Here is a 57,458-nt window from a genome sequence, read left to right as displayed (position 1 = left end):
CAGGCGTTCGCCGCTGGCAAATCGTTGCTGACTCCGGTCATCTAGCGCCACTCGCTCCAGAGGCGATGCCGTGGCGGGCATCGCCATCGTACCCGCATCAACCGGTGGACCCGCCGGCTCCCCCCGATGAATGCCGCCTCCTCCGACCACACACTCCGCACAAAACGGCCTGAAGAAATTTTGCGCAGCTGCCGATATCACCTTACCACCCGCTGATATTAAGGAGTGATATCGTGATAAAGCTGATTACCGTTGACGAACTACGTCCAGGCATGTTTATCCACAAGCTGGAGGTCTGGTGGATAAAAGACAAACGTATTCGCAACCAGATGCTGATCACCGATCCACGACAAATCGCTATGTTACGCAACGAAGGGATCCAGCAGTTGTGGATCGACCTCGATCGATCGGTGCAGGCTCCGATCGCGCCGGTTGTGGCAAAAAGATCGATAGCCCGGACGCCGTTTTTTCAGGAGCTGGATCAGGCGCAGCAGATCTTTCAGCAGGGCAAATCCAAAGTGCTGGCGATGTTCAACGAGGCGCGCCTCGGTAACAGCCTGAACCTTGATTATATGATCGATCTGGTGGATGAAATCTCCGGATCGATTCGGCGTGAACCCTCTGCACTGCTGAGCGTGGCGCGGCTGAAAAATCACGATGACTACACCTATCTGCATTCGATGGCGGTCTGCGGGCTGATGATTTCGCTGGGGAAAAGGCTCGGGCTGAATGAGATCCAGCTGCGGCGCGTTGGGATGGGCGGCTTGCTGCACGACGTCGGCAAAGCGGCCGTGCCGCTGGAGATCCTTAACAAAGCCGGCAAGCTGACCGAGGACGAGTTTACCATCATGCGTCAGCATCCGATCGTCGGTGCACAGATGCTGATGGAGGCCAGTGCCGATGCCGATCTGCTGGATATTGCGCTGCACCATCATGAAAAATATGACGGCAGCGGTTATCCGCACGGCCTGAAAGGTGAGGAGATCTCGCTGTATGCCCGCATGGCGGCGGTGTGTGATGTCTATGACGCCATCACCTCGACGCGCGTCTACCGCACCGGCTGGACGCCCGCCGAGGCGATGCATCACATGCTGAGCTGGCGTGGCCACTTCGATAACGGCCTGCTGCACGCCTTTGTCCGTACCATCGGCATTTATCCGGTCGGCTCACTGGTACGGCTGGCATCAGGCCGGGTGGCGCTGGTGGTCAAAGCGGGTGAGAAATCGCTGATGAAGCCCTGTGTCCACGTCTTCTGGTCGCTGCACGCCCAGCGCGAAGTCAAACCGGAAGAGCTCGACCTGGGCGATAGCTTCTGTACCGACAGCATCGTCGGGGCGGAAGACAGCACGCTATGGGGCAATGTCGATCTCAACCGCATCTGGGCGCTGGAAGTCGCCTGATATTTCGCCATTTTTACACTATTTTTACGCCCGCCCGCTGCATTTTAACCCCTTCTTTATACGCCGCCGCGCAAGCTAATCAGCAAATCCAAACCTCTGGAGGTTCCTGTGAGCGTGGGCGTAATAACCGGCATTGTGCTGGTGGTGTTGTTACTGGGCTATCTGATCTATGCCCTGTTAAATGCGGAGGCCTTCTGATGGCGGCCAATGCTTTTTTACTCATCGGATGTTATCTGCTGCTGTTAATGGTGCTGGCGCAACCGCTTGGGCGTGGCCTGGCGGCGCTGGTTGCCGATAAGCCGCTGTTCGCCCGGGTCGAAGCGCCGCTGTGGCGGCTGCTGGGCGCACAGCAAAGCGGGATGCGCTGGCCGCATTATCTGCTGGCGATTCTGCTGTTTAACGCGCTCGGCTTTGCGCTGCTGCTGGCGATTTTACTGCTGCAGGGCACGCTGCCGCTTAACCCACAGGGATTGCCGGGTCTGAGCTGGCATCTGGCGCTGAACACCGCGGTCAGCTTTGTGACCAATACCAACTGGCAGTCCTACAGCGGCGAAAGCACCCTGAGCTATTTCAGCCAGATGGTGGGGCTGACGGTGCAGAACTTCCTGTCGGCGGCCACCGGTATTGCGGTTGCGTTTGCGCTGATTCGCGGATTCGCTCAGCGCGGAAGCGGGATGCTCGGCAACGCCTGGCGTGACCTGACGCGCATCACGCTCTATGTGCTGCTGCCGATCAGCCTGCTGATGGCGCTGATTTTTGTCAGCCAGGGCAGCATCCAGACGCTGTCGCCGTACCACACGCTCACCACGCTGGAAGGCACACAGCAAACGCTGGCGATGGGTCCGGTGGCCTCGCAGGAAGCGATCAAAATGCTCGGCACCAACGGCGGTGGCTTCTTCAACGCCAACTCCGCTCATCCGTTTGAAAACCCGACGCTGCTGACCAACCTGATACAGATGCTGAGCATCTTCCTGATCCCGGCGGCGCTCTGCTTTGCCTTTGGTGAAAGCGTGCGCGATCGCCGTCAGGGCCACATGCTGCTGTGGGCGATGACGCTGATGTTTGTGGTGGCGGTGGCGGTGGTGATGTGGGCAGAACTGCGCGGCAATCCGCATCTGCTGACGCTGGGCGCCGACAGCGCGGTCAACATGGAGGGCAAAGAGACCCGGTTTGGCATTCTTAACAGCAGCCTGTTTGCGGTGATCACCACTGCCGCCTCATGCGGCGCGGTTAACGCCATGCACGACTCCTTTACCGCGCTGGGCGGAATGGTGCCGATGTGGCTGATGCAGCTGGGGGAAGTGGTGTTCGGCGGCGTCGGAGCTGGCCTGTACGGCATGCTGCTGTTTGTGCTGCTGGCGGTGTTTATCGCCGGGCTGATGATCGGTCGTACCCCGGAATTCCTCGGTAAAAAAATCGACGTCCGGGAGATGAAAATGACCGCGCTGGCGATTCTGGTGACGCCTGCGCTGGTGTTAATCGGCACTGCGCTGGCGATGATGACCGACGCCGGACGGGGCGCGATGGCTAACCCCGGCATTCACGGCTTCAGTGAAGTGCTCTACGCGGTCTCCTCGGCGGCCAATAACAACGGCAGCGCGTTTGCCGGACTGAGTGCCAACACCCCGTTCTGGAACCTGCTGCTGGCCAGCTGCATGCTGCTGGGCCGCTTCGGCATCATCATCCCGGTGATGGCGATTGCCGGTGCGATGGCGGTGAAAAAAGTGCAGCCGGTGGGCAACGGCACGCTGCCAACGCACGGCCCGCTGTTTATTGCGCTGCTGGTCGGCACCGTGTTGCTGGTCGGTGCGCTGACCTTTATTCCTGCTCTGGCGCTGGGCCCGGTGGCTGAGCATCTGCAACTTGTTCAGGGACAATCCTCATGAGTCGTCAACAACAGGCGTTATTTGACGCGGCGCTGCTGCGTACTTCAGCCTGGGATGCGCTGAAAAAGCTCGATCCTCGGGTGCAATTCCGTAATCCGGTGATGTTTGTGGTCTATCTCGGCAGCGTGCTGACCACCTTACTGGCGCTGGCTATGCTGACTGGCAAGCTGAACGGCAGCGCCAGTTTTACCGGTGCGATTGCGGTCTGGCTGTGGTTCACCGTGCTGTTTGCCAATCTGGCAGAGGCGCTGGCAGAAGGGCGCAGTAAAGCCCAGGCCAGCAGCCTGAAAGGGGTGAAAAAGACCAGCTTTGCGAAAAAACTGTCGGCGGCGCGCTATGGCGCGGACTGGCAGCAGGTCGCGGCCGATCAGCTGCGCAAAGGCGATGCGGTGCTGGTGGAAGCGGGCGATATCATTCCGTGCGACGGCGAGGTGCTGGAAGGGGGGGCATCGGTGGATGAGAGCGCAATTACCGGCGAATCCGCGCCGGTTATCCGTGAATCGGGCGGCGATTTTGCCTCGGTAACCGGCGGGACGCGCATCCTCTCTGACTGGCTGGTGATTACCTGTAGCGCTAACCCCGGCGAGACCTTCCTTGACCGGATGATCGCCATGGTGGAGGGGGCCAAACGCCGTAAAACCCCGAATGAGATCGCCCTGACCATTCTGCTGGTGTCACTCACTATCGTGTTTCTGCTGGCGACCGTTACCCTGTGGCCGTTCTCGGCGTGGGGCGGGACGCCGGTCAGCGTCACGGTGCTGGTGGCGCTGCTGGTCTGTCTGATCCCGACCACCATCGGCGGCTTGCTGTCGGCGATTGGCGTGGCGGGGATGAGCCGTATGCTCGGTGCCAACGTGATCGCCACCAGCGGCCGCGCGGTGGAAGCCGCGGGCGATGTTGATGTGCTGATGCTGGATAAAACCGGCACCATTACCCTCGGTAACCGGCAGGCGACACAGTTTCTGCCGGCACCGGGCGTCAGCGAAGAGCAGCTGGCGGATGCCGCGCAGCTCGCCTCGCTGGCGGATGAGACGCCGGAAGGCCGCAGCATCGTCATCCTGGCGAAACAGCAGTTTAACCTGCGTGAACGCGATCTCAGCAGCATGGGCGCCAGCTTCATTCCGTTCTCGGCGCAGACCCGGATGAGTGGGGTTAACGTACAGGATCGGCTGATCCGTAAAGGGGCGGTCGATGCGGTACGTCGTCATATTGAAGCCAGCCATGGCGCGTTCCCGGCCGAGGTGAACGCCCGGGTCGAAGAGGTGGCGCGCACCGGCGGCACGCCGCTGGTGGTGGCAGAAGGGGCGAAAGTGCTGGGCGTGGTGGCGCTGAAAGATATCGTCAAAGGCGGCATCAAAGAGCGGTTTGCCGAGCTGCGCAAGATGGGCATCAAAACCGTGATGATCACCGGCGATAACCCGCTGACGGCCGCGGCGATTGCCGCCGAAGCGGGGGTGGATGACTTTCTTTCCGAGGCGACGCCCGAGGCCAAACTGGCGCTGATCCGTCAGTACCAGGCGGAAGGACGGCTGGTGGCGATGACGGGTGACGGCACCAACGATGCGCCGGCGCTGGCTCAGGCGGACGTGGCGGTGGCGATGAACTCCGGCACTCAGGCGGCGAAAGAGGCGGGCAACATGGTCGATCTCGACTCTAACCCGACCAAGCTGCTGGAAGTGGTGCACATCGGTAAGCAGATGCTGATGACGCGCGGTTCGCTGACCACCTTCAGTATCGCCAACGACGTGGCCAAGTATTTTGCCATTATTCCGGCCGCGTTTGCCGCCACCTATCCCCAGCTCAACATGCTCAACGTGATGCACCTGCACTCACCGGCCAGCGCGATTCTGTCGGCGGTAATCTTTAATGCGCTGGTGATTGTGTTTCTGATTCCGCTGGCGCTGAAGGGCGTCAGCTATCGCCCGCTGAGCGCGGCCGCCTTACTGCGCCGCAACCTGCTGATCTACGGGCTGGGTGGCCTGCTGGTGCCGTTTGTCGGCATTAAAGCGATCGATTTGCTGTTAGTCCTGTCAGGCATGGCCTGAGGAGAAGAAAATGAGTCAGTTACGTCCGGCGATTTTACTGTTGTTGCTGCTTACCGTTATCAGCGGCGTGGTTTATCCTTTGCTCACCACCGGCCTGGCGCAGTGGCTGTTTCCGGCGCAGGCCAACGGTTCGTTACTGGAGAAACAGGGTGTGGCGCGCGGGTCGGCGCTGATTGGGCAGAACTTTACCCAGCTCGGTTATTTCTGGGGTCGTCCCTCTGCTAGCGGCGATCGGCCCTATAACCCGCTGGCGTCGGGCGGCAGCAATCTGGCCGCCAGTAACCCGGCGCTGGATAAAGCCGTCGCCGAACGGGTTGCCGCGCTGCGGGCCGCCAATCCTCAGGCACCGGCCGCGGTGCCGGTTGAGCTGGTGACCGCCTCAGCCAGCGGACTGGACCCGGATATTTCACCTGACGCGGCGCGCTGGCAGGCCCCTCGCATCGCCGCCAGCCGTCAGTTACCGTTAGCCCAGGTAGAGGCGCTGATTGATCAGCAGACCCACCGGCCGCTGATGCCGTTCCTCGGCGATCCGACGGTCAATGTGCTGCAGCTCAACCTGGCGCTCAGCGATCTGTAATGCCGACAAGGACCCTATGAATCAGGAACCGACGCGCCCCGATCCCGATGCCCTGTTGCAGGCTAGCCGCGACAGCCATCGCGGCCGGCTGAAAATCTACTTTGGCGCCTGTGCGGGCGTCGGGAAAACCTACGCCATGCTGCAGGAGGCGCAACGGCTGCGTGCGCAGGGGCTGGATGTGTTGATCGGCGTGGTGGAGACCCACGACCGGCCGGAAACGGCGCAGCAGCTGAGCGGCTTAACCCTGCTGCCGCGCCGGGCGACCGGCCGCTCGCGCCATGCCGAGTTTGACCTTGATGCGGCGCTGGCCCGCCATCCGGCGGTGATCCTGATGGACGAGCTGGCGCACACCAACGTTCAGGGCTCGCGTCATCCCAAACGCTGGCAGGACATTGAGGAGCTGCTGGAAGCGGGCATTGACGTGCTGACCACCGTCAACGTTCAGCATCTGGAGAGCCTCAATGACGTAGTGGGCGGCGTTACCGGTATTCAGGTGCGGGAAACCGTGCCCGACCCCTTTTTCGACAGCGCCGATGAGGTGGTGCTGGTCGATCTGCCGCCTGACGATCTGCGGCAGCGGCTGAAAGAGGGCAAAGTCTATATCGGCGACCGCGCCGAACGGGCGATTGAGAATTTTTTCCGCAAGGGCAACCTGTTCGCCCTGCGTGAGCTGGCGCTGCGCCGCACTGCGGACCGGGTAGACGATCAGATGCGCGCCTGGCGCGATCAGCAGGGACGGGATCGCGTCTGGCACACCCGCGATGCGATTCTGTTGTGTATTGGCGATGATACCGGCAGTGAAAAACTGGTGCGCACCGCTGCGCGGCTGGCGGCGCGGCTGGGCAGTGAATGGCATGCGGTGTATGTCGAGACGCCCCGGCTGAACCGGCTACCGGAAGCGCGGCGGCGGGCGATCCTGCGTACCCTGCAACTGGCGCAGGAGCTGGGCGCAGAGACCGCCACGCTCTCCGAGCCTGATGAAGCGGAAGCGGTGCTGCGTTACGCGCGCGAACACAATCTCGGCAAAATCGTAACCGGCCGTCGTCCGCTGCGGCGCTGGCGGCGTGACAGTTTTGCCGAACGGCTCGGCCAGCTCGGCCCCGATCTCGATCTGCTGGTGGTGGCGCTGGATGAGCCGCTACACGACGCGCCGCATCCGCTGGCGGACGGCCGGGTCACCAGCGACAAGTGGCGTATTCAGCTACGCGGCGTGATGATGGCGCTGGTGCTGTGCATCGCGGTGACCGTTGCCGGCCAGTCGCTGTTGATCGGTTTCGATCCGGCCAACTGTGTGATGATCTATCTGCTGGCGGTGGTGATCGTGGCGCTGCGCTATGGCCGCTGGCCGTCGGTGATCGCCACGGTGATGAATATCCTCGCCTTTGACCTGTTCTTTGTGGCTCCTACCGGCACGGTGGCGGTCTCCGACCTGCAATATCTGGTGACCTTTGGCGTGATGCTGGCGGTGGGGGTGATCGTCGGCAACCTGACGGCCGGGGTGCGTTATCAGGCGCGGGTGGCGCGCTACCGCGAGCAGCGTGCGCGTCAGCTGTATGAGATGGCCAAATCGCTCGGCAGCGCGTTAACGCCGCAGGATATCGCCGCCACCAGTCAGCGGGTGCTGGACGCCACCCTGCAGGCGCGCTGTCTGCTGCTGCTGCCGGATGAGCAGGGCGAACTGCAACCGGTTGGCGATGCGCTACCCGCCAGTGAGCCTGACCGCGCCATCGCTAAGTGGAGCTACAGCAAAGGCCAGCCGGCCGGTGCCGGAACCGACACCTTACCGGCGGTGCCGTATCAAATCCTGCCGTTAAAAAGCGGCGCGCACTGTCGCGGCTTGCTGGTGGTGGAACCGCAAAATCTGCGTCAGCTGATGATCCCCGAGCAGCAACGGCTGGTGGAAACCTTTACCGTGCTGATCGCCAACGCGCTGGAGCGGATGGCGCTGTCGCACAGCGAGGCGGCATCGCGGCTGTCGGCGGAGCGTGAGCAACTGCGCAATGCGCTGCTGTCCGCGCTGTCACATGACCTGCGCACCCCGCTGACCGTGCTGTTTGGCCAGGCGGAAATGCTGATGCTCGACCTCGCCAATGACAACTCAAAATATGTGCCGCAGGCCAGCCAGATCCGTGAGCAGACGCTGAGCACCATCCGGCTGGTAAGTAACATGCTGGATATGGCGCGCATTCAGTCGGGCGGGCTGAACCTGCGTGAGGAGTGGCTGTCACTGGAAGAGGTGATCGGCGGGGCGCTGAGCAGCATGGCACCGTCGCTGAAAGGGCACGAGGTGCAGCTCGATCTGCCGGACGACATCGTGCTGATCAAGGGCGACAGCAGCCTGCTGGAGCGGGTCTTTACCAACCTGATTGAGAACAGCCTGAAGTATGCCGGTAACTGCGCGCCGCGCGGGATTCGTGCCTGGCGTGCCGGGACGCGGCTGGAGATTGCGCTCTGGGATGGCGGACCCGGCATTGCAGAGGCGGATTTAAGCCGGATTTTTGATAAGTTCACCCGAGGAGATAAGGAGTCAGCCGTGCCGGGCGTCGGGCTGGGACTGGCGATCTGTAAGACCATTATTGAGAGTCATGGCGGGCAGATCTGGGCTGAGAATCGGCCCGAAGGCGGCGCTGTATTTCGTCTGTCGCTGCCGCTGCCGCCGGTTCCGGAAATTTCTGACGAAGGGCTGAAATAACTTCACAGTTGATCAGTTATACTGCCCGACCTGTCTGATTATTATTGGGAATTTATGGAACGTTTTACCGAAAACCTGATGTATGCATCGCGCTGGTTGCTGGCTCCGGTTTACATTGGACTTTCACTCGGCCTGCTGGCGCTGACCATCAAATTTTTCCAGGAAATTTTCCACCTGCTGCCCAACATTTTCAGCATTGCGGAAAACGATCTGATCCTGCTGCTGCTGTCGCTGGTCGACATGACGCTGGTTGGCGGACTGCTGGTGATGGTGATGCTGTCGGGCTACGAGAACTTTGTTTCTAAACTCGATATCGACGAAAGCAAAGAGAAGCTGAGCTGGCTGGGCAAGATGGACTCCGGCTCACTGAAGAACAAAGTCGCGGCGTCGATTGTGGCCATCTCCTCGATTCACCTGCTGCGGGTGTTCATGGAAGCGCGCAACGTCGCCAACGACAAGCTGATGTGGTACGTGATTATCCACCTGACGTTTGTGCTCTCTGCCTTTGTGATGGGCTGGCTGGACAATATGTCGCGTGGTGATAAGAAAGGCCACTGATGAAGGCGGGTGCACAGGCACCCGCTTTTTTTTGCCTGCGGCAGCAGCAGCTTATTCCTCTGGCTCTGCCTGACGGCGTGCAGCCGTGGCCGGCCGGGTGCCCGCCAGCTGCGGCATCACCGCTTTAATCATGGTAAAGAAATGCTGCAGCCTGGCCGGATAGTAGCTGGCCCACGGATAGGTCAGCCAGATCGGCAACGGCGGGGCCTGCCACTGCGGCGTCAGCTGAACCAGCCGCCCCTCGGCTAAATCCTGCTGTACCACCCACGACGACACGATCGCCGCGCCCATTCCGGCCAGCGCTGCTTTACGCACCGCATACAGGCTGTCACTGCTCAGCCTTGGGGTAATCGCCAGGTTAACCGGCTGGCCATCGTCGATCTTCTGTAATGCGACTTCATTACGATAAAAGCTGGTCAGCGCCAGCCACGGCAGATCGCGCAACTGTTCAACCTGCTCAATCGGCGGATGACGGGCCAGCAGCCCGGGCGACGCAACCACAATACGCGGCACTTCTGCCAGCAGAATCGCCACCACTGACGGATCGGTCGGCGCGCCAACCTGAATGGCGCAATCGATATTCTCGGCCATAAAGTCAGGCGTGCGGTCATTCAGCATCCACTCAATATTGAGCCGCGGATAGCGGCGCAGGTAGTCGACCAGCGGGGCGATCAGCTGATCCTGACCAAATGCGTGCGGCGCACGGACCCGCAGGGTACCGACCGGATCGTCGCTGGCCCCGGTCAGCTCATCTTCCAGCGCATGCCAGGTCGCCAGCAGTTGCCGCGCCTGAGCGTAACAGCGCTCACCATCATCGGTGAGTTTAAGCGCGTGCGTGGTGCGCAGAATTAACTTCAGCCCGAGCCGCTGCTCCAGCGTTTGCAGCCGCCGGCTGATGGTCGGCTGGGTAGTACCGAGCAGGGCGGCGGCGGCCGATAAACTGCCGCTCTCCACGATACGAATAAAGGTCTGCATCAGTTCGATGCGGTCGCTGGTATTAGGGTTGCTCATACGTACCACGCATAACAGTTTTGTCTGATGGCAGTCTACCGCGTATGGCCGCAGTGTGCGCTAATAGCGTTACGCATTTATGAGGATCACACCATGTCAGCGACCCGCAGTATGACTCATTCTTCGAGCGAAACGCTCCCCGCTCCGCTGGTTTTTACCCTGGCGGCAGGCGCCGGACTGAGCGTGGCATCGATTTACTACAGCCAGCCGATGCTGGATATCATCAGCAAGCAGTTTAACGTCGGCGTCGGCGCGGTCGGCATGGTGCCGATGCTGACCCAGGCGGGTTATGCCCTCGGCATTCTGCTGCTGGCGCCGCTCGGCGATCGCCATGACCGCCGCACCATTATTTTTATCAAAGGATTACTGCTGGTGGCGGCGTTGCTGCTGTGTGGCTTCTCCGGCGGGCTGAGCGCGTTGCTGATCGCCAGTTTCGTCACCGGCCTGACCGCCACGGTGGCGCAGGATATCGTGCCAGCGTCGGCGGCGCTGGCACCGGAACGCAGCCGTGGCAAAACGGTCGGTACGGTGATGACCGGACTACTGGTCGGCATTCTGCTGTCGCGGGTGATCAGTGGCGTGGTGGCCGAATACTTCGGCTGGCGCACCATGTATATGGTGGCGGCGCTGGCGGTGCTGCTGATCAGCCTGACGCTCTGGCGGGTGCTGCCGCGCTTTACGCCCGGCACGTCGGTCAGCTATCCGCGTCTGCTGCTGTCGCTGGCGCATCTGTGGCGTCATCATCAGACGCTGCGTCGTGCCGCGCTGGCCCAGGGGCTGCTGTCGGTTGGCTTCAGCGCCTTCTGGTCAACGCTGGCGTTAATGCTCAGTGAGCGTTTTCACCTCGACAGTGCGGTCGCCGGGGCCTTTGGTTTAGCCGGTGCGGCCGGTGCGATGGCCGCGCCGCTGGCCGGCAGCTTCGCCGACCGCATCGGTCCGGCCAGAGTGACCCAGGCCGGTGCCGCGCTGGTGACCGTCTCGTTTGCCCTGATGTTCCTGCTGCCGTTGTTGCCGCTGCCGGCTCAGCTGGCGTTGATTGTGGTCAGCACCATCGGTTTCGATTTAGGAGTACAGGCGACGCTGGTGGCGCATCAGACGCTGGTATATGGCCTGGCGCCGGAAGCGCGCAGTCGCCTGAATGCGCTGCTGTTTACCGTGGTGTTTATCGGCATGGCAAGCGGTGCGGCGCTGGGGAGCCTGGCGCTGGCGCACTGGGGCTGGAACGGCGTCGTGGCGCTGTCAACGCTGGCTGGCGCGGCCAGTCTTGCGGTGCGCTTCGCCAGCCGCCATCTGAAAAACTGATTTCTGCGGCCGTCAAAAAATGTGCCAGGCTTAGACATAAACCCGAAATAATCTGGAGTGTTATGAGCTTTTTAGCCTGGACAGCCGCGACAGGCGGCCTGCTGCTGCTGATGTCACTGGCTTCCGGTTGGATACACCGGGGGCCGGTAACTTCTTTTGGCCTGTTTCTCATCGCCGGGATGTTATGTGGGCCGTGGGCGTTTGACGTGCTGCACATCGATATCGTCACCCATTCAGAAGCGGTGGCGCATATTACTGAAATCACCATGGCCGCCTCGCTGTTTATTACCGGCCTGAAGCTGCGTCTGCCGCTACAGAATAACTGCTGGCATACCGGCCTGCGGCTGGCTTTCCCGGCCATGCTGCTGACGGTAGCGGCGATGACACTGCTGGCGCACTGGCTGGTGGGGCTGGACTGGCCGATTGCGCTGGCGTTTGGTGCGATTGTCGCCCCAACCGATCCGGTGCTGGCGAGCTTAATCTCGGTCAACGATGCGCAGGATGACGATTCGCTGCGCGTTGCCATCTCCAGCGAAGCCGGGATGAATGATGGCTCGGCGCTGCCGCTGCTGGTGCTGGCCCTGCTGTTGTTCAATGGCGAAAGCCTGAGCGGATCGCTGCTGACCCATTGGGGAGCGAAAGAGGTGATCTGGGCAATCGGCGGCGGTCTGGCGATCGGTTTTGGCCTGGGCCGCTTAATTGGCGTGCTGGCCACCAAATTGCGAAACGCCAATGGCGACGTGGCGCCCAACGATTTCCTGGCACTGGCGCTGATTGCGCTGAGTTATTCGCTGGTGCAGTGGCTGGGTGCCTCGGGTTTCCTGGCGGCCTTTGCCGCGGGTCTGGGATTGCGCCGCGCTGAGCTGGGGGTGTTCCGTCGCCATCAGCCCGAGGATCTGTCAGAGGATGAGCGGGTGCTGCCTTCCGAGGCGCTGGTCAATCCGAATAAGCGACTGGCGCATCAGGGCAATAACAGCATGGTGAAGTCGATAGGCTTTGTGGTGGGTGACGCGCTGTCGTTTGGTGACACCATTGAACGGTTACTGGCGGCGGGCATGATGGTGGTGCTGGGCGTCACGCTGGCGCAGCACTGGAACATCTATGGCGTGCTGCTGGGGCTGGTGCTGTTTGTGGTGGTGCGCCCGCTGGCCGTCTGGCTGGTTACGCTACGCGCTGGCCTGCCGATGGGGCAGCGGCTGCTGATTGGCTGGCTCGGTATTCGCGGCATCGGCAGTCTGAACTACATCGCCTACGCCTGGACGCACGGGATGGAAGGGCCGCAGATGGAGATTATGACCAATATGGCGTTAACCCTGGTGGTCTGCAGCGTGGTAATACACGGCATAACCGTGTCACCCCTGCTAAACTGGCGTCAAAGGCGTCTGGAAGCCCTTCAGCGCAAGGTTTAACCCGAAAACAGGAGTAGAGAATGAAAGTGACTCACATACTGCTGCTGAGCGTACTGGCCTCTGGCAGCGCCCTGGCGGCGGACGATAGTGAACAGAATGTCTATGCCAGCCAGCTGTGTCACATTGTCAGCAGCGAAAAACAGGTCGCCAGTGCCGATCAATATGTTGAGCAGATGAAATCTTACGTGGCGCGCAGCCAGTCACCGACGGCGATGAATCAGCCCGGTTTTGATGAAGATACCGCGCGTGAAGTGGCCAGCGCCTGGTTGCAACTGGGTGATGACGAGCGCGCCAAACTGCGCGTCAATGAGCAGCAGTGTGAGCAGGCGGTAATGGCCCAGTTCCAGCAGGAAGATTAATTCCTTCCTTCAAGGCAAAAACGCGCCGTCCGGGCGCGTTTTTTTATGGATTTTGGCAGCGCGTTGCGTACATAATCGCCAGCGTCTGGCACCAGACTTGCATCACACTTTTTCTGCAGCCCGCCGCAATAGCTGGCTGAGCGTTTTGATATCACTTAACAGGCATCATGATTACGCGTCGACGCTTTATTCTCGGCACGGGAGCGCTTGGGCTCTCCATGACCACCGGCAAATTATTTGCCCGCGATGACATTATTCCTCTCTGGCCGGATGATCCGCCCGGCGGCGGCGGCCCATCGGGCGAACTTCATGTTAATGCCAGCGGCTCGTGGTCGAATATTGTCAGCCCGGCGATTCAGCGCTTTAAACCGGAAAATCCTAACGGTGAGGCGGTGCTGATTGCTGCCGGCGGCGGCTACCGCTGGATTGGCATGGGACGCGAAGCCTGGCCGGTGGCGCGCTGGCTGAATGCCAACGGCTACACCGCCTATGTGCTTAGCTACCGCCTGCCGCATGAGAAGTGGCAGGCCGGCCGGCTTGCCCCGCTGCAGGATGCACAGCGCGCGATTCGGCTGGTGCGCTCGTTTGAGCGTAAGGTCCACGTGCTGGGCTTCTCGGCCGGGGGACACCTGCTGGGCATGGCGGCCGCGCGCCCTAACTTTGAATCTTACCCGGCCATCGATCCGCTGGATGAGGTGGTGCCAAAAGTCGACAGCGTTGGCCTGATCTATCCGGTGATTACGCTGGAAGCCCCCTACCAGCACACCAATACCCATCTGATGATGGTCGGCAAAAACGCCACGCCACAGGATGAAGCGAACTGGTCGGTACAGAATTACGTCACCCGCCAGTATCCGCCGACCTTTCTGGCGCAGGCTGAAGATGACCACACCTCGAATCCGTTTAACACCGAACTGATGCACGACACCTGTCGCCGCAATCGCGTGCCGGTCGAGCTGATTCAGATCAGTAAAGGCGGTCACGGTTTCGGGCTTGGCAAGGCCGGGACGCCCGCGGCGTTATGGGATCAGGCTTATGTGCGCTGGCTGGATCGCGTAAGCTGAATTGCCCCATGGCGGTGCAGGCCTGCACCGCTGGGCCTGTCGCAGGCAAAAAAAAACAGGCGACCGGGGTCGCCTGTTTGAATTACTCAGCCGTGGCGGCTAGCGCATGGTCACGAACTCTTCCGCTGCCGTCGGGTGAATCGCCACGGTATTGTCGAAGTCTTTTTTGGTGGCCCCCATCTTCAGTGCCACCGCGAAGCCCTGCAGCATCTCATCCATGCCAAATCCGATACCGTGAATACCGACGATTTTCTCCTCGGCACCGACACAGACCAGCTTCATCCGGCACGGCTGGCGATGCTGGGTGACGGCGGTGTACATGGCGGTGAACGCCGATTTATACACTTTCACCTGGTCGTCGCCATACTGTTCCCGCGCCTGCGGTTCGGTCAGACCGACGGTGCCAATCGGCGGATGGCTGAAGACCACCGTCGGAATGTTGCTGTAGTCGAGATGCTCGTCCGGCTTGTTGTTAAACAGGCGCTCAGACAGGCGACGGCCGGCTGCCACCGCCACCGGCGTCAGTTCTACCGCACCGGTGTTGTCACCGACCGCATAAACGCCTGACACGTTGGTGTTCTGGAATTTATCGACCTTAATGTAGCCTTTCTCGTCCAGCGCTACGCCCGCCGCCGCAATGTTCAGGCTGTCATTGGCCGGTTCACGGCCAATCGCCCATACCAGGCAATCCACCGTGAAGTCGCTGCCGTTTTCCAGCTGCAGCGTCAGGCTGCCATCGTCGTTTTTGATTACCGCTTTCGGGATCGCTTCGGTATGCAGCGTCGGGCCTTCGCTGTTCATCACTTCAACCAGCGTGTCGGTGATCAGCGGGTCGAAGCTGCGCAGCGGAGCATGCCTGCGCACAAACAGGTGGGTTTCCGATCCCAGCGCATTCACCACGCCCGCCAGCTCAACGGCGATATAACCCGCGCCGACGACCGCAGTACGCTTCGGCAGCGCGTCCAGCTCAAAGAAACCGTCGGAATCAATCCCGTACTCAGCGCCCGGAATCGACGGATGGCTGGGACGGCCACCGGTGGCAATCAGAATGTGGTTAGCGGTGATGATCTCGCCGTTCACTTCGACGCTGTGCGCATCGACAAAACGGGCGAAGCCTTTGATCACTTCAACCTTGTTTTTACCCAGCACGTTGTCGTAAGAGGTGTGGATACGATCGATATAGGCGCTGCGGTTTTTGACCAGCGTGGCCCAGTCGAAGCGGTTAACGGTGGTATCGAAGCCGTAATCCGGCCCGTACAGATGGATAGCTTCGGCAATTTGCGCAGCATGCCACATGATTTTCTTCGGCACGCAGCCTACGTTAACGCAGGTGCCACCCAGTTCTTTGGCTTCAATCAGGGCGCATTTCTGGCCATACATGGCCGCACGGTTGATCGAGGCGATGCCGCCGCTGCCGCCGCCGATGGCGAGATAGTCGAAATGTCGGGTCATTGAAGTATCCATCCGGTTGCATGAAAAATTGGCATAGAGTGTAACGCTGCGGGTCGAATTGACGCAAAGTTTGCGCCTATGATTGTAATAGGGTTCTGTTTTTTCTCACACTGACAGGGAAGCATACCATGCACCTTACTTTTCTCGGCACCGGCGGCGGTGCGCCCAGCCTGCAGCGTAACGTGACCGCCATCGCCTTTACCCGGGCGCAGAGTGGCGAAAGCTGGCTGTTCGACTGCGGCGAAGGGACCCAGCTACAGTTCATGCGTTCCGACCTGAAACCGGGCAAGCTGGATAAGATCTTCATCACCCATTTACATGGCGACCATATTTTCGGGCTGCCAGGCTTACTCACCAGCCGTTCTATGGCCGGGCTGACCACGCCGATGACCGTGTATGGCCCCAAAGGTTTAAAAGTCTTCCTTGAAACCGCGCTGTCGATCAGTGGCTCTTACACTGATTATCCGCTGACTATTGTTGAGATTGAGGCGGGCTGGACGCTGGATGACGGTGAGTTCCGCATCAATGCCTGGCCGCTGAATCATACGCTGGAATGTCTGGGTTATCGGATTGAGCAGCACGATAAGCCGGGTTTTCTCGATGCGCCGCGCCTGAAGGCCGAAGGCGTACCGCGTGGTCCGTGGTATCAACAGTTGAAGCAGGGCGAAACCGTGACGCTGGAGGATGGCCGGGTAATCAATGGCGCGGACTATCTGGGGCCGGCGATTAAAGGTAAAACGCTGGCGATTTTTGGTGATACCGCGCCAACTGAGGTGGCATTACAGCTGGCGGCGGACGTTGATCTGATGGTGCATGAAACCACGCTGGAAGCGGCGATGATTGAGAAAGCCAACGGACGTGGCCATTCGACCACCTTACAGGCGGCGGAAGTGGCGAAGCGCGCCGGCGCAAAACGGCTGATCGCCACGCACTTCAGTTCACGCTATCTGGCGAAAGATATGCCCCGCTTGCTGGCTGAATGCCAGACCATTTTTCCCGCTACCGAGCTGGCCTATGATCTGGCGGTGTTTACTCTTTAATGATGCAGTGCGGGATAAGTGAAAAGCAGTAAATGGGTGATGTTGAGGGCAAAATGCAGGGCGGTCGAAATCCATAACCGGCCGCTCCAGTGCCACGCCAGCCCATACAGCAGCCCGGCGAGGGTCGCGAAGATCACCAGCAACAGACCGCCGCTCAGATGCACCAGACCAAACAGCAGCGCACTCAGCAACAGCGCGGGTATGCCGCCCAGTGCCAGCGTTAATTTCTGCTGCAGATAACCACGAAACAGCGCCTCTTCCGCCAGCGATACAAAGAACAGATTGGCGAGCATAAAGGTGCCAAGCCAGGCCGGGAAGTGCGGTTCAAACGCTAATCCACCCAGTAATACGGCACTGTATAACAGCAGCGGAACGGCGGCGACCAGCGCCAGCGCGGCCAGCAGCTTATAACGCGGCGGGCTGGCCGGGGCGCGAAACAGCGTCGGCAGACAGGCCAGCAGCACAAAGGGGATCAGCGCTTTATCGAAATTAAACGAGAAGCCGAAAGCCACACTGCGGGCGCCGACCTGCACGTCATCAAGTTTGCGTGGATTATCAAAACCCGGAAACAGATGGAGGAATAACCCGATGGCGATCAGCACCAGCACCGCTTCAGTCAGCATTTGCCGCCGATGATGGTCACGATCGTAAATACGGCATGCCACCACGCCGGCGGTGACCGCGAACAGCAGCAGCGCGGGCCACGCCAGTACGTCCTGATAAAACCCCAGCAGCGTGGCGAGCGCCAGTAATAATAGTGCCAGCCGCCGGGCCGGTTGCAGCGCGGCTAGCGCGCCAGCCAATATGATCCACATGGTGACAGACCTGCAGTACCACGCCGCAGCACCGGCAGTGTGCGGCGTAAAAGGAGAGAGAGTTATTCGGGTACGATCTGGTTGACCACAAAGTGGCCGGTGCCAGCCGGAACCAGTTTTTTATGCAGCCACGGCAGCAGCTCGTTCATCTGGGCAGCCAGCTTCCACGGCGGATTGATCACAATCATGCCGGATGCGGTCATGCCGCGCTGGTCGCTGTCGGGACGGGCGGCCAGTTCGATCTGCAGAATATTGCGAATGCCGGTCGCTTCCAGATCGCGCAGCATATGCTTGATCTGCTGACGCAATACCACCGGATACCACAGCGCGAAGACGCCGGTACCGAATCGCTTATGGCCTTCCTGAATCCCTTTCACCACCGCCTGATAATCGCTTTTCATCTCATACGGCGGATCGATCAGAACCAGACCGCGACGGGATGGCGGCGGCAGTTTGGCTTTTAACTGCTGATAGCCGTCACCGCGTTCTACGCGCGCGCGGCTATCTTTACTGAACTCGTTACGCAGCAGCGGATAGTCACTGGAGTGCAGTTCGGTCATTTGCAGACGGTCATCTTCACGCAGCAGATGGCGGGCAATCAGCGGCGAACCCGGGTAATAACGCAGCGTCCCGTTACGGTTGAGCGCACGGATGGCGTCGAAGTAGGGTTGCAGCAGGGCTGGCGCGTCCGGCTGCTGCCAGATGCGGGCGATACCTTCCAGATATTCGCCGGTGCGCTCAGCGTGTTCACCGCTCAGCAGATAACGTCCGGCACCCGCGTGGGTATCGAGATAAAAGAACGGTTTCTCTTTCTCTTTCAGTGCGGTGATGATCAGGCTCAGTACGGTGTGCTTCAGCACGTCAGCGTGGTTGCCAGCATGGAAGCTATGGCGATAACTCAGCATTGTTTATCCTGTTGAATGTATAAGGTTTTAATTGATGGAAAATCAATTTATACCAATTATTACCTCACGTATTACCCACAGAACGACGCACAGCAACCGACGCAGGAACAGCATGAGAACCATTAAGCGGGCGATTATATCAGGGATGTCCCGCCGATGGGTCGAAAGCATGATAACTAATCCCGCCGGGGCCGCACGCTGCAGGTGAAAAGCCGGCAGCTGTCGCAACGGCGGCATTACACCCTAACCGCAGCGGCTGCGCTTTGATGCAACGCAAATTCTGCCGGTCGATCGGCGATCGCATTCCGCTCGTTTCTTCCGCAGCGAAGCCAGGCCCCATTGATTTTCGCTACACTTAGCCGCATGTTACTTAGATTGCGTTGCGCGACCCATCGCGCCCCACACATCAATAAAGGACTGCGCTATGACCAATCCGCTACTGACATCTTTTACGCTTCCCCCTTTTTCTGCCATCCAGCCTGAACATGTGGTTCCTGCCGTTACGGAAGTCCTGAATGACTGCCGCGCGATGGTCGAAAAAGTGGTGGCGCAAGGCGCACCCTATAGCTGGGACAACCTGGTTCAGCCGCTGGCGGAGAGCGATGACCGTCTGAGCCGCATTTTCTCTCCGGTCAGTCATCTGAACTCGGTTAAAAACAGCCCGGAACTGCGTGAAGCCTATGAGCAGACGCTGCCGCTGCTGTCTGAATACAGCACCTGGGTCGGCCAGCATGAAGGCCTGTATCAGGCGTACCGCAACCTGAAAGAGGGTGACCAGTACGCCGCGCTGGATCTGGCGCAGAAGAAAGCGGTCGATAATGCACTGCGTGATTTCGAACTCTCCGGTATCGGCCTGGCGAAAGATAAACAGCAGCGCTACGGCGAAATTGCTGCCCGCCTCTCCGAACTGGGATCGGCTTACAGCAACAACGTGCTTGATGCCACCATGGGCTGGAGCAAGCTGATCACCGATGAAAACGATCTGGCAGGGATGCCGGAAAGCGCGATGGCTGCGGCCAAAGCCCAGGCGGAAGCCAAAGGTCAGGAAGGCTGGCTGCTGACGCTGGATATCCCCAGCTATCTGCCTGTGATGACCTACTGCGATAACGCCGCGCTGCGCGAAGAGATGTATCGCGCCTACGCGACCCGCGCGTCCGATCAGGGGCCGAATGCGGGTAAATGGGATAACGGCCCGATCATGGCGGAAGAGCTGGCGCTGCGTCATGAACTGGCGCAACTGCTGGGCTTTGACTCCTACGCCGATAAATCGCTGGCGACTAAGATGGCGCAAAGCCCGTCTCAGGTTATCGACTTCCTTAACGATCTGGCGGAGCGCGCCCGTCCGCAGGGTGAAAAAGAGCTGGAGCAGCTGCGCGCTTTCGCGCAAAAAGAGCACGGCGTGACCGAGCTTAATCCGTGGGATCTCACCTATTACGGTGAAAAACAGAAGCAGCACCTCTACACCATCAGCGATGAACAGCTGCGTCCTTACTTCCCGGAATCCCGTGCGGTGGCTGGCCTGTTCGAAGTGGTTAAGCGTATTTACGGCATCACGGCAAAACAGCGTACCGATGTGGAAGTTTATCATCCTGACGTGAAGTTCTTCGATCTGTTCGATGAAACCGGCGAACTGCGCGGCAGTTTCTATCTGGATCTGTATGCGCGTGAACACAAACGCGGCGGAGCCTGGATGGATGACTGCGTCGGTCAGATGCGTAAAGCCGATGGCAGCCTGCAAAAGCCGGTCGCCTACCTGACCTGTAACTTTAACCGCCCGGTGCAGGGCAAACCGGCGCTGTTCACCCACGACGAAGTGATCACCCTGTTCCATGAGTTTGGTCACGGCCTGCATCACATGCTGACCCGGATTGAAGTGCCTGGCGTTTCCGGCATCAGCGGGGTGCCGTGGGATGCGGTCGAATTACCAAGCCAGTTTATGGAAAACTGGTGCTGGGAGCCGGATGCGCTGGCGTTCATCTCTGGCCACTACGAGACCGGTGAGCCGCTGCCGAAGGCGTTGCTGGATAAAATGCTGGCGGCCAAGAACTACCAGGCGGCGCTGTTCATCCTGCGCCAGCTGGAGTTCGGCCTGTTCGACTTCCGTCTGCATACCGAATTTGACCCGGCTAAAGGCGCCCGGATTCTTGAGACGCTGCGCGAAGTGAAAAGCCGCGTTGCGGTGGTGCCGAGCCCGGAATGGGGCCGTTTCCCGCACGCCTTCAGCCACATCTTCGCCGGTGGCTATGCGGCCGGTTACTACAGCTACCTGTGGGCGGATGTACTGGCGGCAGATGCCTATTCACGCTTTGAAGAAGAGGGCATTTTCAATCGCGAAACCGGCCAGTCGTTCCTCGACAATATCCTGACGCGTGGCGGTTCCGAAGAGCCGATGGAGCTGTTCAAACGCTTCCGCGGCCGTGAACCGCAGCTCGACGCCATGCTGGAACATTACGGCATTCAGGGATAAGTCGTTACGTGAAAATCTGTTTGCTCGATGAATCAGGCGCCGGAGACGGCGCCTTATCACGTTTAGCGCAGCGCTGGCAGCTGGAGCACGACGAAAATGCCTTGCTGGCGCTGGTACAAACCCCGACGCATCTTGAGCTGCGTAAGCGGGATGAGCCGAAGCTGGGCGGCATCTTTGTCGATTTTGTCTCAGGTGCAATGGCGCACCGTCGTCGCTTTGGCGGCGGTCGCGGTGAAGCCGTGGCAAAAGCGGTGGGCATTAAAGGCGACTATCTGCCGGATGTGGTGGATGCCACGGCCGGACTCGGGCGTGATGCCTTTGTCCTGGCGGCACTGGGCTGCCGGGTGCGGATGCTGGAGCGCCATCCGGTGGTGGCAGCGCTGCTGGAAGACGGTTTACAGCGCGGCTATCAGGATGCGGAAATCGGCGGCTGGCTGCGTCAGCGCCTGACGCTGATTCACGCCGCCAGCGCCGAGGCGCTGAGCGATATCACCCCGCAGCCGGACGTGGTCTATCTCGATCCGATGTATCCTCACCGGCAGAAAAGCGCGATGGTGAAAAAAGAGATGCGGGTATTTCAGTCGCTGGTGGGTCCCGATGAGGATGCTGACGCGCTGCTGGAACCGGCCCGTCGGCTGGCAAAGAAGCGGATCGTGGTGAAGCGGCCCGACTATGCGCCGCCGCTGGCAGGCGTGGTTACCCAGGCGGCGGTGGTGACCAAAAGCCATCGCTTCGATATCTATCCCCCACTGGTCAGTTAACCCGATAAAAAAGCCGGCAATCAGCCGGCTTTATGGGTCCTGCACGTCACTCAGGCTTCATCTTCATCGCGTAGCGGCACAATCAGCATGTCGATATGTACGGTGTTGATCAACTGGCGCGCCGACGACATCAGCTTGCTCCAGAAGTCCTGATGATGACCACACACCACCAGATCGACGTCATACTTTTTAATCGCATCCACCAGCACCTGGCCGAGATCGCCGCTGCCGCTCAGGGTTTCACTGATCGGGTAGCCCGCGGAATCAGACAGACCTTTCAGCGCAGAGTGCGTCTCTTCAGAAATACGCTTCTGCATATCGCCCAGGTTGACATCAATCAGGCCGGTGTAGAGATCGGAATAATTCACATCGACGTGAATCAGGGAAATTTTGGCGTCGTAAGGGCGGGCCAGCGAAACGGCTTTATCCACCAGTAACTGACTTTCGGGAGAAAGGTCTACTGCAATCAGGATATGTTTATAAGCCATGATAAAACTCCTTTCACGAGATTAAGGATGGCATCCGGGGTTCCTGCCGCGTCACAGCTTAGCGAAATCCTTTGCGCGAGCGGGCGATGAGCGCCACCAAAGTGTGTACCTGCGGTGCAGGTGGTCATGTTGTTATGTCTCTGAGTATAGCCTTCTCTGCGGGCAAATGCTGCCGTTGCCGCCTGGCTTGTGAATAAGATCAACGATGCGGTAATTTTACTCGCGCCAAACGAAATTCATCGCTGGAAAAAATTTAAACATTTCTCCTACACTGAAAAAAGGCGGTCTGGTTTGTTACCGCCCAGGCGTTCAGAACACTATCGCAGTTGGGTGATTCAGAGGTTGGCTATTTCTGTGGGCGTGCTCAGCGTTTTCCCGCTGCGTCTGTTCCTGCGGCTCCAGCCAGGAGGGGAGAATATGATCAGTACTATTGCGCTTTTTTGGGCTCTTTGTGTGGTGTGTATTGTGAATATGGCGCGCTATTTTTCTTCTCTGCGTGCGTTGCTGGCGGTATTACGCGGTTGCGATCCGCTGCTGTATCAGTATGTCGACGGGGCGGGGTTTTTCACCTCTCACGGCCAGCCCAGCAAACAGGTGCGACTGGTGACCTATATCTGGGCGAAACGCTATCTTGATCATCATGATGACGAATTTATTCGTCGCTGCGAGCGGGTAAGGGGACAGTTTATGCTGACCAGCGCGCTGTGCGGACTGGTGGTGATCAGCCTGGTGGCGATGGCGATCTGGCATTAAAAAGGGCGACTTGCGTCGCCCTCTGATCTCGCTGGCATTACACCAGTTTTAAGGCAATCCAGTAGAGCGAACCTGACAGCACAATACATACCGGCAGCGTGAAGATCCACGCCATGGCGATGTTTTTGATGGTCCGGCTCTGCAATCCGCCGCCGTCAACCAGCATGGTACCGGCGACTGACGAAGAGAGGATGTGGGTGGTCGAAACCGGCATTCCGGTATAGCTGGCGACGCCGATAGAGAGCGCTGCCGTGACCTGGGCTGACATTCCCTGTGCATAGGTCATGCCTTTTTTACCAATCTTCTCACCAATGGTGGTGGCAACACGACGCCAGCCAATCATGGTGCCGGTGCCGAGCGCTAACGCAACCGCAACGATAATCCAGACCGGCGCATACTCGATGGTGCCAAGCAGATCGCCTTTCAGTTTATTGAGGAAGCGCTGATCGTCCGGGGTCGTTTCCGGCAGCTTGGCCGCTTTGTCCGCCGTATCTGAGATACACAGCAGCAGGCGACGCATCTGGCCGCGCTGATCCACCGTCAGCTGATCGTAACTTTGCAGATTATTCAGCAGCACCTGTGCGCGCTGAACCGCCTGTAACGCGCGGGCGCTGTCACAGTGGAACTCCTGCGGGCTGGTTGATGGCACTTCTTCCGGCGTCGGCAGCTTAGGCGGCGCCATCTGGATGATATGCGTCAGCGAAGCGTTGTGCTGCTGATAATACTGCTCCAGATGATTGACCGCATCGCGGGTCCGGGTGATGTCGTAGCCCGAGGCATTCATGTTTACCACGAAGCCGGCCGGAGCCACGCCGATCAACACCAGCATAATCAGACCGATGCCTTTCTGGCCGTCATTCGCGCCATGCGAATAGCTGACGCCGATCGCTGAAACAATCAGGGCGATGCGGGTCCAGAACGGCGGCTTTTTCTTGCCGTCGATCTTTTCGCGGTCGGCTGGCGTCATATGGATGCGGGCACGCTTTTTGGTGCTGCTCCAGTAACGACGCAGAATAAAGATCAGGCCACCGGCGATCGCCAGGCCGACAATCGGCGACAGGATCAGAGACAGGAAGATGTTCAGCACTTTCGGGATGTTGAGTGCATCAACCACCGAGGTACCGGTCATCAGGGCGTTGGTCAGACCGATACCAATAATGGCGCCGATCAGGGTATGGGAGCTGGATGCCGGCAGACCCAGATACCAGGTGCCGAGATTCCAGATAATCGCCGCCAGCAGCATAGAAAACACCATGGCGAGACCGTGAGCCGATCCAACATTTAATAACAGATCGGTGGGGAGCATATGAACAATGGCATAGGCGACACTCAATCCACCGAGTAGCACGCCAAAAAAGTTAAAGACGCCTGCCATAACCACAGCAAGCTGGGCACGCATGGCACGCGTATAGATGACCGTCGCAACTGCGTTGGCCGTGTCGTGGAAGCCGTTGATTGCTTCGTAAAACAATACAAACAGCAGGGCAAGAACCAATAACAGGCCAGTACTGAGGTCTAGACCAGCAAACAGATGTAGCATAAACGTTACGCCATTTTTGGAGGACATGAACGCGGCGCATTATCCGCGACAACGTGCTGTATGGGAAAGGAAAATATAGCCTTAATTTGACCTTTAGCAGTAACGTAGCCGGGTTAAAGGGGGAAAAAGGCCCAGATATTAGTCAGTTACATTATGACACATTTACGGCAAATTTTTGACGCTGGCGTCTCAGTGAGCAGATCACTACAATCTGCGCCTTTCCGATTAAGTGAGTAAACCGCCGTGGAACAGTTTGACGTTATCATCATTGGTGCCGGGGCCGCAGGGCTGTTCTGTGCCGCCCAGGCCGGACAGCGCGGGCGTCGCGTATTGCTGCTGGATAACGGCAAAAAGCCGGGACGTAAGATCCTGATGTCGGGCGGAGGGCGCTGCAACTTCACCAATCTCTACACTGAACCGGCGGCCTATCTGTCACATAACCCTCATTTCTGTAAGTCGGCGCTGGCGCGTTATACCCAGTGGGATTTTATCGATCTGGTCAATCGTCACCAGATAGCCTGGCATGAGAAAACCCTTGGCCAGCTGTTTTGTGATGATTCCGCTCAGCAGATTGTCGATCTGCTGCTGGCCGAGTGCGAAAAGGGCCAGGTGACGCTGCGGTTACGCAGTGAAGTGCTGAGCGTGACGCGTGACGACAGCGGCTACACCCTGCAACTCAACGGCAGCACGGTTCAGGCGGAAAAACTGGTCATCGCCAGTGGCGGTCTGTCGATGCCCGGCCTGGGCGCATCGCCGTTTGGCTATAAAATTGCTGAACAGTTTGGTCTGACCGTCTTCCCGACGCGTGCTGCGCTGGTGCCGTTTACCCTGCATAAGCCGCTGCTGGAACAGCTACAGACTTTGTCCGGCGTGGCCCTGGAGACCACCATCGACGCGCAGGATGGCACCCGCTTTAAAGAGGCGATGCTGTTTACCCATCGGGGACTCTCTGGCCCGGCGGTGTTGCAGATCTCCAGCTACTGGCTGCCGGGTGAGTTCGTCACTATCGATCTGTCGCCTGCCACGCCGCTCGACGCCTTTCTGACCGTTCAGCGTGAGGCGCATCCGAACCTCAGCCTGAAGAACAGCCTGGCAAAAATTCTGCCGAAACGGCTGGTGGAGGTGCTGCAAACGCTGAAGGTGGTGCCCGATATCACCCTGAAGCAGCTCAACAGCAAGCAGCAGGCGGAGCTGGTGCAGACGCTGCACGCCTGGCGTATTCAGCCAAACGGAACCGAAGGCTATCGCACTGCTGAAGTGACGCTGGGCGGCGTGGATACCACCCAGCTCTCTTCGAAAACCATGGAAGCACGGACGGTACCGGGCCTCTATTTCATTGGTGAAGTGGTGGATGTGACCGGCTGGCTGGGGGGATATAACTTCCAGTGGGCGTGGAGTTCCGCCTGGGCGTGCGCCCAGGCGTTGTAAATCGCGCGACTACCAGCGCTGATGCACGTAAGGGGCGATCTTCGCCTGATAAATCTGCTTCAGCGCCGCCATGGTCTCGTCAGACAGCGCGTCAACGCTGCTGGCGCGGGCATTGTCTTCAGCCTGCTGGCGATTTTTCGCGCCGGGGATCACCACGCTGACATCGTCGTTCATCAGGATCCAGCGCAGCGCCAGCATCGCCATGCTGATGTCGCCCGGCACGTAACGACGAATCTCCTCTACCGCCTCCAGCGCCACCTCATACGGTACGCCGGAAAAGGTTTCACCCTTATCAAAGGCTTCGCCATTGCGGTTGAAGGCGCGGTGATCGTCGGCGGCAAACTGGCTGTCCGGGCCCATTTTCCCGGTCAGCAAGCCTGATGCCAGCGGGACGCGGGCGATAATCCCGACATTACGCCGTTTTGCCTCACGCAGCAGCAGTTCCGCCGGACGCTGGCGGAAGATGTTGTAGATCAGCTGAATAGATGAGACGTTGGGAAATTCCAGCGCCTTCAGCCCCTCTTCGACTCTTTCTACCGACACGCCGTAATGGCGAATTTTCCCGGCGGCAACCATCTCATCCATCACTGCAAACACCTCCGGATTGTAATAAACCTCGGTTGGCGGGCAGTGAAGCTGCACTAAATCCAGCGTCCCGGTTTGCAGATTCTCGCGCGAGCGGTCGACAAACGCATTGAGGTTGCTGGCGTTATAACCGTCCACCACGTGCGGCGACAGCCGCCGGCCCAGCTTGGTTGCCACAAACGGGCGCTCACCGCCGCGCTGATTCAGCACCCCGGCGATAATCTTTTCAGAGCGGCCGTCACCATACACATCGGCAGTATCAATAAAGGTTATGCCGGCATCCAGGGCAGCGTGCAGCGCGGCCTCGGCATCCTGCTGGCTGACTTCTCCCCAGTTCCCGCCAATCGCCCATGCGCCAAAGCCAATTTCGGAGACGCGCTGACCGGTACGACCTAACGTGCGTTGTTTCATCTGAATCTTCCTCAATACAGGGGTGACAGTAAGCTGACAAAGATTGAGCTTAGCGCTAACCGGCGAGGAAGGGATGACGCCCGGTCACAGACTGCTACGCTGAAAAAGGGCAGACGACACCGCCAATCTACTGGTTATGTTGGCTATTTCAGCAAAATGCGGCCAGAGATGAACACTAACCGCTTCGCTAATTAATTGATTTTAAGAAATTTCACCTGAAATTAACCAGGCGAGAGTGCCGTTTCGGTCACATACTTTCTCTTTTAAACCCGATAAGTGGATCGCCATGTTCAAATTTGTTAAATCGCTGTTTGCCAGTCCCGAGAAATTTCTGCAGATCATGTCCCGCCAGGACATCAACGACTCCATCGCTGAAGGTGAACGCATCATCATTGACGAGAACGGCAATATCTCGGTCAACACCCTTAGTGAAGAAGTGCACGAAGATTTTGCCCGCCATGTGAATACGTTAAAGGGAGTCTGAGGTGGGTACCGCAATATTCATGGTGTTAATGGTCAGTGGTTACTGGTACACCAGCCGCGATTTGAATAGCCGCTTTAAAATCCGCCGCTCGTCGGGCTGGGATGTCTATTTTCTGGTTGCCTTGTACGGCTGTATTTTTGTTTTGCAGGGCGTGTTTGCCACCGGCATTGTCTGGTTACTGCTGCTCGCCATCTCTGCTATTGCCAACGCGGTACAGATGATCCCGGGCGTCCATCTCAAATGGCAGATGGAGTTTATGAACTGGAGCTTCCTCGGCATCCAGGCACCGATTGTGATCATGCTGGCGTTTGCCATTTTGTTTTGCCTGTATCGCTCGAACTGGGCGGGCAGTGCACGACTTAACGTCTCCGGGCGTAAAGATCTCTATCAGCAACTGTCGCGCTCGAATGGCGTTGAGCAGCTGCTGTTTCAGTGCATGGAAGAGGGTGAACTGGCGTGGATTACGCTCAAGTCGCGCCGCATCTACATCGGGATGGTGCACGCCTCGACCTTTGAGTATGAGAGCACCAAAAATATCGTCCTGATCCCGATGCTCAGCGGCTATCGCGACAGCAAAACGCTGAAGCTGGCGGTAGAGCATAACTACAGCAAGTGGTACGCCGAGCACGGCATCACGCTGGACTCTACGCCCAAAGACGCGATGTCATTTCGTAAAGTGATTATGGTCGATCAGATTGAAAGCCTGTCGCTGTTTGACCCGGCCAGCGCCACTGCGCTGTCGATGGGTCATCCGCAGGAAGTCGAGAAGAGCCAGGGCAGCGATGACGGCCAGAGTCCGGATGATGAGAGCCGGGAGCCGCCGCAGTAACCTTTGTGCTGGCCCCTTAATGCGTGAGGGGTTACACCATATTCTCCGCCGTAAACAGCCGGAACGCGACTTTACCCTGCTGATAGACATCCGGCTGATAACCGGTTTCCAGATGCCGCAGCAGCAGGTCAATCGACAACCGGGCGTGCTGCCGGGCGTGCTGATCGAGGGTAAACGCCACTTCATCATTCAGCAGCAGCTGACGGGTCACTGAATAAAGCTCGTGGGTAATGTAAGTACAGCGGCCCAGCAGCTGATGGGCGCGCAGCGTTTCGCTGACGTCAGTATTGCCCATGCCGGTATTGTAGACGCCCGCAATCGCCTGCGACTGGGTCAGATTACGCGCCAGCAGGCTGCGGATGGTGCCGCGGTCGTCCTGACCAAGCAGCACTTCACGCAGGTGACGTTGCGGTGCGCGCTGGCTCATCACTTCGCGGAAACCGGCGATGCGCTGCCGGTGTGCCTGGTAATCGAAACGGCCGCTGACCATCACGATATCGCCGGGCTGATGGCTGGTTTTACTCATCAGCAAACCGGCTGTCCGTCCCGCCTGATACTGGTCGATACCGACATGGCACAGGCGATCGGCGGCGGGCAGATCGGTCACGATGGTGATCACCGGCACGTTACGGCTGCGACACAGCGCCAGTGCGCGATAGATCGGTGGCGAATCGTGGGCGAAAACAATGATGCCGTCGCGATTGGCGCTGCGGGCAATAATGCTCTGCGCCAGCTTTTCGGGCTGCGCTTCGGTCACCAGGGTTTTGTGCAGCTTAAGACGGCGATAGCCGAGCTGGCTGGCGACGTCGCTGAAGTGGGCGGTCAGCTGCTGGAAAAACGAAGAACCGTTGTTGCTGAGGAACACTTCTATTTGCCACGGATGCTGATACTCCTCCGGCAGCAGGCGCTTCAGGCCGACTTCGCGTGCCGCTTTCAGCACTTTGCGGGTGGTTTCCAGCGACACGCCGCCACGTTCATTCAGCACCCGATCAACCGTCGCGATGCCGACGCCGGCCATTTTTGCCACCGTGTCTAAGGTGAGCTTTTTCATTCAGACTCCACGTGAAAAAAGCGGACGAACGTCGCGCAGCCTGCCACTCAATCGATATCTTCTAACCGGTTAAAAGTAAAAGATAAAGCGAAATATTGATGGGAAACCATCAGGGAAAAGTGCCTGGCCGGTTTACCTGCTCGCCGGGCGCATTTTACCGGTTGTGCGGTTGCCGGACGAAATAGCACCTGCGGCTGCTGGCAGGGCGGATTTGCCGTTAAGCTGATAGATGACATCATCAATGAGGAATCAATATGGCTCAGCAAGGTAAAGCATTAGTGATCGGCGCATCACGCGGTATTGGACTGGCGGTGGTGCAGGCGTTTGCCGCCCAGGGCTGGCAGGTGACCGCCACGCATCGCAGCGGCATCCCGGCGCAGGGAGAACAGCCGGGCGTCACGTGGCATGCGCTGGATATGACCGAATCGTCGGCAGTGCAGCAGCTGGCAGGCCAGCTCGCCGGACAGATGTTTGATGCGATTCTGATTAACGCCGGGATCTTTGGTCCGGCGCACCAGACGCTGGCGCAGAGTGAGGCGCAGGAGCTGGCTCAGCTGTTTCTGACCAATGCGGTGGCACCGGTACGCAGTGCCGAAATTTTGCTGCCGCTACTTAGCAAGCAGAAGGGAGTGCTGGCGATCACCTCATCACAGCTGGCCAGCCTGAGCGAAAACCCGCGCGCTGACATGCCGCTCTATTCCGCCAGCAAAGCGGCGCTGAATATGCTGAGCCGGTCGCTGGCTGAGGAGGTTGAAGCCCAGGCCGGCACGCTGGTGACGCTGCATCCGGGCTGGGTAAAAACCGAGATGGGCGGTGAAGCTGCGCCGTTAACCGTTGAGGAGAGCGCTGAGGGTATTGTCCGGCAGCTGACCGCCTGGCAGGGCCGCGGCGGTCATCACTACATTGATTACAGCGGTAAAACGCTGCAATGGTAACCCTCTGCGGGGCGGTTACGCCCCGATATCACGCAGGGCTTTGCCCTTCATCAGGTTGCGTTCGATATGCTCCAGCGTTACGTGCTTGGTCTCTGGCACCAGCAGCATGGTCAGCACGATAAACAGCAGATTGAGCGCCCCGTAGAACCAGAAAGTGTTGGCATTGCCCAGCTGATCGAGCATGGTCAGGAAAGTGGCACCGACAACCATGTTACCGACCCAGTTGGTGGTGGTCGAGGCGGTAATGCCGAAATCACGCCCTTTCAGCGGCTGGATCTCTGAGCACAACAGCCAGATCACCGGACCGGCAGCCATCGCGAAACCGACGATAAACATCAGCAGCATGGCAATGGCGAAATATTTGCGGAAGTCAGTCTCCACGCCCAGATGCAGTAATGTCCCGAGCACGCCCATGCCGATCGCCATCACCAGAAAACTGGTGGTGAGCATCGGTTTACGTCCCCAGCGGTCAACCAGGAAAATGGCAATCAGCGTCGCCAGCATATTGACCAGGCCGACGATAACGGTGCCCCACATCTGCTCGCTGGTGCTGGAGAAACCGGCGATATTGAAGATTTTCGGCGCGTAATACATCACCACGTTCATGCCGGTGAACTGCTGCATAATCTGCAACAGCATGCCAAGCCACACGGCGCGACGGAAATGGCTGTTAGAACGAAACAGTGACCAGCCGCGTTGCTTCACCTGCAGGCTTTCACGGATCTCTTCCAGCTCCTGGCGGGCCTGTTCGCTGGTGTTGCGCAGCCGATCCAGCACCCGCTGCGCCTCGTTAAAGCGACCGTGCGCGGCCAGCCAGCGTGGGCTGTTGGGCAGAAACAGCACGCCGACAAACAGGATCACTGCCGGAATAGCGATAATCCCCAGCATCCAGCGCCAGTTACCGCTATAGCTGAAGGCGGTATCGGAGAGGTACGCCACCACAATGCCGGTGGTCAGCATCAGCTGATACATCGAAATCATTGATCCGCGAATACGCTCAGGCGCAATTTCGGCCAGATAGAGCGGGGCGGTATAAGAGGCGATGCCGACCGCCAGGCCCAGCATTACCCGGGCGCAGACCAGCGATTCGACATCCGGTGAAAACGCCGACCACAGCGAACCGATCACGAACAGCGTGGCACCGGCCAGCATGCTTTTCTTGCGTCCCAGCTTTGATGACATCCAGCCAGCACCCAGCGCACCCAGCGCGGCACCAAACATCATTGAACTGACCACCCACTCCTGCTGATGGTTAGTGATCTGCAAATCTTTGGCGAGAAACGGCAGCGCGCCGGCAATCACGCCAATATCCAGGCCAAATAACAGGCCGGACAGCGCGGCCATAAAACAGACGAACCAGGTAAAGCGGTTCTGACGATCCCCCGATCTCTTTGCTGCAGCCATGCTTCTCTCCTTGCTCTGAAACTTTGTCAATATTGTTAATGTTATGTAAACATAGTCGAGGGCAGTGTGTTACCGGTCACAGTTTAAACATCCGCAGCCTGGCCATCGGCGGGAACGGCGCCAGCAGCCCGGCGGCGCGCGGCCTGGCTGTCAGCGCGCCGACTGATAACAGCGCACAAATAGGCAAAAGCTCCGCCTGCCCGGGAAATTTTGCAACCGGTGGCGTGCGCTATTACACTGCGGTTTTTCAGCCAATGATTGAAGGTGCTTATGTCTCAGCCTTATCAGCGCCAGCCGCTGCCCTTACCTGGCGGCCACAAAAAAGTCCTTTTGCACTCCTGCTGTGCCCCCTGTTCCGGTGAAGTGATGGAAGCGATGCTGGCATCCGGCATTGACTACACCATTTATTTCTACAACCCAAATATTCATCCGCTCAAAGAATATGAGCTGCGCAAAGAGGAGAATATTCGTTTTGCAGAAAAATTTGGTGTGCCGTTTGTCGATGCTGATTATGACCGTGATGACTGGTTTAAACGGGCGCGCGGCATGGAATGGGAACCGGAGCGCGGCGAGCGTTGTACCATGTGCTTTGATATGCGCTTTGAACGTACTGCCTTGTATGCCCATGAAAATGGTTTTCCGGTGATCACCAGTTCGCTGGGTATTTCACGCTGGAAGAATATGCAGCAGATTAATGATTGCGGAGTGCGTGCGGCGGCCCATTATCCTGACCTGCTTTACTGGGAATTTAACTGGCGTAAGGGCGGCGGATCGGCGCGGATGATTGAAATCAGCAAGCGCGAAAGTTTTTATCAGCAGGAATATTGCGGCTGCGTTTATTCGCTGCGCGACACCAATCGTCATCGCGTCACGCAGGGCCGTGAGCGAATTCAGATCGGTGTGCAATATTATCAACCGGACGATATCTGATCATCACAGGCTACGGGCTGAGTCAGACGTGCCATAGTGATGGGCGGATAAGGTGATATTCTGGCTTATTCCGCTGCTGATTTTTTCACGGGTTTCAGGCTGAGCGTAGCGGCATAGCGCACAGGGATTGGCGGCCTCAGATAACTGCTGGCACGTCGCCTCATCCAGCTGACGCCGACGGCAGACGCTCGGCGTACATCCCATCACCTGTTTAAATGAGCGGGTGAAAGATTGCTGGCTTTCAAAATGGTATTTCAGCGCCAGGCTAATAATTGGCGTACGGCTATTTTTTAAATCATTGACACAGGCAGCCAGCTTGCGCTTGCGAATATAACGCGCCAGCGTTTCATTGTGATAGCGGGCAAATAATTTCTGTAAATACCATTTTGAATATCCGGCTTTCTCCGCAATATCATCAACGCTTAACCGCTGATCGAGATTGTTATCAATCCACTCAGTGACAGAGACGATCACACTTTCATTATATTTACGCTCATTCATAACATCCCCCTTTTATCTTCGGGGCAGTTTAAAATAACTTATCTTTTTCTGCGCATTTCTTACGTAAAGTTTTATCAGGAAATGAATCGTTATCTCCGATAAAGCAGTTTTAATAACTATTTGATAATATAAATGGCTTACTTGTAATTGATATGTTGATGAAGTGAGTGAAATAAGTAGTGTGAATAAGCGGGATGCGTAATTTTAATTAAACGGTTTCGCTTAAGCGGGTTTAACCGGTGATAAGACGTCTCAGCGGCAGGGGGATGATCAACATCGCACAGCCCATCAATACACTTTTCAGCACTTCATGCCAGGCTTACACCTCACCTTTAACCTGGAGAACCCTGGATGAGCCCGACATACGCGTTGAAGAAACCGCTTGCCGCCTTGCTCACCTCGCTGACCTTACTCAGCACGGCACCGGCGCTCGCCGCCAACGTTTACGGCGAGCAGCTGGAAGGATTTCACTATCCTTACCCTCTGCAACATTTCAATTTTTCCTCTCAGCAGCAACCGCTGAGCATGGGCTACATGGATGTGAAACCGACGCAAAAAGCCAACGGACAAACCGTGGTGCTGATGCACGGGAAAAACTTCTGTGGCGCGACCTGGGAAGAGACGATTCGCGCACTCAGTCAGCAAGGCTATCGCGTGGTGGCGCCCGACCAGATTGGTTTCTGCAGTTCAACCAAACCGGCGCATTACCAGTACAGTTTTCAGCAGCTGGCGGAGAACACCCATCAGCTGCTGGCGCAGCTGGGGGTAGAAAAAGCGGTGATTATTGGCCACTCCACCGGCGGAATGCTGGCGACACGCTATGCGCTGATGTATCCGGAGCAGACCCGGAAGCTGGTGCTGGTCAATCCGATCGGGCTGGAAGACTGGAAGGCTAAGGGCGCGCCGTGGCGGTCCGTCGATCAGTGGTATCAGCGCGAACTCAAGCTGAGTGCCGAAGGGATTAAGAAGTATGAGCAGCAGACCTATTATGTCGGTCGCTGGAAACCGGAGTATGACAAATGGGTCGATATGCTGGCCGGGCTGAACAGCGGGCCAGGACACCAGAAAGTGGCGTGGAATTCAGCGCTGATTTACGACATGATTTTCACGCAACCGGTGTTTTATGAATTCGGCGATTTGACGGTGCCGACCACCCTGATGATCGGCACTGCCGACACCACCGCAATTGGCAGCGATATCGCACCTGCGGCGGTCAAAGCGCGGCTCGGTGATTACGCGGTGCTGGGTAAAGAGGTGGCGAAGCGGATTCCGGGCGCGCGGTTAATCGAATTCCCGGGAATGGGACATGCGCCGCAGATGGAAGAGCCAGCGAAGTTTAATCAGACCCTGCTCGACGACCTGGCGCGACAGTAACCCCTCAGGTGTAACCGGTCAGGCGCAGTGGCGCCTGACGTTACAGCACCGCTCGCTTCTGCTTTTTACTGCGGTACATTTGCTCATCGCTGTCATGCAGTAACTGCTCCAGCGACTGCGGATGGGCTGCATCAAACTCCACCACGCCATACGAGAAGTGCAGATGGTAACGGCGGTTCAGGCTGATCGACTGCTGGGCTAAGTAGTGGGCAAACTGCTGCAGCAGCGCTTCCGTCTGCTGCTGTTGCAGGCCGTTAAACAGCACCACGAACTCATCGCCGCCTAAGCGGGCAAACAGATCGGAATGTTTAAACACCACTTTCATCGCGTCAGCAAAATCCATCAGTGCCCGGTCGCCCTCACGATGGCCGAGCGAGTCATTAATCTGCTTAAACTTATCCAGATCGAGAAAGGTCAGACAGGCGGGCCGGTTCTTCATCCGGCACTCTTTCAGCACCATCTCGCCCAGCGTCATAAAGCCACGCCGATTGGTAATCTGCGTCAGCTCATCGCAGGTGGCCGCCTGAAACGCCACCAGTTCCGCTTCGGCCATCGCCGCCAGGTCGCGCAGCGTGGCCCGATCTTCTTCGTCGAACTGGCGCGGCTCACGGCCAATGATGCACAGAGTGCCCATTTTCGCGCCACCCGGTGCCCGCAGCGGACAGCCGGCGTAGAAGCGAATGTGCGGCTCGCCGGTCACCAGAGGATTGTCATGAAAGCGCTCATCGGTGGCGGCATCTTCCACAATCATGATCTCATCCTGCAGGATGGCATGGCCGCAAAAGGAGATGTTGCGTGGCGATCCGGCGGGCTCAAAACCCTGCGCCGACTTAAACCACTGGTGATCGGCTTCCAGCAGGCTGACTAACGCAATCGGAACGTCAAACAGCCGGCGTGCCAGACGGGTCAAACGATCAAAACGCTCTTCTGCAGGGGTATTCATAACGTTCAACGCACGCAACTGCGATAAACGTTGTGCCTCATCGGCAGCGATCTCGGGTGCTTTCATCGCAGAGCCCTTTATTTTTTGGTGAAGCCAGGTTCTGATGTGTGCCTTACGGCAAAGAAAAAAGACAGTGATCGAAGCGATTCAATTCACTGTCTTATTGAGGAGGGGATCAGAGCACTTTTTGTTCGGCGAGATCAAGCGCGAAATAACTGAAAATCAGGTCCGCACCGGCACGTTTAATCGCACCCAGGCTTTCCAGTACCACATTACGTTCATCAATGGCACCGGCCTGCGCGGCAAATTTAATCATGGCGTACTCACCGCTCACCTGGTAGGCCGCCAGCGGCAGCTCAGTGCGCTCACGAATATCACGCAGGATATCCAGATAGGCACCTGCCGGTTTCACCATCAGTGAATCTGCACCTTCCGCCGCATCAATCAGTGATTCACGGATCGCTTCACGGCGATTCATCGGATTCATCTGGTAGGTCTTACGATCACCTTTCAGTGCCGTTCCCGCTGCTTCACGGAATGGACCGTAAAACGATGAGGCGAACTTAGTCGAGTAAGACATGATCGCGGTTTGAGTGAAGCCCGCCGCGTCCAGCGCCTGACGAATCGCCTGTACCTGGCCATCCATCGCCGCAGAAGGGGCGATAAAGTCCGCGCCCGCCGCGGCCGCCACTACCGCCTGCTTGCCAAGGTTGATCAGCGTCGCGTCGTTATCAACGCCGTGATCGCACAGCACACCGCAGTGACCGTGGCTGGTGTATTCACAGAAACAGGTATCGGACATGACGATCATTTCCGGTACCGTCTCTTTGCAGATGCGGGACATCCGCGCCACCAGACCGTTTTCATTCCAGGCATCGCTGCCGGTGGCATCGGTATGGTGTGAAATACCAAAGGTCATCACCGAGCGGATACCGGCTTTCGCGATGCGTTCAATCTCATAGGCGAGACGTTTTTCCGGGATACGCATCACGCCAGGCATCGCCTGAATCGCTTTGTAATCGTCGACACCCTCTTCAACGAAAATGGGCAGAGCCAGATCGTTCAGGCTGAGGGAAGATTCCTGGAACATTTCGCGCATTGACGCGCTGGCGCGCAATCTTCTTGGGCGCTGGATAAGGGAATAATCAGACATATTCATTCTTACGCAGGTGAAAAAAGTGACAATAGTTTACTCCCTTTGCCGGGGAGGCATGAAGGTTTGTGTGCGGTAACGGCGCGGGAGAAAAACTCTCCCGCCGGGCGGCGGGAGAGGGAAGACGCTTACTCGTTAATGTCCGGGTGCTGCTGCACCAGGTTTTTACGTTTCGCTTCGAGGCGGGCGATCTCTTCGTCGATATCTTCGATTTTGTGCTCGATGTTATCGTGATGTTCCTGCAGGATTTCGCGCGCTTCTTCCATATCCGAGGCGGCTGGTGTTGCACCTTTCAGCGGTTTATTGGCGGTCTCTTTCATGAACAGACCGGTAATCAGGCCAATCACCGCGACCACCATCAGATAGTAGGCTGGCATATAGAGGTTGCTGGTGGTTTCCACCAGCCAGGCGGCCAGGGTCGGGGTCAGACCGGCGATCAACACCGAGATGTTAAACGCACTGGCCAGCGCACTGTAGCGGATGTGGGTCGGGAACATCGCCGGCAGCGACGAGGCCATCACACCGGTAAAGGCGTTGAGGATCACCGCCAGCAGCAGCAGACCGGCAAAAATCAGTCCCAGCACGCCACTGTTGATCATCATAAAGGCTGGAATCGCGAAGATCATCAGGGCGATACTGCCGATGATGACAAACGGACGACGGCCGAAACGGTCACTCATCATGCCGATCATCGGCTGGACAAACAGCATACCGATCATGATAGCGATGATAATCATCACCCCATGATCTTCGCTGTAGTGCAGGTTATGTGACAGGTAGCTCGGCATGTACGTCAGCAACATGTAGTAGGTGACGTTAGTGGCGATCACCAGACCGATACAGGAGAGCAGGCTGCGCCAGTGTTTAGTCGCAATCTCTTTAAACGAGACCTTCGGGCCATCCTGCAGGCCTTCGCGGTCGCCCTGTTCCAGTTTGTCCACGTGCTGCTGGAATGCCGGCGTCTCTTCCAGCGCATGGCGCAGGTAAAGACCGATAATCCCCAGCGGCAGCGCCACGAAGAACGGCAGACGCCAGCCCCACTCAAGGAAGCTATCTTCACCAATAATGGAGGAAATCAGCACCACCAGACCCGCGCCGAGCACGAAACCGGCAATCGAACCAAAGTCGAGCCAGCTTCCCATAAAGCCGCGTTTACGGTCAGGCGAATATTCCGCCACGAAGATCGAGGCGCCGGTATATTCACCGCCGACCGAGAAGCCCTGGGCCATCTTGGCTAACAGCAGCAGAATCGGTGCCCAGATGCCGATCGAGGCATAGGAGGGTATCAGGCCGATACAGAAGGTACTGACCGACATGATGATGATGGTGATGGAGAGGATTTTCTGACGACCATATTTGTCGCCCAGCATACCGAAGAACAGCCCACCCAGCGGGCGAATCAGGAAGGGAACAGAGAAGGTGGCGAGCGCCGCAATCATCTGAACGCCCGGCGAGACGTCCGGGAAAAACACTTTACCCAGCGCGTAAGCCACAAAGCCATACACACCGAAGTCAAACCACTCCATCGCGTTACCCAGAGAGGCCGCGGTGATGGCTTTACGTAAACGGGCATCATCGATGATAGTCACATCATCAATGCCAATTGGTTTTACACGCTTCCTACGCAATTTCATAGAATTACCCTGTAATGGAACATGAAAGTCCTCAACGGCGCGAACCGAGCGGAATCGTTCAGACCGCGGCGTTGAGGAAATTAAAGCATAGCCGTAAACAGGTGCATTTTATCGGCTAGCCAACGCAATAATTAGTGCCGGGATTATTGCATTAAGCGACAGAGTATACCGTTTTTGTGTGATATCTGTCATGTTTGAGCTAAAACTAACCCCTCTGGCCGATCGTTTACCCCGTTTATAACCCTGAAAAAAATAATCACTCTGCGTGACGAACGACGCTTTTTTCAGCAGAGTTGCCGCCATTTCTGCCGCTTCGGTTAGTTTTCAGGCGATTTACTGCGGATAGGGGGCGGGTGTCAGCGATGCTGAAACATTCAGATACATTTGCCGGATCAGCCGAGCGCTGGCGAAAAGATCAGCAGCAGCGCGCAGCGCGGTGAAGCTGGCTGGCGGGTTGAGGCTGGCGAAACGGCAGCCAGGGTCGCCGATATTTCGCGCTGATAACTGGCTGGCAACCGTGGGATGTCAGAGGGGATCGTCATGCTGTAACGGGCGCTGTCCGTGTTGCTCCAGCCAGGCGATCAGCGCAACGTTATCCATCGGGCGGGCATAGTAGTAACCCTGAATAAACACCACGCCACGCTGTTGCAGATAGCGGAACTGCAGGGCGGTTTCAACCCCTTCGCCCAGCACCTCCAGCTGCAGTTTATGGCTGAGGTTAATAATGGCGTCCAGCACCGGCGTTTCACCGTCCAGCGATTCAATGGCGTTAATAAAGCCGCGATCGATTTTCAGGTAGTCCAGTGCGAAGGTCTGCAGATAGCTCAGTGAGCAGTTGCCCGTACCGAAGTCATCAATCGCCACCTTCATGCCGATCTGCCGCAGCTGTTCCAGCTTACGCGCCACGCCTTCGCCATCTTTAATCAGGCTGCGCTCCGTCAGCTCAAGGGTGATCACGAACTGCTTCTCTTTCACCCGCTCGGCAAAATTCAGCATATCGCTGACAAATTCAGGATGTTGCAGATGATCGGCGGCCACATTAATCGCCAGATGGAAGTGCGCAGGTACCTGCCAGCCTTGCACATCCTCCGCAATCAGATCGAGCAGATGACGGGTCAGCGGCACAATCATCCCTTCGGCTTCGGCAGCACCGATAAAAATGTCCGGCCGCACGCCAATGCCATCAGGCATGGTCCAGCGCAACAGCGCTTCTGCACCGCTGCAGCGCTGTAACCGTTCGTCATAAACCGGCTGATAGTGCGCCCTGAACTGGCCGCCAGCGATGGCGCGACGGATCTCATCACGCCAGGAGATACGGCGTCGGAGCCAGTTCGAGGTCAGGATCATCAGCAGAATGGAAAAAATGGCCGCCATCGGCAGGAAGATAAACAGCACCTGTCGCCAGGCCGTTATCAGTTCGCTCGGCGGCGCGACCACCGTAACGCTCAGCGGATAACGCCGGGAAGTGGCCTGGTAAACCAGCGGTTCAAACCAGCCCTGCGCGGTGGTTTGCGCTGCGCCATAAGCGATCGGCGCGCCGCCGCTAAACTGCATGCTCAGGTGATAGCCGCGTGCGCTGCCAATCGCCTGCATAAAATCGATCAGATACTGGCCATCGATCACTGCCCAGAAACCTTCTCCGCCCGGCAGTTCACGCACGAACACCACCGCCGGACGATACGGCACCGCGTACGTCCCGGCGATCGACAGACTCCACCAGGCTTTGCCGGTCACCGGCACATCACGCATCATCATTTGTGATAGCGAGCCAGAATTTAGTCCATAGGCGGAAGAGCAGGCGATCTGATCCTTTTCCAGTTTACCAATGGCACGGAAATAGGCGTTGAGGGTACCGAGTCGCTGCAGGGTGTTTTCAATCTGGCTGCAGGGTTGGTTCTGAAACTGGCGTAGTGAGCTGATCATATCCCAGGCGCTGTCGCTCATTTTCTCAGCCTGAGATAAAAGCGTATTGGCGGCGCTCACCTGCTGTTGGTGGACCGTATGGCGCGCATCGAGGGCGGTGAAAAAAATGCCAAGTATTAAAGGCAACACGCCGGATACGATGATAATCAGCCTGGCGTAATCGCGTTTTCGTTGCAATATCGGCACCGCAAAATCCTCTGAGTGTTATAGGCGTTATGAGGAGGTGCTAATCAATCGGCGCAGCATAGCATGTCTCCGGGCGATGCAGGTTAGCGTTTTGGCCATCAACAGAACTGATTAAGGTCAATTATCGTCCAGAGAATGCATTAGTTGACAATGTTTTGCTTTTGCTGGCATTCAGACATGATTTTAAACGTATTCCGAAAGAAAGGGCAGGTCGCGGGCGGCAACGCCGGTTGCTGTGGCATGGCGGGCACCGGACAAGAGGGCGGCAGAACGGAGCGCTCAACGGCGAAACCGGCCCCGGCCAGCTTCAGGCCGGACCCAGGGCCAGTCGGGTTAACTCAGTGGTTAAAATAGATCTGTTTCAGGGCCACTTCGACACCACGTAATTCCGCCAGTCCTTTCAGACGTCCAATGGCAGAGTAGCCGGGGTTGGTGCGTTTGTGCAGATCGTCCAGCATCTGGTGTCCGTGATCGGGCCGCATCGGGATAGCCCGGCCGTTGCCAGCCTGACGGCGACGCTGCTCTTCAGCCAGAATTACTTTGATCACCCCGACCATATCAACATCACCTGCAAGGTGGGCAGCTTCGTGGAAGCTGTTGGGATTGTCCTCACGTTTGGTGGCGCGCAGGTGCACAAAATTGATGCGGTCGGCAAAGGCTTCCGCCATCTCAACCAGCGGGTTATCGGCGCGAACGCCATATGAGCCGGTACAGAAACAGAAGCCGTTGTGCAGACTGTCTACCGTCTGTTTCAGCCACTGCATATCTTCCTGAGTCGAGATAATGCGCGGCAGGCCGAGAATCGGGCGCGGCGGATCGTCCGGATGCACCGCCAGTTTGATGCCCACCTCTTCCGCCACCGGCACAATGGCGCGCAGGAAGGTGGCCATATGCTCGCGCAACCGGGCTTTATCGATGCCGTCATATTGCGTCAGCTGTGCCTGGAACTGCTCAAGGGTGTAGCCCTCTTCGGCACCGGGCAAACCGGCAATAATATTGCGCACCAGGGTGTTTTTCTCTTCTTCGCTCATGGCGGCGAACAGTCGGGCGGCGGCCTGCTGTTCGGCGGCGCTGTAATCCTGTTCGGCACCCGGGCGTTGCAGCAGATGCAGCTCAAAGGCGGCAAAAGCGTCGGCGTCAAAGCGCAGCGCTTTCGCCCCATCCGGCAGAGTCCAGGCGAGGTCGGTGCGGGTCCAGTCCAGCACCGGCATGAAGTTGTAGCAGACGGTATCAATGCCACAGGCGGCCAGATTACGTATCGACTGCTGATAGTGAGCAATATAGCGCAGGTAGTCGCCGCGCTGGGTCTTGATCGATTCATGCACCGGAATGCTCTCGACCACCGACCAGACCAGTCCTTTCTCTGCCAGCAACGCCTGGCGGGCTTTAATCTCTTCGACCGGCCAGATTTCGCCGTTAGGAATATGGTGCAGCGCGGTTACGATGCCGGTTGCGCCAGCCTGACGGGCATCATCCAGCGAGACCGGATCGTTCGGACCGTACCATCGCCATGTATGTTCCATGTTTACTCCTCAACTGTGATGTGGCCCAGTGGTCAGGCCGCTGGACCAAGAGTATGATAGTCAGCAAAATGAGGCCGTGATCCGGATCGCAGCATGACAAACTGCGCGATCGGTGAAGCCAGATAACAGGAGTGGATGATGGCGCTGCCAGTGGTAAAAACCGAACGTCTTTATCGTCAGATTGCCAACGCCATTATGGCGGGTATTGATCGCGGCGAGTTTGTCGCCGGTGGGATGCTGCCGCCGGAACGTGAACTGGCGAAGCAGCTGGGGGTCAGCCGCTCTTCAGTACGTGAGGCGTTAATTGCGCTGGAGATGACCGGCTGGGTCGATATCCGTACCGGCACCGGCGTCTTTGTCTCTCAGCCGTTGCCCGAGACGGCAACCCCGCAGGAGAGCGAAGCCTGCAGCCTGCAGGATCTGTTACAGGCCAGAGAAGCGTTTGAAGGGATGCTGGCGGGATTTGCCGCGCGCAACGGCACCCCGGCACAGCGCGCTGCCCTGCTGGCGCTGACGGCGCAGCTGCAACAGCACGCGCAAAATGATGCTGCCTTTCTGGAGCAGGATAAACGCTTTCATCTGTTGATCAGTGAGATGAGCGGCAACGACCTGCTGCGCGAGATGCTGGAGCAGCTATGGAACAAGCGCCACAGTCCGCACGTGCAGCGGCTGGAGCGCCATTTCGCCGATAACAGTTTTGCCCTTGAGATGAACGCCGATCATCAGCAGATCGCCAACGCGATCGTGGCCGGTGACGAAGTGGCGGCCCGTCAGGCGATGGAGAATCATCTGCGTCACGTCCAGCAACGACTACTTGGTTAAGCCTCGCGCCCGTTTTGGTCGCCCGGTGCCCAGCATAATCGCCAGCCGGCTACCGCCCGGCGTGGTCTCCATCAGGATTTTGGTAATGCTGGTGAGCGGCACCGATAATAGCATCCCGACCGGACCGAGCAGCCAGCCCCAGAACACCAACGACAGAAACACCACCAGAGTGGATAAACCCAGTCCCCGGCCCATCAGGCGCGGCTCCAGCATATTGCCAAACACCATATGGATAGCGGTAAACAGCGCCGCCACCATCGCCGCATCAAACAGGCTGTTGAGTAATAACGCCTGCAAAAACGGCGGAATGCCGGCAATGATCGGGCCGATATTGGGAATGAAGTTGAGGATAAACGCCACCACACCCCACAGCAGGGCGAATTTCACATCCAGCAGATAGAGGCTGAGCCACACCGACAGGCCGGTTATCACACTGACCAGCGTCTTCAGCGCCAGATAGTGCGTCACCCCTTTCAGCGCTTTATGCAGTCCGGCGATACGGATCTTGGGATTAACCAGCGCATTACGCATTTTGTAGGGCAGGTGATGCACTTCAAACAGCATAAAAACCACGGTCAGGATCAGCAGCACCGTATTGGTCATGGCACCCGAAAAGCCGCTCAGCGCCACCGTTGCCAGGTTCATCATGGTGTTCGGGTCGAAGCGCTGAATTAACACATCGGTCGAGATGTTGAGGTGAAAGCCAGCCGCCAGATGCTGCAATATCGTCATTTTCTGCTCCATGGTGGCGCGCAGCTGCGGGTAGAGATCGGAGAACTCACTCATTGAACTGGCCAGCACCGCGCCAAGCAGCAGGATGACGAAGAAGATCACCGTGATAACCAGCGTAATCGCCAGCCCACGGCGAAAACCGCGCCGCATCAGCATGGTGACCAGCGGGTTGAGCACAATGGCAAAAAAGGCCGCCAGCAACAGTGGCACCAGAATATCGGACGCGGCCCGCACGCCGGCGAGGATAATCACCAGCATCGCCAGTTTGATCAAAATATTTTGTCCGATTTTTTCCCGTTGCAGCTCGCTCATTCCCTCTCCCATCATACAAATTGGCTGAGCAAAGTGTAGCTGAAGTAAAATTAACAAGCTGATTTATCAGAGAAACGGTAAAAACAGCCGCCGGATTTGAGACCACCGGGACCTCAGGCGCGTCAGCCAGTGAATCCCCTGTCGGGTCTGACTCCGCCGTTTGCAGCATTTGCGCGGATGACAAAAATAACGCCACCGGATGGCCGCCGTGATGCGTTGCCGGTGAAAGCAGGTATAGTTAACAGCTAACCGTTACCTTTCAGCCAACTACGCGCGCGAGGACTGATGCCTGACCAACCTGCAGCGGAGCCGACTACCGCATCCGGTAGCGTAAAAATATCTCTGCTGATCCTCTCTATCGTGATCTACAACTTCGCCAGTTATCTCACTATTGGTCTGCCACTGGCGATTCTGCCGGGCTGGGTGCACGACACGCTGGGCTTTAGCGCCTTCTGGGCCGGGTTAGTGATCAGCCTGCAGTATGTGGCGACGCTGCTGAGCCGGCCGCATGCCGGACGCTATGCCGATCTCTGGGGGCCTAAGAAAGTGGTGGTGATCGGGCTGGTGGGTTGCCTGATCAGCGGCGTCTGTATCCTGCTGGCGGCGCTGACGCTCGACAGTCCGTTGCTGAGCCTGACGCTACTGTGCATCGGCCGGTTGATCCTCGGGGTGGGGCAGAGTTTCACCGGCACCGGCACCTCATTGTGGGGCGTGGCGCGGGTTGGTTCGTTGCACATTGGCCGGGTGATCTCATGGAACGGCATCGTCACCTACGGCGCGATGGCGATTGGCGCGCCGCTCGGGGTACTGATTTACCGGCTCGGCGGGCTGCTGTGGCTGTCGGGGATCATCATCGCCATCTGCCTGGTAGGGATTGCCGGGGCCTTGCCGCGTCCGGCCGTCAAAGGCAGTAAAGCCAGACCGCTGCCGTTCCGCGCGGTGCTGGGAAAAATTGCTGGCTTCGGCGCGATTCTGGCGATGGGCTCTGCCGGTTTCGGCGTCATTGCCACTTTTATTACTCTGTTTTATCAGGATAAAGGCTGGGGAGGCGCCGCCTTTGCGCTGTCGCTGTTCAGCGGGGCTTTCGTCGGGGCGCGGCTGTTGTTTCCGAACGCCATCAACCGGCACGGTGGTTTGCGGGTTGCCAGCATCTGTCTGGCGGTTGAAGCAATCGGGCTGTTTCTGGTAGCCGCCGCTGGCGATCCGTGGATGGCCAAAGCGGGGGCGTTTCTTACCGGAGCCGGTTTCTCGCTGGTGTTCCCGGCGCTGGGGGTGGTGGCAGTAAAAGTGGTGCCGCAGCAAAATCAGGGCAGCGCGCTGGCAACGTACACCGCCTTTATGGATCTGTCGCTCGGCATTACCGGGCCGATCGCCGGGCTGATCATGAGCTATGCCGGGGTTTCTCAGGTCTACCTGCTGACGGCACTGCTGGTCTGTCTGGCGTGCGTCTGCACTCTGCGTCTGCAGTTCAGGCAACCGGCTACAGAGCCACATCAGGGATAAAAAAAGGGCCCCAACCGGGGCCAAACGTCTTTTCAGACACAGATAAGAAGATGTTCGGACGATGATTTGTGCAGGCTCAGGCCTGCAGCAGTTCGATACTGTGACGAATCTGGCGTTCAATCTCAGCCGGTGTCCAGCTATCCAGCTGGCTGGAGAAGGGTTCAAACGCGTAAATTCCCTTGTAACCCAGCATCTCCAGCCGCTTGACCTGCACCACGCTGTTCAGCACATCGCCATCGCTTAACATCACCCGTTCCTCATCAGTCAGTTCCGCCGTCGGGCGCAGATCTTCCACGCCAGAGAGATGCACCAGCCCGATTTGCTCAACCTCAATGCCCTGCGGAAACTCCTGTTCAGCCTGCTCATAGAGATGATGATGGAAGGTATCCAGCACCAGCTTAAACGGCACCGCTGCCTCAGCAATCAGCTGTTGCGCCTGCACGGCCGAACGCAGTGAGCTGACCGGAAATCCCAGCGGCTCGACCAGGCCCTGAATCCCATAATGGGCAAAGCGCGGAGCCAGCTGCTGCAGCGCCGCCACGGTTTGCTGCGGCGATACGCTGATTCCCTCGTTGAGCGGACACATCACCAGCGCACGGGCGCCAATCCGTTGCGCCTCCTGTAACAACGCCTCCGTCCGGGTCAGCAGATCGTCATCAATGCGGTTAAAGGGATAAAGGGCGTTAATGGTGACAATATCAATGTGGTATTTGTCGGTCAGCGCGCGCAGCTGTTCAGCAGTGAGGCCGTCAGTCACCCTGCCGCCCGGCATATCATTACGCAGCTCCACCTTACTCAGCCCCAGGCGCTGGACCAGCTGGAAAAAAGCCTCCAGTGAGAGCCGGGGCGCGATTTTACGATTAATACAGAAGCGGGTGGGATCGATGGCCATGCTGCGACTCCGGTGACAGGAAAGAGGAAGATGGGGCTAAAGAGAACATTTATTTCATTATTTATGAATTATGAAATGGTAATTATTAGATCCGTCTCGCATTAATTCCATATTCCGTTTCACTGCGGACCGGTAAAACCCGATCGCGCCAGCAAAAACCGTGACTTTTTCACCCGGCTAACGGATTTGTCAGCGGCCGTAAAGCGCCTGACAGGCTGGCTTTGGCCCGATATCAGGCTGCCTCGCTCGGGTGACGATAAAAATGCGATCTGTGCCGCTAAAAGGAAATTTTCTAAAAATATCCATTTGAAAAATTTGTTCCACTGTAATAGTTTCATAGCACGCTTTCAGGTTTGCCTGATCAGGCTGCGGGACAGGCCGCACAGTGAGTCTGCAGGGAACTTAACCATTTAAAGAGGCAACATCATGACTATCACAGGAAACTTTATTGGCGGTAAAACCACCTTCAGCGCCAGCAACGAAACCATCCCGGTTTACGATCCGGCAACCGGAAAAGTGGTACGTGAACTGACGCAGAGTACTGCTGACGAAGTGGCTCATGCGATTGAGGTTGCGCACAACGCCTTCCCGGCCTGGTCGAAAACCTCACCGCTGCGCCGTGCCCGTGTGCTATTCAACTTCAAAGCGCTGATGGAACAACATCGCGATGAACTGGCGGCGCTGATTGTCTCCGAACATGGCAAAGTCTGGTCTGACGCGCTGGGCGAACTGACCCGCGGCATTGAAGTGATTGAGTTTGCCTGCGGGATCCCGCATCTGCTGAAAGGGGAATACTCACCGAATGTCGGCAGTGGCGTTGACAGCTTTTCGCTGATGCAGCCGGTCGGGGTTGTGGCGGGGATTACGCCGTTTAACTTCCCGGCGATGGTGCCGCTGTGGATGTTCCCGATCGCTCTGGCCTGCGGCAATACCTTTGTTCTGAAGCCGCCTGCGCTTGATCCGTCTGCCGCGGTCCGCATGGCGGAACTGCTTACCGAAGCGGGTCTGCCAGATGGCGTATTCAACGTGGTACACAGCTCAAATGAAGATGCTGAACAGTTGTACAAAGATCCGCGCATCGCGGCGGTGAGCTTTGTCGGGTCATCCGGCGTAGCAGAACACATCTACAAAACGGCCAGCGCCCACGGTAAGCGGGTACAGGCGTTTGGCGCCGCCAAAAACCACGCCATCGTGATGCCGGATGCCGATCTGGATGCCACCGTGAACGCCATTATGGGTGGGGCGTTTGGATCAGCGGGTGAGCGCTGCATGGCGCTGCCGGTGGTGGTCGCGGTTGGTGATGATACGGCTGACAAACTGATTGCCCGCCTGACGCCGCTGGTAAAAGCGCTGCGTGTCGGGCCTGGCATCAATAAAGGCGCAGAAGAGAATGAGATGGGGCCGGTGGTTTCGGCGGCGCATCAGAAGAAAGTGCTCGGCTACATTGATAAAGGTGAGCAGGAAGGTGCGAAGCTGGTGGTGGATGGCCGCACTATTCAGGTGGCCGGACACGCCGAAGGTTACTACGTCGGCGGCACGCTGTTTGATAACGTCACCTCTGACATGGTGATCTGGCGTGAAGAGATTTTTGGCCCGGTGCTGAGCATCATGCGTGCGCCGGACTACGACAGCGCGCTGCAACTGGTCAACAGCCATGAGTTCGGCAACGGCAGCGCCATTTTCACCAGCAACGGCAACACCGCGCGTGAATTTGTCCAGAACGTTGAAGCCGGCATGGTCGGGGTGAACGTGCCGGTTCCGGTGCCGATGGCTTTCCACAGCTTTGGTGGCTGGAAGCGTTCGGTGTTCGGCGCGCTCAACGTCCACGGTCCGGACGGTGTGCGTTTCTACACCCGGATGAAAACCGCCACGGTGCGCTGGCCAGCGGGTCAGCAGACCGTTTCAGAATTCAGTATGCCTACGCTAAGTTAATTCAATGAACTCTGTTTGAGGTGCCCGACCGGCAGGCCGCATTACGATGGCCTGCCGGTTAGCGGTTTCAGGCGGCTGGTTAAATCCGGGCCACTGCGACGGCAAGCGCATCTATCATGCAGAGAGGAGGAATGGGATGTCTTTACTTTCGAAAGCACAAGCACCAGACAGTCAGGGTCGCATTCAGCACGTCACGCCGGAGCGCGCCGGCTGGCGTTATGTCGGTTTCGACGTTTATCTGTTGAAGAAGGGAGAAACCCTGCGCCTCAGCAGCGGTGATAACGAGCTGTGCCTGGTGATAGTCGCCGGGCTGGCCTCGGTTAAAACCCGCCACGCAGAATTCCCTGGCATCGGTAAGCGCATGTCACCGTTTGAGCGCGTGCCGCCGTGGTCAGTCTATGTCCCGCATGACGATGAAGTCGACGTGCAGGCCGACAGCGATCTGGAACTGGCAGTCTGTAGCGCGCCGGGCCACGGCAATCTGCCTGCGCGGCTGATTGCGCCGGAAGATGTCGGGGTGGAGCATCGTGGCAAAGGACGTAACCAGCGGCTGGTACACAATATTCTGCCGGATAATAAACCGGCTGACAGTCTGCTGGTGGTGGAAGTCTATACCAATGAAGGCGATACCAGCTCTTATCCCAGCCACAAGCACGACCAGGAAGAGAGCGAAGACGAAACTTATCTGGAAGAGACCTATTATCACCGTTTCGATCCGGAACCGGGCTTTGCCATGCAGCGGGTTTACACCGACGATCGCTCGCTGGACGCGTGCATGGCGCCCTACAATCGCGATGTGGTGATGGTGCCGCGTGGCTATCATCCGGTGGCGACGCTGGCGGGTTACAACAACTACTACCTGAACGTGATGGCCGGACCGGTGCGGCTGTGGAAGTTTACCTGGGAGAAAGATCACGCCTGGGTCAATAGCGACGACTATCCGCGTCAGTCATAACTGTCTCACCGTCAGCCGTAACCGTTCTACAGCCGGCCGTGATTAAGCTCACCGCCGACCAATAAAAAAGGCAGCCAACAGGCTGCCTTTTTTAATCGCCTGAATCAGGGCGTTTCCGCATTGTTCAGTGCCAGTGACACCGCCAGCGTCTGCGCCAGACAAAGTGATGCAACCTGCGACCGGAAGCCATCCACCTGCGCTTCACGCACCACAAAACAGACGTCGCTGAAGGCGGCCAGCGGGCTGACCTGGCTGTCGGTGATGGCAATCTGATGCGCACCGCGCTTGGCACCCATTTCAACCACTTCGACCGCTTCACGCGCATACGGCGAGTAGCTGATGGCAATCACCACATCTTTAGGATTCACCAGGCTGAGCTGTTCGGTAAACATGCCGCCGAGGCCGTCGATCAGGAAGGCCCGGCGTTCCAGATGGCGCAGCGCATACACCAGATAAGAGGCGACGCTGAAAGAACGGCGCAGGCCAATCACATAGATATTCTCGGCCTCGTTCAGCAGCTTCACCGCTTTGTTCAGCTGCTCCGGATTAACCTGCATCGCCAGCTGCTGTAACGCCTGGCTGTTAACCATGGTAAACACGTTGAGGATCTCAGCCGGGCTTTCAGGCGCACTGGCGCTGTCATCGGTTGAGGTCTGACGAAACAGACGGGCGCGTTCAGTGTAGTTAACCGTCTCTTCCATCAGGTGCTGACGAAAAACCTGTTTCATTTCATTGAAGCCGCTAAAGCCAAAAGCGTTGGCAAAGCGAATCAGGGTTGATGGCGGGACATCAGCCTGCTGGGCAATAGAGGCCACGGTATCAAAGGCAATGCTATTGCTGTTATCAAGAATGTAACGCGCAACCTGTTTAAGACGTTTGCTCAGCGTTTCGTAGCGGCGACGAATATCGTCCTGCAATAAAGAAAGTTGGGTGGGATTATTGGTCATTACTTCTGCCCGTGTAATAAGAATAATGGCTGGATAATGAGCGCTATAGTACCAGATGGATGGAAAATTTCATTTGTTTGCGTCAACAGAGCGGTTTATTTCATGGCTTTATGAATTGCTTCACAGAATGTCCCGGCACGGCCAGCCGGAGAGGCGGTTCGTGGCGCACAAGGATAAAACGGCGCTGATTTGCGGCTGTCAGGATGGGGAGAGTGAGGATAGCAGGGCGGGCGACAGCAGAAGGATGACGGTGTAAGACATAAAAAAACGCCACCCTCTGAGCAGGATGGCGTCTGGCGGGCTGCATCAGGCGCGGGCGGCGCGCCAGTACTCAATCAGCCGCAGGTAGTTGCCTTTCACGGTGTCGATCAGCGACTGATCGTCCAGTTCGCCCTGTAACCACTGGCGCGATGGCTGACCAAAAATTGTCCGGCCGACAGCAAAGCCTTTTACCCATGGCGCTTTCGCCGCAGCGGCGAAGCCAGCTTTGAGCTTCTCTTCCGGCGCGTCCAGACCGAGTAACAGAATGCCGCGGCAGTGCGGGTCCTGCTGTTCGATCAATCCGCTGATCGCCTGCCAGCTTTCGGCCGACAGCGGCGGCAGTTTCCACCAGTCCGGCTGAATGCCGAGGCTGTAGAAGTGACTGAGAATATCAAAATAGTAACCTTCATTACGATCCGGGTTGCTCTCCGGCAAAATCACTTCCAGCAGCAGCTCATGGCCACTTTTGTTACAGCCGTTCCAGACATCCAGTACCTGCTCATCCTGCTCTTTACGCAGTTCGGCACTGTCGTGCGGATGATAAAACACCAGGCATTTCACGACGTGTTCGGCTGGCCAGTCGATTAGCTGTGAGCCGATGTTGCCATGTTCCAGCCGCAGCGGGCGCGAACCCGGCAGTTCAATCGGGCGACCAATCCACCACTGTTTACCGGTGATGGCATTCAGCGCTTTCTGGCCGTAAGTGGTATCCGCCAGAATACCGCTTTTGTTCTCCAGTCCGGCGGTTTGCGCCGCTTCCTCGGCCGCTTTCAGCAGCAGCAGTTTAAGCTGTGGAATTTTGCTCTCATCGACGCCCGCTTCGCGCGCCATATCCACCAGCTGTTTACGATGGTCAAAGGCGAACACGTTCAGTTCCGGCCACTGCTGTTTGCGGGTGGTCACGCGGTGCAGATGGTTGAGGCGACTGTCGAGATCGGGCCGTTTCACCTCTTTATCGCGACTCAGGAAATCATCCAGCTCCGCTTTGGTGGGCATGGCGGGCGCGCAGCCGTGGCGTGACACCACCAGCGCTCCGCAGGCGTTGGCGTAACGGCATGCCTGTTCCCAGCCTTCATCGTTCAGCCAGCCACGCAGCAGGCCGGACATAAACGCATCGCCTGCGCCCAGCACGTTTAGCACTTCGACCCGCACCCCGCTGTGCAGCCGGGTCTGTTCCCAGCTATCCGGGATCTCACCTTCAAACACCACGCAGCCCAGCGGACCGCGTTTGCAGACCAGCGTCGCCTGACTGGCCTGACGCACGTTCTTCAGGGCGGTCAGCGTATCGGTGCTGCCACCGGCAATATGAAACTCTTCTTCGGTACCGACGATTAAATCGAAATAATGCACCACTTCCTGTAGCTGTTGCGTCACCTGCGACGATTCAATGAAACGGGTTTCACCGTCGCCGAGCGAGGTCAGTCCCCACAGCACCGGACGATAATCGATATCCAGTGCGGTACGCAGGCCGTTGCGGCGGGCAATAACCAGCGCTTTCAGCACCGCTTCGCGGGTCTGCGGGTGGGATAAGTGGGTGCCGGTCACCGCGACCGCGCGCGAAGAGGCGATAAAATCTTCCTGCACGTCGTCCGGTACCAGGCCCATATCGGCGCAGTTATCACGGTAGAAAATCAGCGGAAAAGTCTCTTCATCTTTAATACCGAGGATCACCATGCCGGTCAGGCGTTTTTCGTCGGTGATTAAGGCATCGGTATTACAGCCGACGCGCTGCAACTCTTCGCGCAGAAAGCGACCATTGTGCTCATCTCCCACCCGCGCCAGCATCGCCGATTTCAGGCCCTGAATCGCAGTGCCATAGGCGACGTTGCCTGAGGAACCCCCGAGATATTTGGCGAATGAGGTGACATCCTCCAGCCGCGCCCCGATCTGCTGACCATAAAAATCAACGGCGATGCGCCCGATACAAATCACATCAAGCCGCTTCTGTTGTGTACTCATACCTGTGGTTTCCTTCTGTGATTAGCAGACACTGCGGGCGAAAAGCCCGACGTCGCGCGCTTTGCTTCCGGGTCTATAGGTGCCTGATTGGCTATGAGGGCAGTATGAGGAATAAAAATTCCAAGTTCAACATGAAATGAAATATCCATCGCGATTTTGTGAACCAGGTAAAACTCCTGATTCCACTCAGCGATCGGCAGAGCCAGGTTGACGGCGCCCGGCATATCAGGGTTGTGAGAGAGATCGCAGGAATATCCCCATTAATAGAGGAAGCTGCTGAAGTGAAATGAATTTTTTCATCATTCGATGATGTCCATAAAACGTTCCAGTTTACCCGGTCCGGATCGCCTGTCAGTCCCGGCAGCGTCACTAAATTTGATCTCACTCGCAAAATGAAATGTTTCTTCTGTAATTGTATTTTATGAAAAATATATTTGTTTATAATCGCCTCACGTTTCAATTATACCGGTCGCCTTTTCCGCAGTATGACTTCGCCTGGCGCGTTGTACCGGAGTCAGGTACCACCAGCATGTAAAGGAAGAGCATATGGGCACAATCAGACTGACCACTGCACAGGCGCTGGTTAAATTTCTTGATAATCAATACATTGATGTTGATGGCGTTGAGACTAAGTTTGTAAAAGGCATCTTCGCCATTTTCGGTCATGGCAACGTGCTGGGAATGGGACAGGCGCTGGAGCAGGATAGCGGCGATCTGGTGGTGTATCAGGGCCGCAATGAGCAGGGCATGGCGCATGCCGCCACCGGCTTTGCTAAACAGTCACTGCGTCGTCAGATCATCGCCTGCAGCTCGTCAGTCGGACCCGGTGCCGCCAACATGATTACCGCGGCTGCCACCGCCACCGCGAACCGTATTCCGCTGCTGCTGTTGCCCGGCGACGTGTTCGCTACCCGCCAGCCCGATCCGGTTTTGCAGCAGATTGAGCAGAGCTACGATCTTAGCATCAGCACCAACGACGCCTTCCGGGCCGTCAGCAAATACTGGGACCGCGTCAGCCGTCCGGAACAGCTGATGTCGGCCTGCATTAACGCCCTGCGCGTGCTGACCGATCCGGCCGAAACCGGCGCGGTAACGCTGTCGCTGCCGCAGGATGTGCAGGGTGAAGCCTGGGATTACCCGGACTATTTCTTCCAGAAGCGGGTGCACCGACTGGATCGTCGCCTGCCGGTTGCGGCGCAGCTGGCCGATGCCCTGACGCTGATCGGCCGTAAACGCAAGCCGCTGATCGTCTGTGGCGGCGGGGTTAAATACTCTGAAGCGGGTGAGGCGCTGCGCCAGTTCGCCGAGCGTTATCAGATTCCGTTTGCCGAAACGCAGGCGGGCAAAGGCACGGTGATCTCCGACCATCCGCTTAACGTCGGCGGCGTCGGTGAAACCGGCTGTCTGGCCGCCAACCTGCTGGCAAAAGAGGCTGATTTAGTCATCGGTATTGGTACCCGTTACACCGACTTCACCACCGCCTCGAAATGGATTTTCCAGAATCCGGACGTCAGCTTCCTCAATATCAACGTCAGCAATTTCGACAGCTACAAGCTGGATGGCGTACAGCTGCTGGCCGATGCCCGTGAAGGGTTGACCGCGCTGACGGCCGCGCTGGCATCACAGCATTACAGTAACGACTGGGGCAGCCAGATTGAACAGGCGCAGAGCAAACTGCTGAAAGAGACTCAGCGTGTCTATCAGGTGGAGTATCACGAACAGGACTTTGTGCCGGAGATTGCCGACCATCTCGATCGTGAAGCGGTATTCGCCGAGTTCAACCGCCTGACCCAGTCAGTCCTGACGCAAAGCAGCGTGCTCGGCACGCTGAACGAACAGTTACCCAAAGAGGCGGTGATTGTTGCGGCAGCGGGCAGCTTGCCCGGCGATCTGCAGCGCGTCTGGCGCACCAAAGATTACAACGCCTATCACGTGGAGTACGGCTACTCCTGTATGGGTTATGAAGTTAACGCCGCGCTGGGCGCAAAACTGGCGCAGCCGCAGCGAGAAGTCTATGCGCTGGTCGGCGATGGCTCTTTCATGATGCTGCATTCCGAGCTGGTTACCTCAATTCAGGAAGGGGCGAAGATCAACGTGGTGCTGCTGGATAACATGACCAACGGCTGCATCAATAACCTGCAAATGGAACACGGAATGGACAGCTTCACCACCGAGTTCCGCTTCCGTAATCCGGAAGGTGGCAAGCTGGATGGGGGCTTCGTGCCGGTTGATTTCGCCGCCATCGCGGCAGGCTACGGCTGTAAAACCTACCGCGTCACCACGCTGGAGCAGCTAAAAGCCGCGCTGGAAGATGCCAGAACGCAGACCGTTTCCACGCTTATCGACATCAAAGTGCTGCCGAAAACCATGATCCACAAATATTTCAGCTGGTGGCACGTTGGCGTCGCGCAGGCCTCCGATTCTGAACGGGTTCAGGCGGTAGCGGATAAGCTGAAAACCCATCTGGATCAGGCGCGTAAATACTAATTTCAGGGCCGGATCACGGCCCCTTTCCTCTTATCTCAGCACGAACCCTACACAGGTGTAATTATGACTTTGAAACTTGGCGTCATCGGTACAGGTGCAATTGGTCAGGAACATATTCGCCGCTGCAACCACGTGTTGCAGGGCGCACAGGTGGTTGCCGTCTCGGATATCAACGTTGACGGCGCGCGCGCTGCGCTGCAGCGCCTGAACATCGAGGCGCAAGTGTTCCAGAACGGACATGACGTGATCCAGTCACCAGAGGTGGATGCGGTGCTGGTGACGTCATGGGACCCGACCCACGAAGAGTTCACCTTAGCTGCGATTGCCGCGGGCAAACCGGTGTTCTGTGAGAAGCCGCTGGCGATGAGCGCCGAAGGCTGTCGCCGGGTGGTGGACGCTGAAATCCAGGCCGGCAAACGGCTGGTGCAGGTCGGCTTTATGCGCCCTTACGATGCTGGCTACCGCGCGCTGAAAAAAGTGATTACCGACGGGGATATTGGCGAGCCGCTGATGCTGCACTGTGCGCACCGTAACCCGACCGTGCCGGAAAATTACACCACGCCGATGGCGATCACCAACACGCTGATCCATGAACTGGACGTGCTGCGCTGGCTGACCAATGACGATTATAAAACGGTGCAGGTGGTCTTCCCGCGCGTCACCTCAAAATCCCATGCCCAACTGAAAGATCCGCAGATTGTGCTGTTTGAGACCCAGAAAGGGGTACGCATCGACGTCGAGATCTTCGTCAACTGCGCCTATGGCTATGACATTCAGTGCGAAGTGGTCGGGGAAGAGGGCATTGCCCGCTTGCCTGAGCCGTCGTCGGTGCAGCTGCGTAAAGATGCCCGACTGTCGAACACCATTCTGGTTGACTGGAAAGATCGGTTTATCGAAGCGTATGACGTGGAGCTGCAGGCGTTCATCAACGACGTGAAAGCGGGCACGCTGACCGGTCCGTCTGCCTGGGATGGCTTTGCCGCCTCAGTGGCCGCCGATGCCTGTATCAAAGCGCAAAACAGCGGTGCGATTGAAACGGTAGAGATGCCGCCACGTCCTGCTTTCTACTCTTAATTCAGCCCAGACAGGCGGGATGACCGCCCCGGCTCAGGAATAAAATGATGAACAAAGACAATGTAAAACTGGCTATCGCCCCGATTGGCTGGACCAACGATGATATGCCGGATCTCGGCAGTGAGAACACCTTCCAGCAGACGGTGAGCGAGATGGCGCTGGCCGGTTTTACCGGTAGCGAAGTCGGCAGTAAATATCCGCGCGATCCAGCGATTCTTAAACCGATGCTCGACATTCGCGGCATTGAGATCTGCAACGCCTGGTTCAGCACCTTTTTTGCCAACGGCGACAAAGCTAAAACCATCGACGAGTTCGTTAACCACATGAACTTCCTGCATGCGATGGGCGCGCGGGTGATTGGCTGTTCAGAACAGAGCAAAAGTATTCAGGGCACCACGCTGGCGGTGTTTGAGCAGAAACCGGTGTTCAGTGATGAGGAGTGGCAGCTGACGGCAGAAGGCTATAACGAACTGGCGCGGATTGCGGCTGAGAAGGGGATGCGGGTCACGCTGCATCACCATATGGGGACCGGTATTCAGACGACTGAAGAGATAGACCGCTTTATGGCCCTGACCGACGATCAGGTTGGCCTGCTGTATGACACCGGTCACGTCTACTACTCTGAGGGATCGCAGCAGAAGATGCTGGCGGTGCTGGAAAAATATCTGCCGCGCATTTTCCACGTCCACCTGAAAGACGTGCGTGACGAGGTCGTCGCCGAGGTGCGCGACAATCATCTCTCCTTCCTGGAAGGGGTGAAAAAGGGCACCTTCACCGTACCGGGCGATGGCGTGATCGATTTCAAACCGGTGTTCAAAATCCTCGACGATTACGGCTACAAAGGCTGGATGGTGGTGGAAGCGGAGCAGGACCCGGCGCTGGCTAACCCGTTTGAATATGCGGTGAAAGCGCGCAAATATATTCGTGAGAACGCAGGATTGTAAGCGCAGGCGGGAAACCGTGAGATAAACCGGCTTCCCCCAGATGGGGGAAGCCGCAAGCCAGCAGGGCAGTCGCCCGGCCTTATTTCAGCGCAATACTCTTCACAATATTGTCGGCATCGCTTTGTGCCTGCTGCTGGTTGTCGCCTGGCAGGGTAATCTGCAGCGTCACCAGTTTGCCGTCGACTTTGGCCAGAATCACCGATGACCATGAGGTCTGGTTATTGGCAGAAATCACCGTATCCAGCTGCTGTGCCGGCTGATCTTTCAGCGTGACCGCTTTGTTCGAGACCACCTGCAGTTGCGGATCGCGGTTGCGCTGCTGCTGCTCCATACGCTGTGACAGCACGTCCAGCCCATCACTGGTCGGCTCACCGGCAATCACAATAATCGCGCGCGCACCGGTTTCGTCGGCATACACGTGCATATTGGTGGTCTGTGAACCGAGCTTGCCGCTCTTGTCCGACATGCCCGGCGGCAGCGAGAAGCTCAGTTTGCCATCCATCAGCGTCACGGTCTGCGCCGACTGACTGGCGCTGACGCCGTTGTCATTCGCCGCGTCATCTTTCTTCTGGTCACAGGCGGCTAAGCCCAGCACCAGTAAGCCCATTCCTACATATTTCACCAGGTTGCGCATCAGAATCCCTTTTTTAAGTTTCCAGTCAGCCGTTAATACAACAGGAATCAGGTTGCAAACGCAACCTGATGATTGTCAGCAGATCTTAGCGGGTAATGGCGTAAATCGGTATGGCGGGTTAGCCGAAATTTATCTGGCTGGTGGCACGGCGCTCAGCCAGGCGTTTCAGCGCGGCATTGAGCAATA

At 57.7% G+C, this 57,458-nt stretch carries 51 protein-coding genes (2 of these 51 only partly in view); 29 read left to right on the top strand and 22 right to left on the bottom strand.

The features are described 5' to 3' along the window. The 8 genes from FHW04_RS09525 to FHW04_RS09490 form a co-directional block, all read left to right on the top strand. A protein-coding gene (locus FHW04_RS09525) for a 2-hydroxyacid dehydrogenase (protein ID WP_089561880.1) crosses the window boundary here: on the top strand, positions 1 to 45 show its end. Its footprint begins 912 nt before the window's first position; 45 of the gene's 957 nt are visible here — the last part of the coding sequence; its start codon lies beyond the left edge, outside the window; its stop codon occupies positions 43 to 45. A gap of 188 nt (positions 46 to 233) precedes the next feature. Further along, positions 234 to 1,400 (top strand): HD-GYP domain-containing protein, encoded by a 1,167-nt coding sequence (locus FHW04_RS09520; RefSeq protein ID WP_031377166.1) that lies wholly within the window; start codon positions 234 to 236, stop codon positions 1,398 to 1,400. Between the two features lie 108 nt (positions 1,401 to 1,508). Beyond that, positions 1,509 to 1,598, top strand: coding sequence for a K(+)-transporting ATPase subunit F (gene kdpF / locus FHW04_RS09515; RefSeq protein WP_010253443.1), 90 nt, complete (start codon positions 1,509 to 1,511; stop codon positions 1,596 to 1,598). Next, on the top strand, positions 1,598 to 3,286 hold the full coding sequence (gene kdpA / locus FHW04_RS09510) for a potassium-transporting ATPase subunit KdpA (protein WP_089561879.1): 1,689 nt from the start codon (positions 1,598 to 1,600) through the stop codon (positions 3,284 to 3,286). Before kdpF ends, kdpA begins: the two co-directional genes overlap by 1 nt. Beyond that, entirely contained in the window at positions 3,283 to 5,331 is a 2,049-nt protein-coding gene (kdpB, locus tag FHW04_RS09505; protein WP_046289376.1) for a potassium-transporting ATPase subunit KdpB, read from the top strand. Before kdpA ends, kdpB begins: the two co-directional genes overlap by 4 nt. A 10-nt stretch (positions 5,332 to 5,341) precedes the next feature. Further along, entirely contained in the window at positions 5,342 to 5,908 is a 567-nt protein-coding gene (gene kdpC, locus FHW04_RS09500; protein ID WP_089561878.1) for a potassium-transporting ATPase subunit KdpC, read from the top strand. A 16-nt stretch (positions 5,909 to 5,924) separates the two neighbouring features. Further along, positions 5,925 to 8,600 carry a two-component system sensor histidine kinase KdpD gene (gene kdpD / locus FHW04_RS09495; protein ID WP_089561877.1) on the top strand — a complete coding sequence of 892 codons (2,676 nt, stop codon included), beginning with the start codon at positions 5,925 to 5,927 and terminating at the stop codon, positions 8,598 to 8,600. Positions 8,601 to 8,654: 54 nt separating this feature from the next. Beyond that, complete coding sequence (locus tag FHW04_RS09490; protein WP_031377731.1) at positions 8,655 to 9,158, top strand: TIGR00645 family protein; 504 nt, start codon at positions 8,655 to 8,657, stop codon at positions 9,156 to 9,158. 51 nt (positions 9,159 to 9,209) lie between these two features. Here the strand turns inward: FHW04_RS09490 and FHW04_RS09485 are convergent, their stop codons facing one another. Then, on the bottom strand, positions 9,210 to 10,169 hold the full coding sequence (locus tag FHW04_RS09485) for a LysR family transcriptional regulator (protein ID WP_089561876.1): 960 nt from the start codon (positions 10,167 to 10,169) through the stop codon (positions 9,210 to 9,212). 93 nt (positions 10,170 to 10,262) lie between these two features. On the opposite strand from FHW04_RS09485, the gene FHW04_RS09480 reads away from it, so the two are divergent. The 4 genes from FHW04_RS09480 to FHW04_RS09465 all read left to right on the top strand — a co-directional run bounded on the left by FHW04_RS09480 (position 10,263) and on the right by FHW04_RS09465 (position 14,303). Next, complete coding sequence (locus FHW04_RS09480) at positions 10,263 to 11,471, top strand: MFS transporter (protein ID WP_046289373.1); 1,209 nt, start codon at positions 10,263 to 10,265, stop codon at positions 11,469 to 11,471. Positions 11,472 to 11,533: 62 nt separating this feature from the next. Further along, positions 11,534 to 12,880, top strand: coding sequence for a cation:proton antiporter (locus FHW04_RS09475; protein ID WP_069729086.1), 1,347 nt, complete (start codon positions 11,534 to 11,536; stop codon positions 12,878 to 12,880). 20 nt (positions 12,881 to 12,900) lie between these two features. Then, positions 12,901 to 13,239, top strand: a complete 339-nt coding sequence (locus FHW04_RS09470) for a hypothetical protein (RefSeq protein WP_031374853.1) — start codon at positions 12,901 to 12,903, stop codon at positions 13,237 to 13,239. 167 nt (positions 13,240 to 13,406) lie between these two features. After that, positions 13,407 to 14,303, top strand: a complete 897-nt coding sequence (locus FHW04_RS09465; RefSeq protein WP_031374852.1) for an alpha/beta hydrolase — start codon at positions 13,407 to 13,409, stop codon at positions 14,301 to 14,303. A gap of 99 nt (positions 14,304 to 14,402) precedes the next feature. Here FHW04_RS09465 and gorA read toward each other — a convergent pair whose 3' ends face one another. Further along, the gene (gorA, locus tag FHW04_RS09460) at positions 14,403 to 15,755 is read right to left on the bottom strand and encodes a glutathione-disulfide reductase (RefSeq protein WP_031374851.1); all 1,353 of its coding nucleotides are present in this window, start codon (positions 15,753 to 15,755) and stop codon (positions 14,403 to 14,405) included. 128 nt (positions 15,756 to 15,883) lie between these two features. Here gorA and rnz point away from each other — a divergent pair, with 128 nt between their 5' ends. Beyond that, the gene (gene rnz, locus FHW04_RS09455; protein WP_089561874.1) at positions 15,884 to 16,795 is read left to right on the top strand and encodes a ribonuclease Z; all 912 of its coding nucleotides are present in this window, start codon (positions 15,884 to 15,886) and stop codon (positions 16,793 to 16,795) included. On the opposite strand, the gene FHW04_RS09450 is transcribed toward rnz, so the two are convergent. Next, positions 16,792 to 17,610: a CPBP family intramembrane glutamic endopeptidase gene (locus FHW04_RS09450; protein WP_069729089.1), complete on the bottom strand. Its 819-nt coding sequence runs from the start codon at positions 17,608 to 17,610 to the stop codon at positions 16,792 to 16,794. The genes rnz and FHW04_RS09450 overlap by 4 nt on opposite strands. Before the next feature lie 62 nt (positions 17,611 to 17,672). After that, a complete protein-coding gene (locus FHW04_RS09445) occupies positions 17,673 to 18,515 on the bottom strand; it encodes a 23S rRNA (adenine(2030)-N(6))-methyltransferase RlmJ (protein ID WP_031374848.1) in 843 nt (280 codons plus the stop codon). 424 nt (positions 18,516 to 18,939) lie between these two features. On the opposite strand from FHW04_RS09445, the gene prlC reads away from it, so the two are divergent. Together prlC and rsmJ are read left to right on the top strand one after the other, a co-directional pair. After that, complete coding sequence (prlC, locus tag FHW04_RS09440) at positions 18,940 to 20,982, top strand: oligopeptidase A (protein ID WP_031374847.1); 2,043 nt, start codon at positions 18,940 to 18,942, stop codon at positions 20,980 to 20,982. Positions 20,983 to 20,990: 8 nt separating this feature from the next. Beyond that, the gene (gene rsmJ, locus FHW04_RS09435) at positions 20,991 to 21,743 is read left to right on the top strand and encodes a 16S rRNA (guanine(1516)-N(2))-methyltransferase RsmJ (RefSeq protein ID WP_031374846.1); all 753 of its coding nucleotides are present in this window, start codon (positions 20,991 to 20,993) and stop codon (positions 21,741 to 21,743) included. Positions 21,744 to 21,793: 50 nt separating this feature from the next. On the opposite strand, the gene uspA is transcribed toward rsmJ, so the two are convergent. Beyond that, on the bottom strand, positions 21,794 to 22,231 hold the full coding sequence (gene uspA, locus FHW04_RS09430; protein ID WP_031374845.1) for a universal stress protein UspA: 438 nt from the start codon (positions 22,229 to 22,231) through the stop codon (positions 21,794 to 21,796). A gap of 417 nt (positions 22,232 to 22,648) precedes the next feature. Between uspA and uspB the strand changes: the two genes are divergently transcribed. Beyond that, a complete protein-coding gene (gene uspB, locus FHW04_RS09425) occupies positions 22,649 to 22,984 on the top strand; it encodes a universal stress protein UspB (protein ID WP_031374844.1) in 336 nt (111 codons plus the stop codon). Between the two features lie 37 nt (positions 22,985 to 23,021). On the opposite strand, the gene pitA is transcribed toward uspB, so the two are convergent. Continuing rightward, positions 23,022 to 24,524: an inorganic phosphate transporter PitA gene (gene pitA / locus FHW04_RS09420; RefSeq protein ID WP_128088259.1), complete on the bottom strand. Its 1,503-nt coding sequence runs from the start codon at positions 24,522 to 24,524 to the stop codon at positions 23,022 to 23,024. A 243-nt stretch (positions 24,525 to 24,767) separates the two neighbouring features. On the opposite strand from pitA, the gene FHW04_RS09415 reads away from it, so the two are divergent. After that, positions 24,768 to 25,952, top strand: coding sequence for an NAD(P)/FAD-dependent oxidoreductase (locus FHW04_RS09415; RefSeq protein WP_089561873.1), 1,185 nt, complete (start codon positions 24,768 to 24,770; stop codon positions 25,950 to 25,952). Positions 25,953 to 25,961: 9 nt separating this feature from the next. On the opposite strand, the gene FHW04_RS09410 is transcribed toward FHW04_RS09415, so the two are convergent. Beyond that, positions 25,962 to 26,948: an aldo/keto reductase gene (locus tag FHW04_RS09410; RefSeq protein WP_089561872.1), complete on the bottom strand. Its 987-nt coding sequence runs from the start codon at positions 26,946 to 26,948 to the stop codon at positions 25,962 to 25,964. Positions 26,949 to 27,234: 286 nt separating this feature from the next. Between FHW04_RS09410 and FHW04_RS09405 the strand changes: the two genes are divergently transcribed. Both FHW04_RS09405 and FHW04_RS09400 read left to right on the top strand, forming a co-directional pair. Next, positions 27,235 to 27,432 (top strand): hypothetical protein, encoded by a 198-nt coding sequence (locus FHW04_RS09405; protein ID WP_031374840.1) that lies wholly within the window; start codon positions 27,235 to 27,237, stop codon positions 27,430 to 27,432. 1 nt (position 27,433) lies between these two features. Then, on the top strand, positions 27,434 to 28,261 hold the full coding sequence (locus FHW04_RS09400) for a hypothetical protein (protein ID WP_031374839.1): 828 nt from the start codon (positions 27,434 to 27,436) through the stop codon (positions 28,259 to 28,261). A gap of 31 nt (positions 28,262 to 28,292) precedes the next feature. On the opposite strand, the gene FHW04_RS09395 is transcribed toward FHW04_RS09400, so the two are convergent. Then, a complete protein-coding gene (locus tag FHW04_RS09395; RefSeq protein WP_031374838.1) occupies positions 28,293 to 29,312 on the bottom strand; it encodes a LacI family DNA-binding transcriptional regulator in 1,020 nt (339 codons plus the stop codon). 254 nt (positions 29,313 to 29,566) lie between these two features. Between FHW04_RS09395 and FHW04_RS09390 the strand changes: the two genes are divergently transcribed. Then, positions 29,567 to 30,247 (top strand): SDR family oxidoreductase, encoded by a 681-nt coding sequence (locus FHW04_RS09390; protein ID WP_031374837.1) that lies wholly within the window; start codon positions 29,567 to 29,569, stop codon positions 30,245 to 30,247. A gap of 15 nt (positions 30,248 to 30,262) precedes the next feature. Here the strand turns inward: FHW04_RS09390 and FHW04_RS09385 are convergent, their stop codons facing one another. Beyond that, complete coding sequence (locus FHW04_RS09385; protein WP_089561871.1) at positions 30,263 to 31,651, bottom strand: sugar porter family MFS transporter; 1,389 nt, start codon at positions 31,649 to 31,651, stop codon at positions 30,263 to 30,265. A 270-nt stretch (positions 31,652 to 31,921) separates the two neighbouring features. On the opposite strand from FHW04_RS09385, the gene FHW04_RS09380 reads away from it, so the two are divergent. Continuing rightward, entirely contained in the window at positions 31,922 to 32,581 is a 660-nt protein-coding gene (locus FHW04_RS09380; RefSeq protein ID WP_031375263.1) for an epoxyqueuosine reductase QueH, read from the top strand. 3 nt (positions 32,582 to 32,584) lie between these two features. Here the strand turns inward: FHW04_RS09380 and FHW04_RS09375 are convergent, their stop codons facing one another. Then, positions 32,585 to 33,082 (bottom strand): helix-turn-helix domain-containing protein, encoded by a 498-nt coding sequence (locus tag FHW04_RS09375; RefSeq protein ID WP_031375262.1) that lies wholly within the window; start codon positions 33,080 to 33,082, stop codon positions 32,585 to 32,587. Between the two features lie 351 nt (positions 33,083 to 33,433). Between FHW04_RS09375 and FHW04_RS09370 the strand changes: the two genes are divergently transcribed. After that, positions 33,434 to 34,456 (top strand): alpha/beta fold hydrolase, encoded by a 1,023-nt coding sequence (locus FHW04_RS09370; protein ID WP_031375261.1) that lies wholly within the window; start codon positions 33,434 to 33,436, stop codon positions 34,454 to 34,456. A 40-nt stretch (positions 34,457 to 34,496) separates the two neighbouring features. Here the strand turns inward: FHW04_RS09370 and FHW04_RS09365 are convergent, their stop codons facing one another. The 6 genes from FHW04_RS09365 to uxuA all read right to left on the bottom strand — a co-directional run bounded on the left by FHW04_RS09365 (position 34,497) and on the right by uxuA (position 41,818). Beyond that, positions 34,497 to 35,465, bottom strand: a complete 969-nt coding sequence (locus tag FHW04_RS09365) for a GGDEF domain-containing protein (protein WP_031375260.1) — start codon at positions 35,463 to 35,465, stop codon at positions 34,497 to 34,499. 109 nt (positions 35,466 to 35,574) lie between these two features. After that, positions 35,575 to 36,552 carry a porphobilinogen synthase gene (gene hemB / locus FHW04_RS09360; protein ID WP_031375259.1) on the bottom strand — a complete coding sequence of 326 codons (978 nt, stop codon included), beginning with the start codon at positions 36,550 to 36,552 and terminating at the stop codon, positions 35,575 to 35,577. Positions 36,553 to 36,680: 128 nt separating this feature from the next. Further along, a complete protein-coding gene (proP, locus tag FHW04_RS09355; RefSeq protein ID WP_031375258.1) occupies positions 36,681 to 38,186 on the bottom strand; it encodes a glycine betaine/L-proline transporter ProP in 1,506 nt (501 codons plus the stop codon). 392 nt (positions 38,187 to 38,578) lie between these two features. Then, the gene (locus FHW04_RS09350; RefSeq protein WP_158087039.1) at positions 38,579 to 38,728 is read right to left on the bottom strand and encodes a hypothetical protein; all 150 of its coding nucleotides are present in this window, start codon (positions 38,726 to 38,728) and stop codon (positions 38,579 to 38,581) included. Next, on the bottom strand, positions 38,712 to 40,295 hold the full coding sequence (locus tag FHW04_RS09345) for an EAL domain-containing protein (protein WP_089561870.1): 1,584 nt from the start codon (positions 40,293 to 40,295) through the stop codon (positions 38,712 to 38,714). The genes FHW04_RS09350 and FHW04_RS09345 overlap by 17 nt, the downstream gene beginning before the upstream one ends. 338 nt (positions 40,296 to 40,633) lie before the next feature. Next, the gene (uxuA, locus tag FHW04_RS09340; RefSeq protein ID WP_089561869.1) at positions 40,634 to 41,818 is read right to left on the bottom strand and encodes a mannonate dehydratase; all 1,185 of its coding nucleotides are present in this window, start codon (positions 41,816 to 41,818) and stop codon (positions 40,634 to 40,636) included. 138 nt (positions 41,819 to 41,956) lie between these two features. Here uxuA and FHW04_RS09335 point away from each other — a divergent pair, with 138 nt between their 5' ends. Further along, entirely contained in the window at positions 41,957 to 42,640 is a 684-nt protein-coding gene (locus FHW04_RS09335; protein WP_069729095.1) for a FadR/GntR family transcriptional regulator, read from the top strand. On the opposite strand, the gene FHW04_RS09330 is transcribed toward FHW04_RS09335, so the two are convergent. Continuing rightward, entirely contained in the window at positions 42,629 to 43,684 is a 1,056-nt protein-coding gene (locus tag FHW04_RS09330; RefSeq protein WP_031375254.1) for an AI-2E family transporter, read from the bottom strand. The two genes, FHW04_RS09335 and FHW04_RS09330, sit on opposite strands and share 12 nt — an antisense overlap. 285 nt (positions 43,685 to 43,969) lie before the next feature. On the opposite strand from FHW04_RS09330, the gene FHW04_RS09325 reads away from it, so the two are divergent. Continuing rightward, positions 43,970 to 45,187, top strand: coding sequence for an MFS transporter (locus FHW04_RS09325; protein WP_089561868.1), 1,218 nt, complete (start codon positions 43,970 to 43,972; stop codon positions 45,185 to 45,187). Positions 45,188 to 45,263: 76 nt separating this feature from the next. Here the strand turns inward: FHW04_RS09325 and FHW04_RS09320 are convergent, their stop codons facing one another. Further along, positions 45,264 to 46,079, bottom strand: a complete 816-nt coding sequence (locus FHW04_RS09320; protein WP_089561867.1) for a TIM barrel protein — start codon at positions 46,077 to 46,079, stop codon at positions 45,264 to 45,266. 426 nt (positions 46,080 to 46,505) lie between these two features. On the opposite strand from FHW04_RS09320, the gene FHW04_RS09315 reads away from it, so the two are divergent. Together FHW04_RS09315 and iolB are read left to right on the top strand one after the other, a co-directional pair. Next, positions 46,506 to 48,011 (top strand): CoA-acylating methylmalonate-semialdehyde dehydrogenase, encoded by a 1,506-nt coding sequence (locus FHW04_RS09315; protein ID WP_031375252.1) that lies wholly within the window; start codon positions 46,506 to 46,508, stop codon positions 48,009 to 48,011. A 136-nt stretch (positions 48,012 to 48,147) separates the two neighbouring features. Further along, entirely contained in the window at positions 48,148 to 48,966 is an 819-nt protein-coding gene (gene iolB, locus FHW04_RS09310; protein ID WP_089561866.1) for a 5-deoxy-glucuronate isomerase, read from the top strand. Between the two features lie 104 nt (positions 48,967 to 49,070). Here iolB and FHW04_RS09305 read toward each other — a convergent pair whose 3' ends face one another. Together FHW04_RS09305 and FHW04_RS09300 are read right to left on the bottom strand one after the other, a co-directional pair. Then, positions 49,071 to 49,913, bottom strand: coding sequence for a MurR/RpiR family transcriptional regulator (locus tag FHW04_RS09305; protein WP_046289370.1), 843 nt, complete (start codon positions 49,911 to 49,913; stop codon positions 49,071 to 49,073). A gap of 306 nt (positions 49,914 to 50,219) precedes the next feature. Then, on the bottom strand, positions 50,220 to 52,133 hold the full coding sequence (locus FHW04_RS09300) for a bifunctional 5-dehydro-2-deoxygluconokinase/5-dehydro-2-deoxyphosphogluconate aldolase (protein WP_089561864.1): 1,914 nt from the start codon (positions 52,131 to 52,133) through the stop codon (positions 50,220 to 50,222). Between the two features lie 546 nt (positions 52,134 to 52,679). Between FHW04_RS09300 and iolD the strand changes: the two genes are divergently transcribed. The 3 genes from iolD to iolE all read left to right on the top strand — a co-directional run bounded on the left by iolD (position 52,680) and on the right by iolE (position 56,638). After that, positions 52,680 to 54,620, top strand: a complete 1,941-nt coding sequence (gene iolD / locus FHW04_RS09295; RefSeq protein ID WP_089561863.1) for a 3D-(3,5/4)-trihydroxycyclohexane-1,2-dione acylhydrolase (decyclizing) — start codon at positions 52,680 to 52,682, stop codon at positions 54,618 to 54,620. 63 nt (positions 54,621 to 54,683) lie between these two features. Next, entirely contained in the window at positions 54,684 to 55,694 is a 1,011-nt protein-coding gene (locus tag FHW04_RS09290) for a Gfo/Idh/MocA family protein (RefSeq protein WP_069729100.1), read from the top strand. A gap of 47 nt (positions 55,695 to 55,741) precedes the next feature. Continuing rightward, entirely contained in the window at positions 55,742 to 56,638 is an 897-nt protein-coding gene (iolE, locus tag FHW04_RS09285) for a myo-inosose-2 dehydratase (protein ID WP_031375245.1), read from the top strand. Positions 56,639 to 56,717: 79 nt separating this feature from the next. Here the strand turns inward: iolE and FHW04_RS09280 are convergent, their stop codons facing one another. Both FHW04_RS09280 and FHW04_RS09275 read right to left on the bottom strand, forming a co-directional pair. Further along, positions 56,718 to 57,272 carry a DcrB family lipoprotein gene (locus FHW04_RS09280; RefSeq protein ID WP_031375244.1) on the bottom strand — a complete coding sequence of 185 codons (555 nt, stop codon included), beginning with the start codon at positions 57,270 to 57,272 and terminating at the stop codon, positions 56,718 to 56,720. Positions 57,273 to 57,390: 118 nt separating this feature from the next. After that, positions 57,391 to 57,458 carry the final stretch of a 7-cyano-7-deazaguanine/7-aminomethyl-7-deazaguanine transporter gene (locus FHW04_RS09275; RefSeq protein WP_031375243.1) on the bottom strand. 598 nt of this gene lie beyond the right edge of the window, so 68 of the gene's 666 nt are visible here — the last part of the coding sequence; its start codon lies off the right edge, out of view; it ends in the stop codon at positions 57,391 to 57,393.

The sequence above is a fragment of the Pantoea sp. AN62 genome (assembly GCF_050432985.1).
Taxonomy (GTDB): domain Bacteria; phylum Pseudomonadota; class Gammaproteobacteria; order Enterobacterales; family Enterobacteriaceae; genus Pantoea; species Pantoea brenneri.
This window is presented reverse-complemented; position numbering and strand designations above follow the sequence as displayed.

What these genes read in the sequence shown, in the direction of transcription:
- kdpA (WP_089561879.1), top strand. Translation starts at nt 1,598, where the DNA reads ATGGCGGCCAATGCTTTTTTACTCATCGGATGTTATCTGCTGCTGTTA.
- kdpB (WP_046289376.1), top strand. Translation starts at nt 3,283, where the DNA reads ATGAGTCGTCAACAACAGGCGTTATTTGACGCGGCGCTGCTGCGTACT.
- kdpC (WP_089561878.1), top strand. Translation starts at nt 5,342, where the DNA reads ATGAGTCAGTTACGTCCGGCGATTTTACTGTTGTTGCTGCTTACCGTT.
- kdpD (WP_089561877.1), top strand. Translation starts at nt 5,925, where the DNA reads ATGAATCAGGAACCGACGCGCCCCGATCCCGATGCCCTGTTGCAGGCT.
- FHW04_RS09490 (WP_031377731.1), top strand. Translation starts at nt 8,655, where the DNA reads ATGGAACGTTTTACCGAAAACCTGATGTATGCATCGCGCTGGTTGCTG.
- FHW04_RS09485 (WP_089561876.1), bottom strand. Translation starts at nt 10,169, where the DNA reads ATGAGCAACCCTAATACCAGCGACCGCATCGAACTGATGCAGACCTTT.
- FHW04_RS09480 (WP_046289373.1), top strand. Translation starts at nt 10,263, where the DNA reads ATGTCAGCGACCCGCAGTATGACTCATTCTTCGAGCGAAACGCTCCCC.
- FHW04_RS09475 (WP_069729086.1), top strand. Translation starts at nt 11,534, where the DNA reads ATGAGCTTTTTAGCCTGGACAGCCGCGACAGGCGGCCTGCTGCTGCTG.
- FHW04_RS09470 (WP_031374853.1), top strand. Translation starts at nt 12,901, where the DNA reads ATGAAAGTGACTCACATACTGCTGCTGAGCGTACTGGCCTCTGGCAGC.
- FHW04_RS09465 (WP_031374852.1), top strand. Translation starts at nt 13,407, where the DNA reads ATGATTACGCGTCGACGCTTTATTCTCGGCACGGGAGCGCTTGGGCTC.
- gorA (WP_031374851.1), bottom strand. Translation starts at nt 15,755, where the DNA reads ATGACCCGACATTTCGACTATCTCGCCATCGGCGGCGGCAGCGGCGGC.
- rnz (WP_089561874.1), top strand. Translation starts at nt 15,884, where the DNA reads ATGCACCTTACTTTTCTCGGCACCGGCGGCGGTGCGCCCAGCCTGCAG.
- FHW04_RS09450 (WP_069729089.1), bottom strand. Translation starts at nt 17,610, where the DNA reads ATGTGGATCATATTGGCTGGCGCGCTAGCCGCGCTGCAACCGGCCCGG.
- FHW04_RS09445 (WP_031374848.1), bottom strand. Translation starts at nt 18,515, where the DNA reads ATGCTGAGTTATCGCCATAGCTTCCATGCTGGCAACCACGCTGACGTG.
- prlC (WP_031374847.1), top strand. Translation starts at nt 18,940, where the DNA reads ATGACCAATCCGCTACTGACATCTTTTACGCTTCCCCCTTTTTCTGCC.
- uspA (WP_031374845.1), bottom strand. Translation starts at nt 22,231, where the DNA reads ATGGCTTATAAACATATCCTGATTGCAGTAGACCTTTCTCCCGAAAGT.
- uspB (WP_031374844.1), top strand. Translation starts at nt 22,649, where the DNA reads ATGATCAGTACTATTGCGCTTTTTTGGGCTCTTTGTGTGGTGTGTATT.
- pitA (WP_128088259.1), bottom strand. Translation starts at nt 24,524, where the DNA reads ATGCTACATCTGTTTGCTGGTCTAGACCTCAGTACTGGCCTGTTATTG.
- FHW04_RS09410 (WP_089561872.1), bottom strand. Translation starts at nt 26,948, where the DNA reads ATGAAACAACGCACGTTAGGTCGTACCGGTCAGCGCGTCTCCGAAATT.
- FHW04_RS09405 (WP_031374840.1), top strand. Translation starts at nt 27,235, where the DNA reads ATGTTCAAATTTGTTAAATCGCTGTTTGCCAGTCCCGAGAAATTTCTG.
- FHW04_RS09395 (WP_031374838.1), bottom strand. Translation starts at nt 29,312, where the DNA reads ATGAAAAAGCTCACCTTAGACACGGTGGCAAAAATGGCCGGCGTCGGC.
- FHW04_RS09390 (WP_031374837.1), top strand. Translation starts at nt 29,567, where the DNA reads ATGGCTCAGCAAGGTAAAGCATTAGTGATCGGCGCATCACGCGGTATT.
- FHW04_RS09385 (WP_089561871.1), bottom strand. Translation starts at nt 31,651, where the DNA reads ATGGCTGCAGCAAAGAGATCGGGGGATCGTCAGAACCGCTTTACCTGG.
- FHW04_RS09380 (WP_031375263.1), top strand. Translation starts at nt 31,922, where the DNA reads ATGTCTCAGCCTTATCAGCGCCAGCCGCTGCCCTTACCTGGCGGCCAC.
- FHW04_RS09375 (WP_031375262.1), bottom strand. Translation starts at nt 33,082, where the DNA reads ATGAATGAGCGTAAATATAATGAAAGTGTGATCGTCTCTGTCACTGAG.
- FHW04_RS09370 (WP_031375261.1), top strand. Translation starts at nt 33,434, where the DNA reads ATGAGCCCGACATACGCGTTGAAGAAACCGCTTGCCGCCTTGCTCACC.
- FHW04_RS09365 (WP_031375260.1), bottom strand. Translation starts at nt 35,465, where the DNA reads ATGAAAGCACCCGAGATCGCTGCCGATGAGGCACAACGTTTATCGCAG.
- hemB (WP_031375259.1), bottom strand. Translation starts at nt 36,552, where the DNA reads ATGTCTGATTATTCCCTTATCCAGCGCCCAAGAAGATTGCGCGCCAGC.
- proP (WP_031375258.1), bottom strand. Translation starts at nt 38,186, where the DNA reads ATGAAATTGCGTAGGAAGCGTGTAAAACCAATTGGCATTGATGATGTG.
- FHW04_RS09350 (WP_158087039.1), bottom strand. Translation starts at nt 38,728, where the DNA reads ATGACGATCCCCTCTGACATCCCACGGTTGCCAGCCAGTTATCAGCGC.
- uxuA (WP_089561869.1), bottom strand. Translation starts at nt 41,818, where the DNA reads ATGGAACATACATGGCGATGGTACGGTCCGAACGATCCGGTCTCGCTG.
- FHW04_RS09335 (WP_069729095.1), top strand. Translation starts at nt 41,957, where the DNA reads ATGGCGCTGCCAGTGGTAAAAACCGAACGTCTTTATCGTCAGATTGCC.
- FHW04_RS09330 (WP_031375254.1), bottom strand. Translation starts at nt 43,684, where the DNA reads ATGAGCGAGCTGCAACGGGAAAAAATCGGACAAAATATTTTGATCAAA.
- FHW04_RS09325 (WP_089561868.1), top strand. Translation starts at nt 43,970, where the DNA reads ATGCCTGACCAACCTGCAGCGGAGCCGACTACCGCATCCGGTAGCGTA.
- FHW04_RS09320 (WP_089561867.1), bottom strand. Translation starts at nt 46,079, where the DNA reads ATGGCCATCGATCCCACCCGCTTCTGTATTAATCGTAAAATCGCGCCC.
- FHW04_RS09315 (WP_031375252.1), top strand. Translation starts at nt 46,506, where the DNA reads ATGACTATCACAGGAAACTTTATTGGCGGTAAAACCACCTTCAGCGCC.
- iolB (WP_089561866.1), top strand. Translation starts at nt 48,148, where the DNA reads ATGTCTTTACTTTCGAAAGCACAAGCACCAGACAGTCAGGGTCGCATT.
- FHW04_RS09305 (WP_046289370.1), bottom strand. Translation starts at nt 49,913, where the DNA reads ATGACCAATAATCCCACCCAACTTTCTTTATTGCAGGACGATATTCGT.
- FHW04_RS09300 (WP_089561864.1), bottom strand. Translation starts at nt 52,133, where the DNA reads ATGAGTACACAACAGAAGCGGCTTGATGTGATTTGTATCGGGCGCATC.
- iolD (WP_089561863.1), top strand. Translation starts at nt 52,680, where the DNA reads ATGGGCACAATCAGACTGACCACTGCACAGGCGCTGGTTAAATTTCTT.
- FHW04_RS09290 (WP_069729100.1), top strand. Translation starts at nt 54,684, where the DNA reads ATGACTTTGAAACTTGGCGTCATCGGTACAGGTGCAATTGGTCAGGAA.
- iolE (WP_031375245.1), top strand. Translation starts at nt 55,742, where the DNA reads ATGAACAAAGACAATGTAAAACTGGCTATCGCCCCGATTGGCTGGACC.
- FHW04_RS09280 (WP_031375244.1), bottom strand. Translation starts at nt 57,272, where the DNA reads ATGCGCAACCTGGTGAAATATGTAGGAATGGGCTTACTGGTGCTGGGC.